59 protein-coding genes (1 of these 59 only partly in view) are annotated in these 55,460 nt (G+C 68.0%); 37 read left to right on the top strand and 22 right to left on the bottom strand.

Annotation, left to right across the window (positions count from 1 at the left end; all coding sequences use genetic code 11):
* Window positions 1–329: 329 nt before the first annotated feature.
* On the bottom strand, window positions 330–1,028 hold the full coding sequence (locus tag AC24HA_RS16065; protein ID WP_425709978.1) for a TetR/AcrR family transcriptional regulator: 699 nt from the start codon (window positions 1,026–1,028) through the stop codon (window positions 330–332).
* A 137-nt stretch (window positions 1,029–1,165) separates the two neighbouring features.
* On the opposite strand from AC24HA_RS16065, the gene AC24HA_RS16060 reads away from it, so the two are divergent.
* The 11 genes from AC24HA_RS16060 (at window position 1,166) to AC24HA_RS16010 (ending at window position 11,896) form a co-directional block, all read left to right on the top strand.
* Window positions 1,166–2,503 carry an MFS transporter gene (locus AC24HA_RS16060; RefSeq protein WP_425709979.1) on the top strand — a complete coding sequence of 446 codons (1,338 nt, stop codon included), beginning with the start codon at window positions 1,166–1,168 and terminating at the stop codon, window positions 2,501–2,503.
* Window positions 2,504–2,811: 308 nt separating this feature from the next.
* Entirely contained in the window at window positions 2,812–3,447 is a 636-nt protein-coding gene (locus tag AC24HA_RS16055; protein ID WP_425709980.1) for a nucleoside/nucleotide kinase family protein, read from the top strand.
* A 412-nt stretch (window positions 3,448–3,859) separates the two neighbouring features.
* Window positions 3,860–4,753 (top strand): GntR family transcriptional regulator YhfZ, encoded by an 894-nt coding sequence (yhfZ, locus tag AC24HA_RS16050; protein ID WP_425709981.1) that lies wholly within the window; start codon window positions 3,860–3,862, stop codon window positions 4,751–4,753.
* Window positions 4,754–4,776: 23 nt separating this feature from the next.
* A complete protein-coding gene (locus AC24HA_RS16045; RefSeq protein WP_425709982.1) occupies window positions 4,777–5,175 on the top strand; it encodes a hypothetical protein in 399 nt (132 codons plus the stop codon).
* The gene (locus AC24HA_RS16040) at window positions 5,169–5,534 is read left to right on the top strand and encodes a DUF2620 family protein (protein WP_487563650.1); all 366 of its coding nucleotides are present in this window, start codon (window positions 5,169–5,171) and stop codon (window positions 5,532–5,534) included. Before AC24HA_RS16045 ends, AC24HA_RS16040 begins: the two co-directional genes overlap by 7 nt.
* Window positions 5,535–5,536: 2 nt before the next feature.
* Window positions 5,537–6,934 (top strand): YhfT family protein, encoded by a 1,398-nt coding sequence (locus tag AC24HA_RS16035; RefSeq protein WP_425709984.1) that lies wholly within the window; start codon window positions 5,537–5,539, stop codon window positions 6,932–6,934.
* Window positions 6,935–6,936: 2 nt separating this feature from the next.
* Window positions 6,937–7,872 carry a phosphotriesterase family protein gene (locus AC24HA_RS16030; protein WP_425710006.1) on the top strand — a complete coding sequence of 312 codons (936 nt, stop codon included), beginning with the start codon at window positions 6,937–6,939 and terminating at the stop codon, window positions 7,870–7,872.
* Entirely contained in the window at window positions 7,869–8,999 is a 1,131-nt protein-coding gene (locus AC24HA_RS16025) for a hypothetical protein (RefSeq protein WP_425709985.1), read from the top strand. Before AC24HA_RS16030 ends, AC24HA_RS16025 begins: the two co-directional genes overlap by 4 nt.
* Complete coding sequence (locus tag AC24HA_RS16020; protein ID WP_425709986.1) at window positions 8,989–10,164, top strand: alanine racemase; 1,176 nt, start codon at window positions 8,989–8,991, stop codon at window positions 10,162–10,164. The genes AC24HA_RS16025 and AC24HA_RS16020 overlap by 11 nt, the downstream gene beginning before the upstream one ends.
* Window positions 10,161–11,414 carry a phosphopentomutase gene (locus tag AC24HA_RS16015; RefSeq protein ID WP_425709987.1) on the top strand — a complete coding sequence of 418 codons (1,254 nt, stop codon included), beginning with the start codon at window positions 10,161–10,163 and terminating at the stop codon, window positions 11,412–11,414. Before AC24HA_RS16020 ends, AC24HA_RS16015 begins: the two co-directional genes overlap by 4 nt.
* Before the next feature lie 83 nt (window positions 11,415–11,497).
* Window positions 11,498–11,896, top strand: coding sequence for a hypothetical protein (locus tag AC24HA_RS16010; RefSeq protein WP_425709988.1), 399 nt, complete (start codon window positions 11,498–11,500; stop codon window positions 11,894–11,896).
* Between the two features lie 286 nt (window positions 11,897–12,182).
* Here the strand turns inward: AC24HA_RS16010 and AC24HA_RS16005 are convergent, their stop codons facing one another.
* Window positions 12,183–12,539, bottom strand: a complete 357-nt coding sequence (locus AC24HA_RS16005; protein ID WP_487563649.1) for a PIN domain-containing protein — start codon at window positions 12,537–12,539, stop codon at window positions 12,183–12,185.
* A gap of 19 nt (window positions 12,540–12,558) precedes the next feature.
* Complete coding sequence (locus tag AC24HA_RS16000) at window positions 12,559–12,789, bottom strand: hypothetical protein (RefSeq protein WP_425709989.1); 231 nt, start codon at window positions 12,787–12,789, stop codon at window positions 12,559–12,561.
* Window positions 12,790–12,952: 163 nt separating this feature from the next.
* Here AC24HA_RS16000 and AC24HA_RS15995 point away from each other — a divergent pair, with 163 nt between their 5' ends.
* A complete protein-coding gene (locus AC24HA_RS15995; protein ID WP_425709990.1) occupies window positions 12,953–13,570 on the top strand; it encodes a hypothetical protein in 618 nt (205 codons plus the stop codon).
* Complete coding sequence (locus AC24HA_RS15990) at window positions 13,567–14,163, top strand: hypothetical protein (protein ID WP_425709991.1); 597 nt, start codon at window positions 13,567–13,569, stop codon at window positions 14,161–14,163. Before AC24HA_RS15995 ends, AC24HA_RS15990 begins: the two co-directional genes overlap by 4 nt.
* Before the next feature lie 31 nt (window positions 14,164–14,194).
* Here the strand turns inward: AC24HA_RS15990 and AC24HA_RS15985 are convergent, their stop codons facing one another.
* A complete protein-coding gene (locus tag AC24HA_RS15985) occupies window positions 14,195–15,334 on the bottom strand; it encodes an acyltransferase family protein (RefSeq protein WP_425709992.1) in 1,140 nt (379 codons plus the stop codon).
* An 87-nt stretch (window positions 15,335–15,421) separates the two neighbouring features.
* Here AC24HA_RS15985 and AC24HA_RS15980 point away from each other — a divergent pair, with 87 nt between their 5' ends.
* Both AC24HA_RS15980 and AC24HA_RS15975 read left to right on the top strand, forming a co-directional pair.
* Window positions 15,422–15,802: a sterol carrier family protein gene (locus tag AC24HA_RS15980; RefSeq protein WP_425709993.1), complete on the top strand. Its 381-nt coding sequence runs from the start codon at window positions 15,422–15,424 to the stop codon at window positions 15,800–15,802.
* Window positions 15,799–16,305, top strand: a complete 507-nt coding sequence (locus AC24HA_RS15975; RefSeq protein ID WP_425709994.1) for a hypothetical protein — start codon at window positions 15,799–15,801, stop codon at window positions 16,303–16,305. Before AC24HA_RS15980 ends, AC24HA_RS15975 begins: the two co-directional genes overlap by 4 nt.
* 110 nt (window positions 16,306–16,415) lie before the next feature.
* On the opposite strand, the gene AC24HA_RS15970 is transcribed toward AC24HA_RS15975, so the two are convergent.
* From AC24HA_RS15970 to AC24HA_RS15950, 5 genes are all read right to left on the bottom strand, one after another.
* Window positions 16,416–16,994 carry a PIN domain-containing protein gene (locus AC24HA_RS15970; protein WP_425709995.1) on the bottom strand — a complete coding sequence of 193 codons (579 nt, stop codon included), beginning with the start codon at window positions 16,992–16,994 and terminating at the stop codon, window positions 16,416–16,418.
* Between the two features lie 28 nt (window positions 16,995–17,022).
* Complete coding sequence (locus tag AC24HA_RS15965; protein ID WP_425709996.1) at window positions 17,023–17,457, bottom strand: helix-turn-helix domain-containing protein; 435 nt, start codon at window positions 17,455–17,457, stop codon at window positions 17,023–17,025.
* A 162-nt stretch (window positions 17,458–17,619) separates the two neighbouring features.
* Complete coding sequence (locus AC24HA_RS15960; RefSeq protein ID WP_425709997.1) at window positions 17,620–17,898, bottom strand: hypothetical protein; 279 nt, start codon at window positions 17,896–17,898, stop codon at window positions 17,620–17,622.
* 112 nt (window positions 17,899–18,010) lie between these two features.
* Window positions 18,011–18,670: a DUF3800 domain-containing protein gene (locus tag AC24HA_RS15955; RefSeq protein WP_425709998.1), complete on the bottom strand. Its 660-nt coding sequence runs from the start codon at window positions 18,668–18,670 to the stop codon at window positions 18,011–18,013.
* 245 nt (window positions 18,671–18,915) lie between these two features.
* Window positions 18,916–19,746: an IclR family transcriptional regulator gene (locus AC24HA_RS15950; RefSeq protein ID WP_425709999.1), complete on the bottom strand. Its 831-nt coding sequence runs from the start codon at window positions 19,744–19,746 to the stop codon at window positions 18,916–18,918.
* A gap of 254 nt (window positions 19,747–20,000) precedes the next feature.
* Between AC24HA_RS15950 and AC24HA_RS15945 the strand changes: the two genes are divergently transcribed.
* Genes AC24HA_RS15945 through AC24HA_RS15935 form a run of 3 tightly spaced genes read left to right on the top strand, consistent with a single transcriptional unit; the run spans window position 20,001 to window position 23,594 of the window.
* Window positions 20,001–21,656, top strand: coding sequence for a flavin-containing monooxygenase (locus AC24HA_RS15945; RefSeq protein ID WP_425710000.1), 1,656 nt, complete (start codon window positions 20,001–20,003; stop codon window positions 21,654–21,656).
* Between the two features lie 25 nt (window positions 21,657–21,681).
* Window positions 21,682–22,677: an ABC transporter substrate-binding protein gene (locus tag AC24HA_RS15940; protein ID WP_425710001.1), complete on the top strand. Its 996-nt coding sequence runs from the start codon at window positions 21,682–21,684 to the stop codon at window positions 22,675–22,677.
* 35 nt (window positions 22,678–22,712) lie between these two features.
* Window positions 22,713–23,594, top strand: coding sequence for an alpha/beta fold hydrolase (locus tag AC24HA_RS15935; RefSeq protein WP_425710002.1), 882 nt, complete (start codon window positions 22,713–22,715; stop codon window positions 23,592–23,594).
* A gap of 63 nt (window positions 23,595–23,657) precedes the next feature.
* Here the strand turns inward: AC24HA_RS15935 and AC24HA_RS15930 are convergent, their stop codons facing one another.
* Window positions 23,658–24,644, bottom strand: a complete 987-nt coding sequence (locus AC24HA_RS15930) for a WD40/YVTN/BNR-like repeat-containing protein (protein ID WP_425710003.1) — start codon at window positions 24,642–24,644, stop codon at window positions 23,658–23,660.
* A 238-nt stretch (window positions 24,645–24,882) separates the two neighbouring features.
* Between AC24HA_RS15930 and AC24HA_RS15925 the strand changes: the two genes are divergently transcribed.
* Genes AC24HA_RS15925 through AC24HA_RS15895 form a run of 7 tightly spaced genes read left to right on the top strand, consistent with a single transcriptional unit; the run spans window position 24,883 to window position 32,404 of the window.
* A complete protein-coding gene (locus AC24HA_RS15925; protein WP_487563543.1) occupies window positions 24,883–26,673 on the top strand; it encodes a polysaccharide biosynthesis protein in 1,791 nt (596 codons plus the stop codon).
* Window positions 26,666–27,823: a DegT/DnrJ/EryC1/StrS family aminotransferase gene (locus AC24HA_RS15920; RefSeq protein WP_487563542.1), complete on the top strand. Its 1,158-nt coding sequence runs from the start codon at window positions 26,666–26,668 to the stop codon at window positions 27,821–27,823. The genes AC24HA_RS15925 and AC24HA_RS15920 overlap by 8 nt, the downstream gene beginning before the upstream one ends.
* Window positions 27,820–28,437 carry a sugar transferase gene (locus tag AC24HA_RS15915; RefSeq protein WP_487563541.1) on the top strand — a complete coding sequence of 206 codons (618 nt, stop codon included), beginning with the start codon at window positions 27,820–27,822 and terminating at the stop codon, window positions 28,435–28,437. Before AC24HA_RS15920 ends, AC24HA_RS15915 begins: the two co-directional genes overlap by 4 nt.
* 1 nt (window position 28,438) lies before the next feature.
* The gene (locus AC24HA_RS15910; protein ID WP_487563540.1) at window positions 28,439–29,128 is read left to right on the top strand and encodes an acetyltransferase; all 690 of its coding nucleotides are present in this window, start codon (window positions 28,439–28,441) and stop codon (window positions 29,126–29,128) included.
* On the top strand, window positions 29,125–30,057 hold the full coding sequence (locus AC24HA_RS15905; protein WP_487563539.1) for an NAD-dependent epimerase/dehydratase family protein: 933 nt from the start codon (window positions 29,125–29,127) through the stop codon (window positions 30,055–30,057). The genes AC24HA_RS15910 and AC24HA_RS15905 overlap by 4 nt, the downstream gene beginning before the upstream one ends.
* Before the next feature lie 2 nt (window positions 30,058–30,059).
* Entirely contained in the window at window positions 30,060–31,214 is a 1,155-nt protein-coding gene (locus AC24HA_RS15900; RefSeq protein ID WP_487563538.1) for a glycosyltransferase family 4 protein, read from the top strand.
* On the top strand, window positions 31,211–32,404 hold the full coding sequence (locus AC24HA_RS15895) for a glycosyltransferase (protein ID WP_487563537.1): 1,194 nt from the start codon (window positions 31,211–31,213) through the stop codon (window positions 32,402–32,404). Before AC24HA_RS15900 ends, AC24HA_RS15895 begins: the two co-directional genes overlap by 4 nt.
* 34 nt (window positions 32,405–32,438) lie before the next feature.
* Here the strand turns inward: AC24HA_RS15895 and AC24HA_RS15890 are convergent, their stop codons facing one another.
* From AC24HA_RS15890 to AC24HA_RS15880, 3 genes are all read right to left on the bottom strand, one after another.
* The gene (locus tag AC24HA_RS15890) at window positions 32,439–32,579 is read right to left on the bottom strand and encodes a hypothetical protein (protein WP_487563648.1); all 141 of its coding nucleotides are present in this window, start codon (window positions 32,577–32,579) and stop codon (window positions 32,439–32,441) included.
* A 571-nt stretch (window positions 32,580–33,150) separates the two neighbouring features.
* Window positions 33,151–34,350: an MATE family efflux transporter gene (locus AC24HA_RS15885; RefSeq protein WP_487563536.1), complete on the bottom strand. Its 1,200-nt coding sequence runs from the start codon at window positions 34,348–34,350 to the stop codon at window positions 33,151–33,153.
* 220 nt (window positions 34,351–34,570) lie between these two features.
* Complete coding sequence (locus tag AC24HA_RS15880) at window positions 34,571–35,794, bottom strand: nucleotide sugar dehydrogenase (RefSeq protein WP_487563535.1); 1,224 nt, start codon at window positions 35,792–35,794, stop codon at window positions 34,571–34,573.
* 139 nt (window positions 35,795–35,933) lie between these two features.
* Here AC24HA_RS15880 and AC24HA_RS15875 point away from each other — a divergent pair, with 139 nt between their 5' ends.
* On the top strand, window positions 35,934–37,241 hold the full coding sequence (locus AC24HA_RS15875) for an ISL3 family transposase (protein ID WP_425709734.1): 1,308 nt from the start codon (window positions 35,934–35,936) through the stop codon (window positions 37,239–37,241).
* A 239-nt stretch (window positions 37,242–37,480) separates the two neighbouring features.
* On the opposite strand, the gene wzy is transcribed toward AC24HA_RS15875, so the two are convergent.
* The 4 genes from wzy to AC24HA_RS15855 form a co-directional block, all read right to left on the bottom strand.
* Window positions 37,481–38,788 carry an O-antigen polysaccharide polymerase Wzy gene (wzy, locus tag AC24HA_RS15870; protein ID WP_487563534.1) on the bottom strand — a complete coding sequence of 436 codons (1,308 nt, stop codon included), beginning with the start codon at window positions 38,786–38,788 and terminating at the stop codon, window positions 37,481–37,483.
* 204 nt (window positions 38,789–38,992) lie between these two features.
* Entirely contained in the window at window positions 38,993–39,454 is a 462-nt protein-coding gene (locus AC24HA_RS15865; RefSeq protein ID WP_425707632.1) for a CinA family protein, read from the bottom strand.
* A 269-nt stretch (window positions 39,455–39,723) separates the two neighbouring features.
* The gene (locus AC24HA_RS15860; RefSeq protein WP_487563533.1) at window positions 39,724–39,921 is read right to left on the bottom strand and encodes a hypothetical protein; all 198 of its coding nucleotides are present in this window, start codon (window positions 39,919–39,921) and stop codon (window positions 39,724–39,726) included.
* 143 nt (window positions 39,922–40,064) lie between these two features.
* Entirely contained in the window at window positions 40,065–40,574 is a 510-nt protein-coding gene (locus AC24HA_RS15855) for a DoxX family protein (protein WP_425707633.1), read from the bottom strand.
* A gap of 143 nt (window positions 40,575–40,717) precedes the next feature.
* Here AC24HA_RS15855 and AC24HA_RS15850 point away from each other — a divergent pair, with 143 nt between their 5' ends.
* The 8 genes from AC24HA_RS15850 (at window position 40,718) to AC24HA_RS15815 (ending at window position 47,368) form a co-directional block, all read left to right on the top strand.
* The gene (locus AC24HA_RS15850) at window positions 40,718–41,509 is read left to right on the top strand and encodes an IclR family transcriptional regulator domain-containing protein (protein WP_425707634.1); all 792 of its coding nucleotides are present in this window, start codon (window positions 40,718–40,720) and stop codon (window positions 41,507–41,509) included.
* A gap of 208 nt (window positions 41,510–41,717) precedes the next feature.
* Entirely contained in the window at window positions 41,718–42,947 is a 1,230-nt protein-coding gene (locus tag AC24HA_RS15845; RefSeq protein WP_425707635.1) for a CaiB/BaiF CoA transferase family protein, read from the top strand.
* Window positions 42,944–43,738, top strand: coding sequence for a citryl-CoA lyase (locus tag AC24HA_RS15840; RefSeq protein WP_425707636.1), 795 nt, complete (start codon window positions 42,944–42,946; stop codon window positions 43,736–43,738). Before AC24HA_RS15845 ends, AC24HA_RS15840 begins: the two co-directional genes overlap by 4 nt.
* Before the next feature lie 50 nt (window positions 43,739–43,788).
* Entirely contained in the window at window positions 43,789–44,700 is a 912-nt protein-coding gene (locus AC24HA_RS15835; RefSeq protein ID WP_425707637.1) for a DODA-type extradiol aromatic ring-opening family dioxygenase, read from the top strand.
* On the top strand, window positions 44,697–45,074 hold the full coding sequence (locus AC24HA_RS15830) for a hypothetical protein (RefSeq protein ID WP_425707638.1): 378 nt from the start codon (window positions 44,697–44,699) through the stop codon (window positions 45,072–45,074). The genes AC24HA_RS15835 and AC24HA_RS15830 overlap by 4 nt, the downstream gene beginning before the upstream one ends.
* A gap of 55 nt (window positions 45,075–45,129) precedes the next feature.
* Window positions 45,130–46,626 (top strand): amidohydrolase family protein, encoded by a 1,497-nt coding sequence (locus tag AC24HA_RS15825; RefSeq protein ID WP_425707639.1) that lies wholly within the window; start codon window positions 45,130–45,132, stop codon window positions 46,624–46,626.
* 98 nt (window positions 46,627–46,724) lie between these two features.
* The gene (locus tag AC24HA_RS15820; RefSeq protein WP_425707640.1) at window positions 46,725–46,982 is read left to right on the top strand and encodes a FitA-like ribbon-helix-helix domain-containing protein; all 258 of its coding nucleotides are present in this window, start codon (window positions 46,725–46,727) and stop codon (window positions 46,980–46,982) included.
* Window positions 46,979–47,368, top strand: coding sequence for a type II toxin-antitoxin system VapC family toxin (locus AC24HA_RS15815; RefSeq protein WP_425707641.1), 390 nt, complete (start codon window positions 46,979–46,981; stop codon window positions 47,366–47,368). The genes AC24HA_RS15820 and AC24HA_RS15815 overlap by 4 nt, the downstream gene beginning before the upstream one ends.
* An 80-nt stretch (window positions 47,369–47,448) precedes the next feature.
* On the opposite strand, the gene AC24HA_RS15810 is transcribed toward AC24HA_RS15815, so the two are convergent.
* Window positions 47,449–48,042 carry a hypothetical protein gene (locus tag AC24HA_RS15810; RefSeq protein WP_425707642.1) on the bottom strand — a complete coding sequence of 198 codons (594 nt, stop codon included), beginning with the start codon at window positions 48,040–48,042 and terminating at the stop codon, window positions 47,449–47,451.
* A gap of 524 nt (window positions 48,043–48,566) precedes the next feature.
* Between AC24HA_RS15810 and AC24HA_RS15805 the strand changes: the two genes are divergently transcribed.
* Entirely contained in the window at window positions 48,567–49,631 is a 1,065-nt protein-coding gene (locus AC24HA_RS15805; protein WP_425707643.1) for an O-antigen ligase family protein, read from the top strand.
* Between the two features lie 5 nt (window positions 49,632–49,636).
* Here the strand turns inward: AC24HA_RS15805 and AC24HA_RS15800 are convergent, their stop codons facing one another.
* From AC24HA_RS15800 to AC24HA_RS15785, 4 genes are all read right to left on the bottom strand, one after another.
* Window positions 49,637–51,133 carry a bifunctional PIG-L family deacetylase/class I SAM-dependent methyltransferase gene (locus AC24HA_RS15800; protein WP_425707644.1) on the bottom strand — a complete coding sequence of 499 codons (1,497 nt, stop codon included), beginning with the start codon at window positions 51,131–51,133 and terminating at the stop codon, window positions 49,637–49,639.
* Window positions 51,126–52,196 carry an acyl-CoA dehydrogenase family protein gene (locus AC24HA_RS15795; protein WP_425707645.1) on the bottom strand — a complete coding sequence of 357 codons (1,071 nt, stop codon included), beginning with the start codon at window positions 52,194–52,196 and terminating at the stop codon, window positions 51,126–51,128. Before AC24HA_RS15795 ends, AC24HA_RS15800 begins: the two co-directional genes overlap by 8 nt.
* Window positions 52,193–52,762 carry a CinA family protein gene (locus AC24HA_RS15790; RefSeq protein WP_425707646.1) on the bottom strand — a complete coding sequence of 190 codons (570 nt, stop codon included), beginning with the start codon at window positions 52,760–52,762 and terminating at the stop codon, window positions 52,193–52,195. The genes AC24HA_RS15795 and AC24HA_RS15790 overlap by 4 nt, the downstream gene beginning before the upstream one ends.
* A gap of 126 nt (window positions 52,763–52,888) precedes the next feature.
* A complete protein-coding gene (locus tag AC24HA_RS15785; RefSeq protein WP_425707647.1) occupies window positions 52,889–53,617 on the bottom strand; it encodes a glycosyltransferase family 2 protein in 729 nt (242 codons plus the stop codon).
* Window positions 53,618–53,751: 134 nt separating this feature from the next.
* Between AC24HA_RS15785 and AC24HA_RS15780 the strand changes: the two genes are divergently transcribed.
* Window positions 53,752–54,852, top strand: coding sequence for an FUSC family protein (locus AC24HA_RS15780; RefSeq protein WP_425707648.1), 1,101 nt, complete (start codon window positions 53,752–53,754; stop codon window positions 54,850–54,852).
* Window positions 54,853–54,936: 84 nt separating this feature from the next.
* On the top strand, window positions 54,937–55,460 hold the 5' portion of the coding sequence (locus AC24HA_RS15775) for a formate/nitrite transporter family protein (RefSeq protein ID WP_425707649.1). The gene runs 319 nt beyond the window's last position; the window shows 524 of its 843 coding nt (coding positions 1–524); it begins with the start codon at window positions 54,937–54,939; the stop codon falls past the right edge of the window.

Below are 55,460 nucleotides of genomic sequence, written 5' to 3'. Positions count from 1 at the left end.
CTTCTCCACGAGTGCGGGGAATCTTCCTCACCAGTGAGCGCCGCCCGGACCTCGGTCCGGGCGGCGCTCACTCGTTCGTCGGGCCGCGGGCACCCCCGGGGCGTGGCCTGGCCGGTGAGTCAATCGGCGAAGCGGTGAGTCAACGCCCCGGGCGACTGCCTCGACACGTACCCGATTGACTGGGCGACAGCGCGACGCCAGGATCCACTCCACGCACCCCAGCGGACCGAGCCCCGCTCTCCCGCGGGGAGGCAGTCCGTTCACTCGCCGGGAGGAAATCCCCTCACTCGCGGGGAGGCAGTCCGCTCTCCCGCGGGGAGGAAGTCCCCTCACTCGTGAGGGGGTGGTTCGAGGCGCGCGACGACGGCGTCGATCGTCGCCCGCACCACCTCGGGGTCTGGGCGGTTCGAGCGGAAGAACGCGTGCACCGTGAAGCCCTCGACCAGGGCGTCCAGCGCCTTGCGCGTCGGCTCGGCGAAGTGCAGGGCGAGGGCGTCGGAGGACATCTGCGTCCACTCGTTGCGCAGCGCCCCGACGGCCGGGTCGTGGTTGCCGTAGGCGTACAGCTCGAGCATGGCGGTGGTGTCGCGGGGCGTGGAGTACTCGTCGTCGGAGATGAGGGCGGCCAGCGCCGTGCACGCCTCCTCCTGCGACCGGGCCCCCTCCATCGCCGCGCGGAACTGGCTGGTCATCGTGCGTACGAGCTGCCGGAACGCCTCCTCGAAGATTTCCTCGAGCCCGTCGAAGTAGTAGGTCATCGACCCCAGCGGCACGCCCGCACGCTCGGCCACGGCGCGGTGCGTCGTCCCCCGCACGCCACCCTCGGCGATCGAGTCGAGGGCCGCCCGCACGATCCGCTCGCGCCGCTCGGGGTCGTTCGCCCCGCGCCTGCGCCCGCTCGCGCCGCCCGGGCCCCGTCCGGGCGCGGCTGCCTTGCTCCCTCCGCCCGCGCCTCCCGAGCCCCGTCCTGTCGCGGCCCCCGTGCCCCGTCCTGTCGCGGCCCCCGTGCCCCGTCCTGTCGCGGACATCTCATCCTCCGGTCGTCGTCGGCCGTACCCTCGTCCCGCTCGTCAGTGTACATTTGTCCGCGAAACATGTACGAACGTACACGAATGGCGAAGCGAGCACGCTGCGCGCACGCGACGAAGGTGCCCTAGGAGGTTGTATGTCCGAGGTGATCGCCCGCCACGAGTCGGGGGTCGGCCGTCGACGGCTGGCGCTGCTCGCCCTGTTCCTCCTGCCCGGCCTCGCCATTTCGTCCTGGGTGACGCGCACGCCCGCGATCCGTGACGCGATCGGTGCCTCGACGGCCGAGATGGGCCTCGTGCTGCTCGGCCTATCGGTCGGGTCGATGGTCGGCATCCTCGCGGCGGGCCCGCTGGTCACGCGGTTCGGCGGGAAGCCGGTCGTCGTGGTCGGGATGACGCTGCTCGTCCTCAGCATGCCGACGATCGGCCTCGGCTCCGCCCTCGGTGAGCAGTCCGTCATCACCGCGGGCCTCGCGCTGTTCGGCGCCGGCATGGGGTCCGGCGAGGTCGCGATGAACGTCGAGGGCGCCGCGATCGAGGAGCTGACCGGGCGCTCGTTCCTGCCCGTCATGCACGGCTGCTTCAGCCTCGGCACGGTGATCGGCGCCCTGCTCGGCATGCTCGCCACGTGGGGCGGCTTCCCGGTCGGCGTCCACCTCGTCCTCGTCGGCGCCGTCGCGCTGGTCGTCGCCCTGGCGAGCATGAGTCTCGTCCCCGGTGGTACGGGTCGGGTCGACCCCGCCACCCGGGCGCTCACCGCCGCCGGGCCGCGCGTGCGGGTCTGGAAGGACTCCCGCCTGCTGCTCATCGGGCTCGTGGTGCTCGCGATGGCGCTCGCCGAGGGCACCGCGAACGACTGGCTGCCGCTGATCATGGTCGACGGCCACGGTGTCGATCTTGCCCTCGGCTCCGCCGTCTACGCCGTGTTCGCCGCCTCGATGATGGTGGGGCGCTTCGCGGGCGGCGCGATCGTCGAGCGCATCGGGCGCCCGGTCGTGCTCGCCGGGAGCGCGATGTCCGGCGTCGTGGGTCTCGGGCTCGTCGCGTTCGTCGACAGCCAGCTGGTGGCCGGGCTCGCCGTGGTGCTGTGGGGCCTGGGCACCTCGCTCGGCTTCCCGCTCGCACTGTCCGCGGCCGGCGACTCCGGGCCGGAGCCGGCCTCGCGCGTCGCGCTCGTCTCGACGGTGGGCTACCTCGCCTTCCTCGTCGGCCCCCCGGTGCTCGGCTTCCTCGGGGAGGAGGTCGGCCTGCGCAACGCGCTGATCGTCCCGATGGTCGTCCTCGTCGGCGCCGCCTTCCTCACGCCAGCCACCGCTCGTCGCGGCGCCCCCGACGACGACGCGCCCACCTCCCGTACCCCTGGCGCCGGGGAGGGCGGCGCGCCTCGCGCGGACGGGGGCCACGGTCCCGGCACGACGACGTCGCACGCCGGCTCGGGTGAGTCCCTCGCCCCGGTCGGGGCTCGCCGGGAGTGAACCGGCTCGCCCGGAGTGTCGCGGCTCCCCGGGAGTGAGGCGGCTCGCCGGGGGTAGCCGGCGGCGGTCGGGTGCGGGGCGGGCGTGCCGCGGGGGACCGGGTTGTTCGTTCCGCGCTCCGCTGTCGATTGCGGTGTCATCGATAGCTTCGCTGTCGATATCGCCGTGATCGACAGCGGCGGTCCGGGAGGCGATCCCCTCCGCCGCGTTCCGCGTGACGCAGGATGGTGCGGTGACCATAACGACGAGGCCGCAGCCCCGCGGCTGCCCAAGGGTTGATGGCCCCGCCGCGAGATCGGCGCGGACCGGTGTCTGACGCGCTGGTCGAGAGCGCGGCGCGGCTGGCCCGGGAGGGGCAGGCGCGGTCCGGACGCCGCCCGATCCTCGGCATCACCGGCGCTCCCGGCGCGGGCAAGTCGACCCTCGCCGCCTCGCTCGCGGAGGGCCTGCGGGCGGGGGGCGTCGTCGTCGGGATCCTCCCGATGGACGGCTTCCATCTCGCGGACGTCGAGCTCGACCGGCTGGGGCGCCGGGCCCGCAAGGGCGCGATCGACACGTTCGACGGTTGGGGCTACCTCTCCGTCCTCGAGCGCGTGGCGGCTGCCCCGGACCACATCGTCTACGCGCCGGGGTTCGAGCGAGAGCTGGAGCAACCGATCGCCGGCGCCGTGGCGATCGAGCCGGACGTCGACCTGGTCATCACCGAGGGCAACTACCTCCTCGCCGACGACGCACCCTGGGACGCGTTGCGCGGCGTGCTCGGCGAGACGTGGTTCGTCGAGGTGCCCGACGCGCTGCGTCGAGAGCGCCTCGTCGCCCGGCACGTCACGTTCGGCAAGAGCGAGCAGCAGGCGCGGGACTGGGTCCGCGACGTCGACGAGCCCAACGCCCGGGCCATCCAGGCAACGCGTGACGCCGCCGACCGAGTGGTCGAGGTCGGCTGAGGGGCTGGCTCAGTCAGGGTCTCGGGGCGATCCGCTACTTTCGCGTTCCGTAGGGGGGCCGATTCGTCGGCTTGAGCGAGACGCCGAGGTTGGACGCCATCGACTGAACGGCGCTCTCGGACCGTCCGAGCTTCAGTCCGATCACTCGTGTGGGCGTATTGCCTCGGGCGAGGGCTGAGAGTTCCTGCTTCTCGGTCGAGGACCATGGCTTGCCTGAGTTGCGTGTCGATTTCGACATGTGACCACCTCGATCTTGATCCTGCCGGGTGGGTCTGACATCGAGCCCGCGTCGGCTCCCCCCGTCGAGGTGCGTCCCTCGGTTGCGGCTGTCCGCGGTGGCAACGGACGCGCAGCCCATTGATTAATCCAGGATCCTGGATATTCTCTCTCCGTGGTGTCGACGGAGATTCTCATGACGCGCGTCGGGTACGTGGTCTCACGCCTGGCGGGCGAGCTCGCCGCGCTCACGCCCGGTGACCGCATCCCGAAGGTCGACGACCTCGCTGAGAAGCTCGACTGCGGCCGCGGGACGATCCAGGCCGCCTTCGCGGTCCTCGAGGAGGCTGCTGCGCTGCGGCTCAAGGCTCGTGGGCGGCTCGGCACGTTCGTCGAGGCGATCGACCACCGCAACCTCTGGGAGCTGTCCGGCCGGCGCTCAGCCTCGCTCGCGATGCCACTGCCGTACACGCGTCGGTACGAGGGGCTTGCCACCGGCCTCCAGGCTGCCTTCGACGACGGCGCCATGCCGCTGACGCTGTCCTTCATCCGCGGCTCGGTCGCCCGGGTCCGCGCGCTGCGCGAGGGGCGCGTCGACCTCGCCCTCGTCTCCGCCCTGGCAGCCAGCACCTTCGGCGATGTCGAGACCGTCCACGACTACGGCCCCGGCAGCTACGTCGCGGCGCACGCCGTCGTCGTCCGCCGCGGTATGGACCCCACGGACGCAACCTTGAGGGTCGCGGTCGACCCGAGCTCGGCCGATCTCGTCGACCTGGTGGCCCGCGTCTTCCCGGACCTCCCGGCGGAGCGACGCATCGAGATGTCCTACAACCACCTCGATCGCGCGTTCACCGACGGGGCCGTCGACGCCACCGTGTGGAACGCCGACGAGATCGGTTCGCACATCTCCACGCCCATCGACCTCCACCCGCTGCCCGACTCGGTGGGCGACGCGAACACACGCGGCGTCGTCCTCCGTCTCGCCGGCGACACCCCGATCTCGGTGGCCGTGCTCGACGCGCTGCGCAGCGACCGCGTGCTGGGCATCGCTGACGACGTCGTCGCCGGACGCGCGATCCCCACCTACTGATCCCCGCCCCCAAGGAGTCCCGAATGCATCCCACGGTCACTGCCCGGCTCGACGTCTACCGATCCATGGACACGGTTCCGGACGCGGTCGTCGACGCCGTCGCCGACGAGGTCGACCGCATCGATCCCGGAGGGGCCCTCGACGACGAGGCGGTCGGCTCGTTCGTCTCCCACCTCGTCAGCGCGCTCGCCAGGGCGGTCGACGGCGACACGTCCGTCGAGCAACCCGTGGAGGCCGTCTACGACGAGGTCAGACGCACCGTCCCCGACGCCGACTCACGAGCGAGCGAGCTCGCCGCCCGCGTCTCCGAGCGCCTGTCGGTCGACGTCCCCGAGCCCGAGCGGCGCTTCGTCGCGATCCACCTGGCGGTCATCGACCAGCACCAGACGCAGCACCAGTCCCAGTCGAAGGAGACATCATGAAGATCATCGTCGGAGGCGTGGCGAAGTCCGCCGTGGCCGATGCCCTGAAGCCGATCCTGCGCGAGACCGACTCGGTCGCGGTCGGCAGCGACATGGATGCGGCGATGAAGCTGCGCTCCGGTCAGGCCGACTACTTCCTCGGCACCTGCCACACGGGCGCCGGTGCCAGCCTCGGCGTGCTCGTCGGGCTGCTCGGCACGAACAAGTGCCACACGTTCGCCCGCCGCGTGCCCACGTCCGACGACGTCACGGCCGCCGTCGAGTCCGGCGTGCAGGCGCTGGGCTTCTCGGTAGACCAGGTCGAGGTTGCAGCGCCCACCATCTACCGCGCGCTCGTCGCGCACGACGAAGGACGTTGACCATGGGCACCGTGATGCTCTCCGCTCCGCAGGTGGGGATCAGCTTCGAGGTCTGGCAATCCGGCGTGGTGCTGGCCGTATCGGCGATCGCCGCCGTCCTGGCCCACTACGCGCTGGCCGTCTTCAACGACGGCGCCCGCCCGTTCATGCTCGACTTCATCCAGGGGCGCACGAGCAGGGCAGCGACCGCCACGATCATCTTCGGCCTGTCCGCCGGGTTCATCTTCGGCCTCGGCGCGCCGATGGCCCTGTCCACGGGCGTCCTCAACCCGTGGCTCATCTTCCTGCCCGCCGAGATCCTCGGCCTCATCGCTCCCTGGCCGTGGCTCGCCGCGGCGCTCGGCCTGAGCTGGGGCGCGATCTGCGCGTTCGGCCTGTCCACGGTCAACAACGCCGCGCAGCAGCTGCCGATCGACTTCATCACCGCCCTGCAGCAGATCGGCACGCCGATCCTGTGGCTGTTCGCCATGTTCCCCGTCATCGCCGTCGCCCAGCAGTTCGGCAAGATGCGCGGCGCGATCACGTTCGGCGTCGAGGCGGTGGCGATCGTCGCCACGATGAAGCTGTGGCCCACCATGTTCGCCGGTGCCATCGCCATGGCCCTCGGTGTGGCGATGCTGCTGGCCTTTGCGCTGACCAAGGACCGCACGCGACGGGCAGCCGAACAGAGGGAGCTGGCGTCCCAGGGCGCGGAGGCGATCGATGCGGCCCGGGCGTCGAAGGCAGCGGAGGCCGAGGCGGTCGACCAGCTCTTCGGCCCCAACGCCGAACGCCTGCGCCGCGGGCTGCCGTGGCTCGCGATCCTCGGCGCCGGCGTCGCCGCTCTGTCCGCGACCCACGTCTTCGCCGGCGGCGAGGCCACCTCCTTCCTCATCGCCGACGGCAACGTCACCGAGGCGGCCCAGGTCGACTTCTACCGGGCCTTCGGCTTCATCCCGCTCATCGCGACGACGGCGCTCGCGTCTGGTGCCTACGCGATGGCCGGGTTCACCTTCGTCTACCCGGTCGGCTACCTCACCGGCCACTGGGTCGACAACCCGGTGCTCGCGATCGCCATCGCGGCGGTCCTGGGCGCGGCGATCTTCGCCGTCGAGGTCTTTGCCCTGTCGGCCCTCGGTCGCTGGCTGCAGCACTGGCCGTCCGTGCGTGACTCCGCCGACCACATCCGCAACGCGATCCACGAGTCGCTGCACCTCGCGATCCTCGTCGGCTCGCTCATGGCGGCGCTCGCGATGGGCGGCGGGCTGGGCGTGTTCATCGTCGGTGGCCTCTACCTGCTCAACGACGCCATGGGCCGGCCCGTCGTCCGGATGGCCGCCGGTCCTGCCGCGGTGATCATCGGTGGCGTGGTCCTCAACCTGCTGTACCTCGTCGACCTCTTCGCACCGGTCGCCGCGTGAGCATGCCCGGCACGACGACGATCCGCACCGTCTCGGGCCCGGTGGCCGCCTCGGCGGTCGCCGGCCCGGTCCTCGCCCACGAGCATCTCGCGCTCGACCTGCGCACGGGCGACGACGCCGAGGGTTTCCTCGCCCACGAGGACGCGGTCACCGCGGAGCTCGCACGGGCAGCCGACGCGCACGGACTGGCGCTCGTCGTCGACCAGACGGCGCGCGGGATGGGGCGGGACGTCGCCGTCCTCGCCCGGATCTCCGCCGGCTCGGGGGTCGACGTCGTCGCCGCCACCGGCTGGTACTACGCGAGGTTCCATCCGGACGGAGAGCCGGGTGACGACGTCGGGAGGGCGACGGACCTCCTGCTCGCCGACCTGCTCGAGGGCATCGACGGGACCGGCATCCGGGCGGGCGTGGTCGCCGAGATCGGTACCCACGCCGAGGAGCCGACACCCGCGGAGTCGATCGGTCTGCGTGCCTCCGCGCGGGCCGCCTGCCGCGCCGACGTCTCGCTCGCCACGCACGCCCACCTGGGCACCGGCGCGCGCGCCCAGCTCGACCTGCTGCTGAGAGAGGGCCTCGACCCCGCCCGGATCGCGATCGGCCACCAAGACCTCAGCGCGGACGAGGACCAGCAGGACGAGCTGCTCGCCGCCGGCTGCTACCTCTCCTTCGACACGGTCGGCAAGGAGTCCTACCGCCCCGACGACGCCCGCCGCGCCCGCATCCTCGCGCTCGTCGAGTCCGGGTACGGCGGCCGGCTGCTCCTCAGCAACGACATCTCCCGGCACGCCTACCTCGCGTCCGAAGGAGGCCAGGGCTACGGGCACGTCCTGGGACCGTTCGCCGACTCGCTGCGATCCTTGGGGCTGGAGATCGACGACATCGACAGGCTCTACCGGCGCAACGCGCTCCGCTGGCTGACGGGGGTGGGGACCAGATGACCACGAGACCAGAGCTGCCGGCCACAACGCCGCTGCCCGTGATGGACGCGGACGGAGCGTTCGACCTCCAGCAGCGGCTCGTCGAGGCGATGTGCGAGGAGATGCCGGGCGCTGCGCCGTTCGAGGCCGACGCCGGCGTGCGCCCACCGCTGGGTCGACCCGGAACGACGGCCGGCGTCGAACGCGTCCTCGCCCGCGCGTTCGGCGGAAAGGCGGCGTGCCTCGTCCAGGGCGCAGGGACCGGCGCCATCCGCACGGCACTGTCCGCCGGGCCCTGGCGGTCGGGCGTCCGCCGTCTCCTCGTCCACGATGCCCCGGACTACACGACGACGGCGCAGACCTTCGCGGACGGGTGCGTCGAGACCGTGCGGGTCGACATGGGCGACGACGACGCCCTGCGGGCGGCGCTCGCCGGCTCGGGCGACGACGCCTGGGTCTACGTCCAGCACACGCGCCAGAGGCTCGAGGACGCGTTCGACCCAATGGCGGTCGTGCGTCTCGCGGTGCAGCACGGCCGGCGCGTGATCGTCGACGACAACTACGCGGTCCTGCGCACGCCGAGCATCGGCGTCGAGCACGGGGCCGCTGCCTCGGCCTTCTCGCTGTTCAAGCTGCACGGGCCGGAGGGGGTGGGCGTGGTGGTCGGGGACGCTGACCTCGTCGACGCCGCCCACGCGGCCAACTACTCCGGCGGCGGCCAGGTCCAGGGCCATCAGGCGCTCGAGGCGCTGCGCGCGCTCGTCACCGTCCCGCTCGCCTGGGCTGCGCAGGCCCGGGAGGCCGCCCGGCTCGCCGAGCTCCTCGACGCCGGCCACGTGCCGGGCGTGGTCGGCGCGCGGCTCGCGAACGCCCAGGACCTGTGCGTGGTGGCACTGCTCGAGGAACCGGTCGCCGACGCGGTGCGCGCGGCGGCCGCGCAGCTCGGTGCCGCCCCGTACCCGGTGGGCTCGAACTCGCGCTACGAGATCGCCCCGATGATCTACCGGCTGTCCTCCTCCGCACTGGACTCCAGGCCCGACCTGCGGGAGTGGACGCTGCGCATCAACCCGATGCGGGCGAGCGCCGAGCTCACCGCCCGTCTCGTGCGTCGCGCGCTCGACCAGGTGGGGGGACGCCATGTTTCTTGACGCGTTGCTCCGGCGAAACCCGCTCCTGGTCGACGCTGCCGCCCAGCTGCACGCCGACGGTCGGGTCGAGGCCGATACCTACGTCGTCGACGCCGATGCCGTCGAGGCCAACGCCGCCGCCCTCGCGAGCGTGGCCGCGGAGCACGGGGTCACGGCCTGGTTCGTGGTCAAGCAGCTCGGGCGCAACCCGGCGCTCGCCGCCCGGATCGCCCGTCACCTGCCCCGCGCCGCGGCCATCGACCTGCGGGAGGCTCGGGTCCTGCGTTCGGCCGGCGTCGAGCTGGGCAACGTCGGGCACCTCGTACAGATCCCGGTCCGTGCCCTCGACGAGGCGCTCGCCTGGCGCCCGTCGCACGTGACCGTCTACGACCGCGCGAACCTCGCGGCCGTGGCTGCCGCCGCGGAACGCGCCGGGATCGTCCAGGACGTGCTCCTGCGGATCGCGGGGGATCCAGCTTCGACCTACCCGGCGCAGGAGGGCGGCATCGACCTCGCGGACGTGGCCGTACTGCTCGAGGAGTCCGACCGGATGGCGGCGGTGCGGGCCGTCGGCGTCACCGGGTTCCCGTGCGTGCTGCTCGCCCCGGACACGGGGGAGCCGCGGCTGACGCCGACCGGTGAGCTCGTCGAGGCTGCGGCAGGCGTTCTTCGCGACCGGGGGATCGATCCGGTGGTGTCGATGCCGAGCCTGTCCAGCTGCTCGACGATCCCCGTCCTCGCTGCGCACGGCGCCACCCACGTCGAACCCGGGCACGCGCTGACCGGCACGACACCGGAGCACGCCCGCCGCGACGACCTCCCCGAGGTCCCCGCCATGGTCTACATCTCCGAGCTCGCACGCACCGAGCCGGATGCGGCTGTACTGGGCGGCGGCTTCTACGCGCGCGGTCACGCCGAGCACGCGCTCATCGACCCGCGCGGCGCCGCCGTGCGGGGGCGCCTGATCGGCACCCCGCCGGAGAACATCGACTACTACCGACGCCTCGGCCTCGAGGCGGGCGACCGGGAGCGGGTGCGGCTCGGCGACACCGCCGTCATGGCGTTCCGGACCCAGATCTTCGCCACGCGTTCCCGGGTCGCCGTCGTGTCCGGCGCCGCCTCAGGCACTCCGGTGATCGACGGGATCTACGACAGCCTGGGTACGCGGATCGAGGCCGGACAATGACGGTGACGATCCTCGTCGTCGACGGCCTGGGCATCGGAGCCATGCCGGACGCCGGCGAGCTGCGGCCAGGCGACGTCGAGGCCGACACGATCGGCCACGTGGCCGGCTGGTCGCTGCGCGAGCGCGGTCGACCGCTGGACGTCCCACATCTGGCGGCGCTCGGGCTGGCGGCGCTGCGCCCGGACCTGGGGGAGACGGTCGAGGCTGGGACCGGGGACGGCCCGACCGGGCTGCCGGCCAGCCTGCGCGCGATGGCGTACCGGGTCGCCCTCGGCTACCCGGGTGCCGACACGTTCGCGGGCCACCAGACGATGATGGGCGCGGACATGTCGCACGTGGTGCTGTGCCCTCTCGCGGACCGGATCGACGCGGTCGCGGCCGCGCTGTGGTCGGCGGGCCACCGTGTCGAGCGCCTGGACGGGCAGGCGCTGCTCATCGTGGACGGAGCCGCGCTCGTCCACGACAATCTCGAGGCCGACCCGGGCCTCAACTGGAACGTCTCGTGCCGGCTGGACGACCTGCCGTTCGAGGAGATCGTGGCGATCACCCGCGTGGTGCGCGGCGTCGCGCCGGTGGCGCGGGTCATCGCGGTCGGCGGGCGGTCGGACGGTCCGCTGGAGGAATTTGTGCGTGACGGCGACTTCGGCGTGGTCGGGATGGACACTCCTGCGTCGGGTTTCTACCGCAACGGCGGGCTCGAGGTGCTGCATCTCGGTGCGCCGATCGATCACTCCAGTCAGCTCCCGCAGGTGGCCGCGGCCCACGCGAAGCAGGTGACCCTCATCGGCAAGGCTGCGGACATCCTCGAGTGCGACCTTCCGGTGGAGAGGCGACCCGGTGTCGACACCGCCGACGTCCTGCGGTGGACGCTCGAGGCGCAGGGGCACGCCGATCTCGTGGTGGCCAACGTGCAGCAGACCGATCTGGCAGGGCACCAGCAGGACGTGGGGAGATATGCCGACCTGCTCGAGCAGGTGGACCGGGCGCTCGTCGAGCTGACTGCGGGGCTGAGCGGCGAGGACCTGCTCGTCGTCACCGGGGACCACGGCAACGACCCGACTATCGGGCACGGATATCACACGCGTGAGTACGTGCCGGCGCTCGTCGTGGAATCACGGTCCGGGACCGACCGCGGAACGGAACGGAGCGCGGCGTCGGCAGCCGCTGACCTTGGGTCGCTCCGTGAGGTCGGTGAGCTGTCCGCCCACCGGTTGGGAATCGACGAGCCGGGCTCGGTCCGCCGCGCATAGACCTCAGAGCCAGGTCAGGTTGGACTCATATTCCAGTCGAATCGCTGTCGTTCTTACGGCAGCGCACCGGAGGGAGTTCCGTCATGGTGGCCGCACGCTCGGCGCACGGCAGCCGATCCGTTGCCTCCTCGAACGAGGGCAGGCAGCGTCCGGAGGACTGGACCGTCGCCCAGATCGTCGAGCATCTGAGCGACAACCTCGGTCCGAAGGTGGTCGCCTACATGGTGGGCAAGAGCCCCCAGACCGTGTCGCGCTGGGCCGAGGAGAAGCAGCGTCCCCCGCAGCCTGACGTCGAGCGCAAGCTCCGCGGCGCCCTCCAGATCTTTCAGCATCTCGTTGAGCGGGACTCTCGGCACGTCGCGCGCGCGTGGTTCATCGGCATGAATCCGCAGCTCGAGGACCGCAGCCCCACCGAGGTCATCGCAGACGGAGACGTCCGTGCCGCGATGGCTGCAGCTCGCGCGTTCTCCACCGGGGGATGAGCCCTCGCGAGCCCCGCACGGTTGACGCCCCGGACCAGGTGTGGCGCGCGGCCCGGTTGGGGATGGGCGACGAGCTGCGGAGCCCGACCCACGGGTCCCGGGTCCCCCTGCTCGGGCCGAGCGTCGGAGCTTGCGGGTCCATCGTCGATCGCGCCGCACTCGCCGCAGCGGCACCTGAGTGGGTGCTGGCTGTCGGGGCGCGAGGCTGCTCGGCAGGGGTGTTGTTGTCCGGCGGCCGCTACTGATTTCGGTGTGGTCGTTAGCTTCGTTGTCAATATCGGTGTGATCAACAGCGTCGTCCGACGACGAACACCCCTGTCCGCCGCGAGGAGCAGCCTCGCAGTCGGGTGGGAAACTCTGCCCCGCCTCCGATGACGGCAGCCGGTGTTACTGAACGTGCGTCCGCAGCGGGTTGACGACTGTGACGCCTCGGAGGACGGACCCCTCGGCGAGGTCCTCCGTCCAGAGCTCCGCGCAGCCCGCTTCGCTCGGCCGGGAGTGCGGGCGCGAGCTTTCGCGTGAGAACGACATACAGCTCGAGGAGGACCTGTGTGCTGACGACGAAGTCCCGGTCCTCACCGATCGCCGCTCGAGCGGCTGCCTGCTTGCCGGGCGAGGCCGAGTCGTAGAGGTAGGCGAGGATGTTGGTGTCGAGGAAGACCTCACACGTCGTAGAGGTCGTCTCGACGCCATCCGCGCTCGCCGTCTCCGCTCGCCGAGTCGTGCTCGAGCGCCATTGCGAGGAGGGACTCGATGGCCGAGGTGTCGTCGGCGCGCGCGTACCGCTCGAGGACGTCCGACAGGTACTTGTTGACGGACTCGTTGCGCTGCAACGCGCGAATCCTCGCCCGACGCAGCACGTCGGGGTCGACGGAGAGAGTCAGCGTGACCACGCCAACCAGTGTGGCACTGGTCCAGTGCTGAACGAGCGACTGCGTCAAGCAGAAGTCCGCTCACTCGCCGGAGAGGGGGTCGCCAGAGAGGGGGTGGGTGGGGACCTCTGACGGGGGAGCGCTGCCACTACGCAGGACTCCGCGCACCTCCTACTGTCAGGCCATGACGCCGCCCCCGACGCCCACGCGCCACCGATGGCGCCAGCCCGTGCTGGGCCTGGCCGTCGGGATGGTGTGCGCCGTCGTCGCCTTCCTGCTCCTCGGCCTCGTCCGCGACGCCCGGGCGGACGAGCACGTCACCGGATATCGCCTGAGCGACGAGGACGCGCTCGCGCCCGGCCCGGTCTCGCTCGTCTCGGTGCGGGACGTCCGTCAGCCGTCGTCGGTCCCAGGTCTCGCAGCACCGACGGGCGACCGCTACATCACCCTCGTCGTCGCGATCGAGGGCGACGTCGGCGCTACCGCAGACACCCCCACCGACACCCCCACCGACGACGACACCCCCACCGACGACACCCCCACCGAGGAGTGGATCGACCTCGACGGCCTGGAGCTCACCCTCTACGCCGTCGACGACTCGGGCGAGCGCGAGGAGCTCGTCCCCACCGACCGCGGCCGGCGCACGCTCGACGGCATCGGCGGCGAGGTCCGCAGCATCGACCCGTACTGGATCCGCGCCGGCTACGAACCCCCGTCCGGCGACGCCGAGCACTACGAGATGGACATCGTCGTCGACGGGGAGCAGTACACGCTCGCCGCCCGCACGGAGGAGCAGGAATGACCGACGACGACGCCCCCACCCCCGCCCCCACCCCCGCCCCCACCCCCGCAGCCGGAACGCGAGCCGCCACCTCCCGCACCCTCTTCTGGGCCACCGCGACCCTCACCTTCGTCCTGGCCCTCACCGTCCTGGTCCTGCTCCCGCGTGGCGGCGCAGCGGCACCGGCCGCCGCGGGCGAGGAGGTGAGCGCCGAGCTGACGGACGGCGTGACCGTCACCGTCCTGCCAGAGCTGCGGGACCTCGGCTGGCGCGCGGCCTCCTCGACCCGCCCGTACGCGCTCGACCTCCGCCTGACGATCACCAACGACTCCGAGGACCTCTTCCCGCGCTGGTACCGCGTCGAGGTGTTCGAGGCCAGCAACGTCGTCGAGGGCGAGGACCTGGGGGAGCGGCTGACCGGCAGCCTGCAGACCGCGCACGTCCCCGCGGGCGGGCAGGCGTCCACCGACCTGTCCTACTTCCACGACCGGCCGTGCGGTGAGTTCGTCGCCCGGATCTCCTACCGGCTCACCCTCGAGGCCGACGACGAGCAGACCGACGTCGACATCCCCATCCGCGTCGGGGACGAGGAGTGCCTGGCCGAGCGCGAATGAGTACGCCGACCTGGCCCCGTCGGGCGCCGGCTCACCCGCCTCTGGGTACCACCGGCTGCGTCCCCCGCGCCCGCAGCCACCTCTCGGCCGGGTGCTCGACCAGCGAGTACAGCGCCCACGCCGCCGCCTGGGACAGCGCGAGCAGCGCCACCCACTCCAGCGCCACGCCCACCCCGGGCGAGGTGAGCCCGAGCCCGTCGGGCACCACGTGGTTCCACGCCCGGATGACGGGCTCGTGGACGAGGTACCAGGCGTAGGACCACGCCCCGAGCCGGATGGACACGCGGTCGCGCACGAGTGTGGCCCGCCCGTCGATGTCGTGCTGCGCGGCGGCCACGATGAGCAGGGCGAACACCGGCGTCGACCACCACTGCGACCCGGAGTACGGCCCGAACCCCGCCTCCCCGCCGGAGACCCGCTCCCACGGCACCATCGCGGCGTGGAAGGCGACCACCAGCACCACGGCCGGCCAGTACCCCACGGGGGAGCGCCCGCCCCGACGCACCACCACGGCGCACAGCACCCCGATCACGAACTGCACGAGCCGCGACGGCGGGAAGTAGTCGAGCCAGAACCCCTCCCAGCCGACGGTGCCGAACACCCACCACAGACCGAGGAGCACGACGCCGCACCCCACCCACAGCGCCCCTCGCCACCGCCTGCCAGCCGCCGCGATGGCGAGGAGCGCGGGGAAGAGCAGGTAGAAGAAGGCCTCGTCGCTCAGCGACCACGACGCCGGGTTCGCCCCGTCCTCCCACAGCGGGTGCCAGGCCTGGAGGAAGAGGAACGTCGTCGCGGACTCCCACACCCCCGGCAGCTCGTCGATCCACCAGTAGATCGCCAGCGAGATCGCGCCCGTCGCCGCGACGAGCGGCCACAGCCGCGCGAACCGCCGCCACATGAAGACGCCGAACCCCACGGGTCGGTCGAGGTAGGTCCACGCGAGCACGAACCCGGACAGGACGAAGAAGAACGTCACGCCCGTGCGGCCGAACGCGGTGAGGTAGCTGAGCACCGGCACCTCGCCGACCTGCGCGCTCAGGTGGTACATCACCACGAGCAGCGCCGCCCAGAACCGCAGCCCCGTCAGCGAGTGCAGGCGCGACGGGAAGTCACGCCCGACGGCAACCGCGCGCCCGCCGCCCCCACCGGTCCCGCTCGCACTCGACACGAGCGGACACGTTACGGGCGCGCCGCCCGCGCCGCAGGATCGGCGGCCCGGAGCACCGCCCACCGAGCGGCCACCTACCCTGGACCCATGCCCCGACGCCGCATCGACCCCACGATCGGGCTCGCCGCCGTGCGGGCCTGGCAGGAGGACCCGGACTCGATGTCCCGGGCCGACCTCATGACGGCGGTGCGGTTCACCCTCGAGGAGCTGGCGATCTCCTCCCCGGGCGGGGCGCTCGAGGTGCGGGTCCCACCGGCCGGCGCGGTCCAGGCCATCGCGGGCCCGCGGCACACCCGGGGCACACCCCCAGGCGTGGTGGAGACGGACCCGGCCACGTGGCTCGCGCTCGCGAGCGGCGACCTCGACTGGGGCACGGCGGTGAGCGAGAGTTGGGTCTCGGCATCGGGGGAGCGGGCCGATCTCGGCGCGTGCCTGCCGCTCGTGCGCCGGGGTAGGTTCAGCCAGTGACGCAGCACGACCCCTCCGGCACCTCCGGCGAGCCGGAGCACCACGCCCCCGACGACGACGCGCCCCCGCCCGCCGCCGACCCCACGGCGCGCACCGAGGACCTCGCGGGTGAGAGCGACCAGGCCGCCGAGTCCGACGCCGACGCCCCGGACGACACCTCCGACGCCGAGCCAGAGCCCGAGCCGACCCGAGCGACGACGGTCGGCCACGTGCGCGCCGCCCCGCGGTACGGCCGGTTCATGTGGACCGGGTTCCTGCTGGGGATCCTCGTGAGCATCTTGCTCGTCGTGTTCACGGAGGGCCAGTCGTTCGGCGACGACTACGCCGACGACGTCGGGGGCAGTCAGTTCTTCACCGATCGCCTGAGTGATTCGAACGCCATCGGTCTGCTCGTCCTCACGCTGGGCCCGCTGGGCATCCTGCTGGGTGCGTTCGTCGCGTACCTGCTGGACCGCCGCTCGCTGCGCCGCCGCGAGCGCGCGACCAGGGGGCTCACGGAGTGATCGCGAGCATGGTGTGTGCCCGTTCGGCCGTGGAGTCTCTGCCGGATAGTTGGTGAGAGCGTGACCCGCACCGGGTCGCGGCCCCGACGATGCTGGTTGACGCGAACTCGTCAATCGATCAGGTTGGGCGCCACCAAGGCTCGGCAGTGTGCGTGGACCCGATCGGCAAACTCGTCGCAGCCCGCCTGCGCCAGTGCATGCCAGATCGATCGTGGGTTCATCTTCGCCCGCCAGTAGTTGAACTGCTTCAGCGCGACAGCCTGGACGATCCGAGGCGTCGAGTCATCGACAAGGCAGAAGAACTCGTCTGGAGTACTGATCTCGTAGCGGTCGTCTTCGATCTTCAGGTAGGACGAATCGTTGGTGAGGACGAGATCGATCTCGCCCGCGACGGCCGCGGCATGGATGTGCCCGTCGTTCGCGTCGGCCCCGGCGAAGTCCGATAGGTGCGGATACTCGGCGATCACGGTGTCAGTTGACTCGCGGAGCAGTTGCGAGAGGCGGTGAATCACTGCGCCGTCGACTCCCCGATTGTTCCGCCTGAGGTGGTATGTCACTTCGGACACGATGTCTTCGGTGGTGTGGAGCGTGAACATTCCGCCACCCGAGGCGTCACGAAGGAGGAACAGCCAGTCACGAACGGTCTTGCTGTTGAGGACATTGCTGTCCGGCAGCACCTTCGTGATCACCCATCCAGCGTAGCTGCCGACGCCGACGTCACTCCCGAATGCCGTGTTCCTCTTCCAGGTCGCGCAGCTCGGCAAATGCGTCGCGCTGGCGGCTCGAGCGTGCCGACCGGAACTCGACAACGTCCGCTGATCGCAGTCGAGTGTGCGAGCCGACCTGGTGGCTTGCCAGGTCGCCGTTGCGAATGTGCTTCATGAGGGTCGGGCGCGAGATGCCGAGCATCCGGGCCGCCACCGTCGTCGACACGACTTCGGGCACGGACTGAAAGGTGACATCTGCGCCAGAGGCGATCGCCTCGATCGCCTGCCGAAGGAACTCCGACAGGGCGGGCTCCAGGGTGACGGCGTCGCGACCTCGTGCGGAGGTGATCATCTCGAGGGTCTGTCCGTCACGTGGTGGCAGCTCCGAGACGAACTGCCGCGCCTCGCTGCGCACCTCGTCGGAGACAGTCATGGTGTCAGGCACGGTCGCTCCTCATCTCCACAACGCCGCTCGCTCTGCGTGCCGTGGACCAACAGTGTCCAACTTTGCACTCGTAAGTGCAACCCCGGATCGACTCCGCGAGGGACCAGATTGGCGCGCCCGAAGGCCGCGCGCACCGCTCGGCAAGAGAAGGCGCAGCTGCCGCTACCAGCTCGCCCCGCCGTCGGCGGACACGAGCGTCTCCTCGCCCGCCCACAGCCACATGGCGTCGCCTGCGCCGGCCACGGCGGTCTGACCGGCCTCGGGGTCGGCGCCCTCGGCGGACCCGGCGAGCTCGACACCACTGGAGCGTGAGTCCGGCGACGACGATGCCGTGCTTCTCGGGCCGGGTATCCTCGCGAGCATCCTGCTCGGTGCGTTCGTCGCGTACCTGCTCGACCGCCGCTCGCTGCGCCGCGGCGAGCGGGCGACCCGCGGGCTCACCGACTGGCCTTCGGACGTTCCGCGCGACACCGTGCTCGTCGTATGCCACAGTTGAGGCGCCGGCGACAAGAGGCCAGCGCGATCTCTTCCCTTGAGGGGATAGCCGGCGCACTCATGCCACGCCCCATGGCCTAAAGATCGACTTCACCAGTGGAGCTACGTCCTCCTCGTAGTTCTTCAACGGTGCGCCACGTAGATGGCGGTGGGCGGCCCACAGGGCATAGTCAGCGACCTGCAAGCCCCATGACGTCGCCGCCGGCCACACGCACAACGTGATTTGTTGGCTCATCTGGCTGACGACGTCTCGAACTGCCGCCATCGCCGCTGTCTTGCGCGCCTTGGTGCCGATCGACCCGGTGACGACGTACAGGTGATCCTCAGGACGGGCGACGTTCTCGCAGATGTGCCTGAGGTGCAGGAACCAGGCGTATTTGTGCATCCACATCTCGCCGCGCTCCTTCACGTCGGGGTACGCACCAGACTTCAGCAAGAAGGTCGTGTCGATCCGCGGTCGCTGGTCACTGAGCAGGGCAAACATGCTGTTGCGGACTTCCCAGGTGTCGTACTTCGCGTGAAAGCCCTTCGACATGTCGATGCCTCGACCGGATAGCGCGGCGCGGAGGACGTGACCGTCCCTGATCTCCAGGCTGTGATCTCCCTGGAAGATTGCCGAGCCGAAGCCGAAGTAGTCGCTGGCGCCGTCCTTGCCTGCCCCCGCGTAGTCGAGGTTGCCGGTCTCGTCGGCATAGACGAAGACGTCGGCGCCGTTCATGTGCGGGCGTCCTGGTTGGTCCGCGCGCAGTCGTTGGTGATCACCCTGCGAGTATGAGTAACACGCCCGACGTGATGACGCGCAGCCGTTGAGTCGGATCACGCAGGGCACTCGAGGAGGCCTGATGTGCAGGCGGCCACCCAGCCTGCGCGACCATGAAGCCGCTGCCGTTCGCGGTGCGGATGTGCGAGTTGACAGCCCCGCGTGCGGGCGAAGCCAATTGCTGGTCATTCTCTTGACGTCGACTATTGCTGCTGCCCACCGTGCGCGTCGGACGTCCCTTGCCGGACCATGTATTCGAGGAGCAGTAGCTCGGGGTCGCGCGTGCGCTCGGTATGCAGCGCTCGGCTGATGCCATGCGCGGTGGCACGCACCGCTGGGCGAGCGTTGTCAGCCAGAGCGCTGTCGCGCGGAACGAGGACCGAGACCGCCGCGACGACCTCGTCGTGCTGATCGCGGATCGGGGCGGCGAGTCCCGTGACGTCCGGGTGGATCCATCCCTCGATCGCGCACACGCCGGAACGGCGACCGGCCTCGATGGCCGCCCAGATGTCATCGGTGCGGGTCGGGGACGCGGAGGTGAGCGGCCGAGGGATCGCGCCGAGGATGGCCTCCCGCTCGGCGTCGGTCCCGAATGCTGCGAACACGATGCCGGCGGAGCAGGTGGCAGCCGGAAGCCTCCCGGCCAGTTTGAGGATGCTGATGGCAGTCGGCTCGGGCGCTCGGAGATTCTCGATGTAGACGACGTCTGTTCCTCGGAGGACCGACAGTTGCGTGTGCTGCCGGACGGCTGATTGCAGCCCCTCGAGGAACGGCAGCGCGCGGTCCCGGAGTTCGGTCTGGGGTGAGTTGCGTACGGCCAGCTCCCACAACCGCAGCCCGATCCTGATGCGCCGTGTGTCGGTCCGTTCCAGGAGCTCCCACCGAATGAGCTCATTGACGATCCGGTGAGCGCTCGGGATCGGCAGACGACTGGAGCGCGCGATCGCAGCGACGCTGAGCTCCGACTCGTCGCTCTGAAACGCCTCGAGGACTCTGACGACGCGTGAGATCACGGACTCTCCGGGCGTGGCCATGAGCAAGATCCTTCCGATGAGTGAGAGGTTCTTTTCCTGCGGGTAGTCCCTACGCAGAAAGGGTATCGCTCAGCAAGAGATTGGGTGGCGCGGCCTCGGTTCGACAGGGATGCTCACGGCCAAGTAAGGACGCGCTATCCCCGTCGTGAGCAGGCGGCGCACGAAGCGTGGCCGGTGAGTCACAGACAACCCGTCGGAGAGTGCCGCGCGCAGGGCGGGGTGGCGCTCAGAACGCAGAGCGAGGAGACGCAGTGGTGGGAGAACGGGATGGCACGTCCGGGGCACCGACGCCAGAGGTCGACGTCCTCGTCGTTGGAGCTGGTCTGTCCGGGCTGTACTCGCTGTACAGCCTGCGGAAGGCGGGCTTCACCGTCCGGGTGCTCGAGAGCGGCGACGACGTCGGCGGCACCTGGTACCACAACCGGTACCCAGGAGCTCGGTGCGACATCGAGAGCCTCGACTACTCCTACTCCTTCGACGAGGACCTCCAGCAGGAGTGGACGTGGAGCGAGCGTTATGCGAGCCAGCCCGAGATCCTCTCCTACCTCCGGCACGTCGCCGAGCGGTTCGACCTCCGCCGCGACATCGAGCTCCGGACCCGCGTCGACCACGCCTCGTGGCACGACGCCATCGCCCGCTGGTCGATCTCCACGGACGACGGTTGGTACTACTCGGCGCAGTTCCTTGTCCTCGCGACCGGGGTGCTCTCGGCGGCCCAGTTGCCCGACATTCCCGGGCTGTCCGAGTTCGCCGGCGAGCGCTACCACACCGCCGACTGGCCGCACGAGGGAGCGGACCTCACGGGCAAGCGGGTCGGTGTCATCGGCACAGGTTCGTCGGCCACTCAGCTCATCCCGCTCGTCGCCGAGGACGCTGCACACCTGACGGTCTTCCAGCGCACACCCAACTTCGTGATGCCGGCGCAGAACCACCCTCTCGACGACGAGTTCCAGAACCGCTGGAAGGCGAGCTACCCCGAGCGGCGCCGTCACGCGCGCACCACCAAGAACGGTCACAACCAGCCGAGCAACGTCGCCCGTGGAGCGGACGTGAGCGCGGCGGAGCGGCGGGCCGAGTTCGAGAGCCGCTGGCAGTCCGGCGGGCTCTACATGATGCGCGCCTTCACGGACATCCTCACGAACCCGGACGTCAACGCCGAAGCAGGCGACTTCGTGCGGGACAAGGTTCGGAGCATCGTCGACGATGAGGAGACCGCCGAGCGACTGCTCCCGCCCCGGGACCTTCACCTCGGCACGAAGCGCCTCTGTTCAGGCACGAACTATTTCGAGACGTTCAACCGGCACGACGTCTCTCTCGTTGACCTCAGGTCGACGCCGATCGGCCGCGTCGTGCCCGAAGGCCTCCGCACCGCCGACGGCGTGGTCCACGAACTTGACGCCCTCGTCCTCGCCACCGGGTTCGACGCCATGACCGGGTCGTTCGTACGAATCGATGTTCGTGGCCGCGACGGCCAGACCCTGCGCGAGAAGTGGTCTCACGGCCCGCGCACCTACATGGGTGTGATGACCCACGGGTTCCCCAACCTCTTCGTCATGGCCGGCCCGCAGACGCCGTCGGTCTTCAGCAACATGGTGACGCAGGCGGAGATCCACGTCGAATGGGTGACCGCGTGCCTCGAGGCGCTCCGGAGCGCGGGTGACACCACCATCGAGCCCACCCTCGAGGCCGAGGACGGCTGGGTCGACCACGTCAACGACCTCGCCGCATCGACTCTCTACGGCAGCTCGCGGCATTCGTGGTTCTGGGGAGCCAACACACCGGGCAAGGCGCGGGTCTTCGCCCCCTACGTCGGCGGCATCGACCGCTACCTCGCCACCGTCACGGAGTCCGCCGAGCACGGCTACTCCGGGTTTGTCCGCCGCGGTCTGTCGACCGCGGCCCACCGATAGCCCGACGACAACAAAGGAGACAACGATGTCTGCTCGAACAGCTTCTACGATCGCAGTCCTCGCGGCCACGGCTGCCCTCGTCCTCGCGGCGTGCGGTGACGAGGATGCTGGAGGGAGCGCGGACGCCGAGACCCCCTCCGAGGGAGCCGACGACGCGCTGCAGCAGGTCACGGTCGGCGTGCAGCCGTTCGCGGAGCTCGCGCCCTTCTACATCGCTATTGAGGAGGGCCTCTTCGCCGAGCACGGCATCGAGGTGGAGCCCTTCCCCGCCAGCCAGGGCGCGGAGCTCATCACCGCCATGGTCGCCGGCGACGTGCCGATCATCTACGCCAATCACTTCAGCTCCCTGACCGCGGTGGACCAGGGGCTCGACGTGCAGATCTTCCGGGAGAACGACCGGGGCGAGTCCCAGGCGCTGTACGTGCTCCCGGACAGTGAGTTTCAGGAGCCGGAGGACTTCGAGGGAGCCTCGATCGCGGTGAGCGGTCTAGGGAACGTCATGGAGATGACTGCTCGGGCCGTCCTCGAGCACCACGGCGTGGATCTGAGCACCGTCGAGTTCGTCGAGCTGCCGCCGCCGAACATGCAGGCGGCGCTCGAGCAGGGCCAGGTCGACGCGGCCTGGCTGGTGGAGCCGTTCATCTCGTTCGCCTCGCAGGCCGGGGCAGTACCAGCGGTCAGCGCCTTCGAGGGACCGACCGAGAACGCGCCGGTGGCCGGGTGGGCGACGACCAGCGCCTACTTCGGCGAGTCCCCAGAGGTGGTAGCGGGCTTCGCCGCCGCGATCGATGAGGCCATGCAGATCGTGGCGGAGGATCCGGAGGCTGTCGCGGACATCATCCCGACGTATACGGAGATGAGTGCCGAGGTCGCGGCCTCGCTCTCGCCGATCGGCTACGCGATCGAGAGCGATCTCAGCGACCTCTCGGTCGTCGAGGAGCTGCTGCTCCAGTACGACGTGATCGGTGGCTCGGTCGATCTCGGCTCGCTCGTTCTCGACCCGACGACGGGAGGAGAATGAACTCCCAGGTGGAGAGCCCAGGCACCGCGCGACCGATGACGGACCGGGAGCCGGCCGTGCACGAGCGGGCGATCCGTATCGGTGGCGTGACGACGCGGTACCTCGAGGCAGGCGACACGGGGGCCCCGCCGTTGCTTCTCCTGCACGATGGTGCCTGGGGCGGGGCCAGCGACGTCACCTGGGGCGCAAGTCTCCCGAGGCTGGCGCAGGACTTCCACGTGCTCGCCCCGGACTTCCTCGGCTTCGGCGGGAGCGACAAGGTCACGTATTTCGACCGGTCGACCTATAGCCCACGGATCGAGCAGGTCGAGGCGCTCCTCAGTGCGCTGCTGGTTGAACGTCCGCACGTGGTCGGCAGCTCCTACGGGGGATCGATCGCCCTGCGGATGCTTGCGGAATCGTCCATCGAGCCCCGATCGGCGGTCTCGATCGGCGGGACCGGTGGCCCCTGGAAGACCCGGACGCTCGTCGAGGACCTCGGCCGGTGGGACGGTACGGAGTCGGATCTCGCCCGCGTGCTGCGGTACCTGATGGACGAGCGGCATCCGGACTTCGAGGCGCAGTTGGCAAGACGGTTGAGGTGGGCGACGGCGCCGGGGCATTTCCGCGCGGTCGCCTCGGCTGTGCTTGCGCTCCCGGAGCCGCTGCGTCTGCGTGTGGAGGACCCGTGGCCGGGCACCCTGCGCGGCGTGGACACGCCCGTCCTGCTGGTGCAGGGCACGCAGGACGAGCTCTTTGAGCCCGAGTGGACGACCGGGATCGCAAGCCTGCTCGAGGACGTTCAGGTGGTCCGTATGGACAGCCTCCACTCACCCAACCTCGATCACCCCGAGCAACTGGTCGGCCTGATCCGTACGTTCATCGGCTCGGTGGAGCGAGTGCCTGTCGACGTGCGCAGTCTCCATGGCGGCGAGTAGCCAGGACTTTCACCACGGCGGCACGTCGCCGCAGATGAAGGATGACTGGCCGCTTCGGTCGAGCTACCAGCTCGCCCCACCATCGTTAGACACGAGCGTCTCCTCGCCCGCCCACAGCCACATGGCGTCGCCCGCGCCGGCCACGGCGGTCTGACCGGCCGCGGGCTCGGCACCCTCGGCGCAGCCGACGGGGGCGGTCGATCCCTCGACGCCGGCCGTCCACAGCTGCGTGCCCTCGCACCCCTCGGCGGACCCGGCGAGCACGTAGCCCTGCAGGGTGAGCCCGACGGCGACGGCGCCGGTCTCCTCGGCGGTCGTCGTCCAGGAGGAGCCACCATCGGTGGAGACCGACAGGCTCCCGTCCGTGCACAGCAGCGCCGCACTGGCGTCGTCGAAGCCGGCCAGCCCGGCAACCTCGCAGGGGGCCTCGACCTCGCCGACGGTGGTGCCGAGCACCGCACGGTCACTGGGGTCGATGTACCAGGTGCCGTCCACGAGCTCGGGCGCCTGTTCCCAGTTGTTCCCACCATCCACGGAGCCCGCGTAGACGGGCGCACAGTCCGGGTCGACCCCGCCGACGGCGAAGACCGCGGTCGGGGTGATGGCCTTGAGGCGTGTGACAGGGGCGAGGCCGGTGTCGGTGGGGGACCAGGTGGCCCCACCGTCGGTGGTGAGCTCGACGGTGCCCGGGTTCTGGCAGTCACCGACGACGGCGCGCCACGCCACCTCCCCGTTCGCGCTCGCGAGGAGCCGTTCAGCAGGTACCGGAAGGGCCGCCTCGACGGGGCCGTCCGACTCGGACTCCGACGGAGCCTCTGCCGTCTCACCAGGGGTTTCGCTCGCGGACTCGTCCGGCCCGTCGCCCTCGACCCCCGAACCAGACGACGACTCCTCCGGTGACGTTCCGACGCTCGGCGGGACGTACTCCCCGGCCTCGCCCGACGCACTCGCCGGATCGCGCAGCAGCAACAGCACGATCAGAACAATGTTCAGCAGGACGAGGACACCGATCAGCGCGTACGTCACAGGCCTGCGCACGCGGGGAGACATGCGGAGAGCATAGGGGACGCCGCAGCGGCGGGTAGCACTTTGGCCAGCGCTGGCACCGATTGCGGGGTGTGGGCCGGGACAGTGACACGCGCGGCACTTTCATGCATCTCAATCCGTCCGGGGTGAAACCGAGGGTGATTACGATGGCACCGTCCGTGTTCCACAGGGGGCTTCGCTGAAATTAGGGGCGCACGAGCGCATGGTGATGAGTAGTCCGGTCCCCCGCAGGCTGGTGAGAGTGGCCTGGGACGTCCTGAGCTGGGTCCTGGCGATCGGTGCGATCGTGCTGACCCGGTACGACTTCTACCTCGAGACGGACCAGTGGAACTGGGTCGCCGTCTACGCGCTTCTCGCCTGTGGCCTGCAGGTCGTCGTGGGCGCGGTCCTCAAGATCTACCTCGGGCGCTACCGGATCGGGAGCTTCGACGAGATCCTCGGGCTCGTCGTCAGCGTCGGCATCGTCATGTTTCTCGCTGGATCCACCTTCCTCGCGATACGTCCGTTCGGCGACTTCCCCAGAGGAACGGCGATCCTTGCCCCGCCGCTGGCGCTCCTGCTCATGGCCGCAGGCCGATGGGGCTACCGCGCGTGGCAGACCAACTCACGCGTCGTTCCCAAGGACGCCGAGCCGACCCTCATCTACGGGGCGGGCGACGCCGGCTACCAGCTCGTGCGCCTGCTCAAGATGGACGACGCCTCGCCGTTCCGACCGGTCGGACTCATCGACGACGACCCCAGCAAGCGCAACCTCACCCTCGCGGGCGTCCCCGTGCTCGGATCCCGGGCGCAGCTCGCCGATGCCGCCAAGGCCACCGGTGCGACAAAGGTGGTCATGGCCATCTCCCGCGCAGAGCCGGAGATGCTCCGCGAGGTCTCCGCCCTCGTCGAAGACGCGGGACTGCAGTTCCTGCTGCTCCCCCCGGTCAGCCAGATGGTGGGCGGCCGCGTGAGCGTCGCGGACGTCAAGGAGCTCGACATCGCCGACATCCTCGGTCGGCGGCAGGTCGACCTCGATCTCGACTCGATCGCCGGCTACCTCACTGGGAAGCGCGTCCTCGTCACGGGTGCTGGCGGCTCGATCGGCTCGGAGCTCGCGCGGCAGGTGCACCGCTTCGGACCGGCGGAACTGGTGCTCCTCGACCGCGACGAGTCGGCCCTGCACTCGGTCCAGCTCTCGATCTACGGTAAGGCACTCCTCGACACGCGGGACGTCGCGCTCGTCTCCATCCGCGACCAGGAGTCGCTCCAGGATGTGTTCGACGCACATCGTCCCGAGGTGGTCTTTCACGCGGCCGCGCTCAAGCATCAGCCACTTCTGGAGATGTACCCCGAGGAGGGGTGGAAGACGAACGTCCTCGGTACCCTCAACGTGCTGCGAGCGGCCGAGAAGGTCGGTGTGCAGCAGTTCGTCAACGTCTCGACGGACAAGGCCGCAGCTCCCGTGAGTGTCCTGGGCAACACCAAGCGCGTGGCGGAGCGGCTGACCTCCTGGTTCGGGGAGACCGCCGACGGCACGTACATCTCCGTCCGCTTCGGCAACGTCCTCGGCTCGCGCGGCTCGATGCTGCACACGTTCCGCGGCCAGATCGCGCAGGGCGGGCCCGTGACGGTGACCCACCCGGAGATCACCCGCTACTTCATGACGATCCCCGAGGCCGCGCAGCTCGTCGTCCAGGCCGCAGCGATCGGTAACGACGGCGAGGTGCTGGTGCTCGACATGGGGGAGCCGGTGAGCATCCTCGATGTTGCCGAACGCCTCATCGCGGCCTCCGGCAAGAAGATCGACATCGTCTTCTCTGGGCTCCGTCCCAACGAGAAGATGCACGAGGTTCTCATGAGCGACACGGAGACGGCGACGCGTTCCAACCACCCGCTGATCTCGCAGGTACCGGTGCCTGCGCTTGCGCCGTCGACTCTGAAGTCCGTCCACCGCGCGTCGTTCGATCCCTCCGCTAACCAGAACGGCGTGCCGGCCACGACCTTTGTGGCAGGTACGAATACCCAAAGGGGACGTGACATACATGCCTGAGCGCATCTACCTCTCCTCGCCGGATGTCACGGAACTCGAAGAGAAGGCGCTGCTGAACGCTTTCCGCTCAGGCTGGATCGCCCCCCTCGGCCCTGAGGTCAACGCTTTCGAGGAGGAGATTGCCGACTTCACCGATAGGTCCTACGCGGTGGCGCTGTCCTCGGGTACTGCTGCTCTCCACCTGGCGTTGCTACACCTCGGTGCCGGACCAGGGACAGTGGTCCTCACAGCATCGATGACCTTCGCTGCCACTGCAAACGCGATCACCTATACCGGGGCCGAGCCCGTCTTCGTTGACAGCGACGAAACGGGCAACATCTCCGTCGAGCTCCTCGAGCAGGCCATCACGCGAGAGATCGAGCGCGGGTCGACGATCGCCGCAATCGTCCCGGTTGATCTGCTGGGCAAGCCAGCCGACTACGTGGCTATCGAGGCGCTTGCGACTCAGCACGGTATTCCCGTCCTATCCGATGCCGCCGAGTCCCTTGGCTCAGTACGCAATGGTCAACCTGCCGGCAAGTCAGGTGTCGCAGCCGCCATCTCGTTCAACGGCAACAAGATCATGACGACGTCCGGGGGCGGGATGCTGGTCACCGACGACGAGGAGTTCGCAGCGCGGACCCGATACCTGGCCACCCAAGCGCGACAGCCCGTGGTTCATTACGAGCATCTTGACGTCGGATACAACTACCGGCTGTCCAATCTCTTGGCAGGCCTTGGCCGGGCGCAACTCAGTCGCCTACCGGCGATGATCGAACGCCGGCGCGCGACACGAAACTGGTACCGATCGATGTTCGCAGACATCCCAGGCGTGGAGATCCTCGGCAATCCAGACGGCTCGGAATCATCCGAGGGCGACCACGACAACTTCTGGCTAACTTCGATCCTTGTGGATCGAGATTTAACGGGATGGTCGGCCCACGCTCTCGGAGAATTCCTGTCGTCTCAAAATATCGAGGCTCGGCCGCTGTGGAAACCGATGCACCTCCAGCCTGTGTTCGCCGACCGTATGGCATACCTCGATGGCACAAGCGACTCACTCTTCCGCAGAGGTCTGTCGCTCCCAAGTGGCTCGGCGTTAACATCGACGCAGTGCGCCACGATCGCAAATGAGGTTGGATCATTCCTAAGACAGCAGAGCGTCACGTGAGCTCTGCATACACGCGACTAAAGCGTGCGCTTGACATCATTGCCGCTGGAATTGGGCTCGTTGCGACTGCTCCACTCCAGCTCGCTATCGCAGGCATCGTCCGCAAAAAGCTCGGTGCGCCGGTGCTATTTCGTCAAGTGCGGCCCGGACTATACGGGCGGCCGTTTGAACTAATCAAGTTCCGCACGATGCTTGAACCGAATCCAGAAGCCGGCTACGTAAGTGACGCGGATAGAATGACGACACTGGGCGCATTCTTGCGGTCTGCCAGCCTAGACGAGTTGCCGACGCTCTGGAACGTTGTTCGTGGCGACATGAGTCTCGTTGGCCCACGTCCGCTACTAATGGAATACCTGGAGCGCTACAGCGCAGAGCAGAAGAGACGACACGACGTACGCCCAGGCATCACGGGCTTGGCCCAGGTGCGTGGACGAAACTCAATCGAATGGGATGAAAAGTTCCGTTACGATGTCGAATACGTCGACAACAAAAGCCTTGGATTGGATCTCCGAATTCTTCTTGCAACCGCGAGTTCTGTACTGAACCGCAAGGGGATCAGCCATGAGGGTCATGTGACCATGACCAGGTTCGAAGGACAGCACAATGATGCGTAGGATGGTAATCGTCGGTGCTGGGGGATTTGGCAGGGAGGTGCTCGACGTTATCGAAGCTTACAACTTAGAAAACTCCCATACATCTATCGAAGTGCTTGGAATAGCGGATGATGCACCCAACAATCTGAACCTTGAGAGAATAGCCCATCGCGGGTACTTCCACTTGGGTAACGTCTCTGAAGTCCTGAGAAAGCAGGCACCGGCACAGTACTTGATCGGGATTGGAAATCCCTGGACAAGACGGATGATAAGTGACGCATTTGAGGAGCGAGGCTGGGAGCCAGCAACGGTCATACATCCTTCCGCATCCGTTGGCTCGGCAGTGCGACTCGGGCAAGGCTCGGTAATTTGTGGTGGAGTTCAGCTCTCGACCAACAGCGACATCGGCCGCCACGTTCATGTAAACCCGAATGCAACCATCGGGCACGACGCCATGCTCAAGGACTTCGTATCAGTAAACCCGGGTGCTGTGGTGTCCGGAGAGGTGACAATTCAAGAGGAAGCGCTTATCGGTGCAGGTGCGACAATCTTGCAAGGAATAAGTGTTGGTCGGGGAGCGCTTGTAGGCGCCAGTGCATGTGTTACAAGGAATGTGCCCGCCGGGTCGGTTGTTCGCGGTGTTCCTGCCCGACAAATCGACGACAAGGCGGATGCGCACTACACTCAGGCTGACGGAAGGGAAGCATTGTGAAGGTTCTTGTAACTGGCGCGGCGGGCTTCATCGGATCTCGATTCGTCCGCTACTGCCGAGAAAATTCCCCAGATTGGGACCTCGTCGGCTTTGACGACCTAAGCACGGGTTATCGATCGAACCTTGAAGGTGTGGAAGTGCCACTGATTGTTGGCACCGTCGCTGAACCTGCTCAAGTTCAAGCCGCAGCCCACGGCGCGAATGCGATCGTACATCTCGGAGCTCTCGGCAGTGTGCCAAGGTCAGTATCAGATCCAGTTGCGAGTCACGTCGCAAATCTTACGGGAACGCTGAACGTCTTGGAAGCAGCACGGCGAAACGGGTCGTACGTGGTGTTTGCCTCGTCCAGCTCGGTCTACGGAGCGAATACTTCGCTTCCCAAGAGTGAATTTGACTGGACGCGCCCCATGAGTCCGTATGCCGTCACGAAACTGGGTGCCGAAGGATACGTGCTTGCGTACCAATACGCATATCAGCTCGAAACCCTCGCATTTCGGTTCTTTAATGTTTATGGACCTAGGCAACATGCTGGACACCCGTACGCAGCCGTAATACCGCGCTTCCTCGAATCAGCCTTTTCGGGAAGCGCGCTGACAGTTAATGGCGATGGCAACCAGTCACGCGACTTCACCTTTGTTGACACTGTGTCGGCTGTGCTGCACTCGGCCATTGACCGACGACTTACCGACGGTGATCCAGTGAACTTGGCTTATGGAACTACCACGACGATTAACGAGCTCGTCGAACTGATTAGCGAGAGGATGAACACCGAGCTTGAAATCGAGTATGCGGAACCACGCGTAGGTGATATTCGAGCTTCACAGTCGAACGGTGAGAGGATACGTGAACTCTTTCCGAATGTTGCACCCACTGCGCTAGACGCTGGTCTGGATCAGACAATCGACTGGTTTTCGTCGCAGAAGAAGTGACTATGCACCGTAAGATCGTCGTGGGCGTAACCAGTGACCAGTCACTGTCGCTATTGGACGGCTTTCCTGAGTTGTTGGTTGACCGCGGATGGGAGGTCCATCTTGTGGCGTCGCCGGGCTCACGGTTGTCAGGATACAAAAACGTGCCTGGAGTTGAAGTTCACCCTCTACTAATGAAGCGTCAGCCGCATCCGGTTGCTGACCTGCATGCGCTGGCGCAGTGGACGCAGCTGCTCAGGCGCATCCGACCGAATATAGTCTCGGTGGGTACACCCAAAGCCAGTCTACTTGGCCTGTGTGCGGCATTCCTAGCCCGTGTTCCAGCACGACAGTACCTGGTCCGAGGTTTGCGGCTAGAGACCGCAACTGGAATTCAGTTCAAGATTTTGAAGGCGACAGAAATGATTTCCGTGCGCGCAAGTACGGATATCGTCGCGATCAGTAGAAGCCTCCGCTCGCGTATGGTTGAACTCGGACTTATTGGCGACAGGCCAGTTGCAGTCGTTGGAGCGGGTAGTTCGAACGGTGTCGATCTCGGTCGTTACGACCCAACTATCCATTCCCGATCTGCAACGCAGAAGCTCGCAAAAGCCCTGGGATTGACGAGCCATGTGCCAGTCGTAGGATATGTGGGACGCTTAGCTGTCGACAAGGGCGTACTAGAAACTTTGGATAGCCTTACCGCATTACGTTCAGAAGGGATCGATGTCCAGTTGCTACTCGTGGGCTCAATCGAGGACGAGCGCGTTCGATCTGCGCTTCGAGAGGCCGAGAGCGATGGTCTGAGAGTAGTCCGGGCCGGATATCAAAAGAACCCAGCTCCGTATATGTTGTTGATGGACGTCTTTTGTATGGCAAGTCGAAGGGAGGGCTTCGGGAACGCAGCGGCGGAGGCGTCGGCTATGGGCGTTCCTGTCGTCGCTACCGCGGCGACTGGCTTGGTCGATGCGGTCGAAACTGGAGTGACTGGCTTGCTCACTCCAGTTGGCGACGTGAAGGCGCTTACGCTCAGTCTGTCCAAGATGCTCCGTCACCCGGAACTCAGAAAGAATATGGGAAACGCGGGCAGGAAACGAGTACTGGAGAAGTTCGATCGAACAACGGTCCAAAGGCTGTACGCCGATCGGCTCGAGCTACTACTAAGTGAGGCCGTGTGACTCGGAAGCTTGTGTTTGCGATACAAACGCGACTCGAACGGGACCCGGACGGAATCGTGCGCACGTCTGCAGGGTATGCACGGTTTGAAGCTTGGCACGGCTACCTGCAGGCGTTTGACGAAGTCGTCCTAGTGGCTCGAGTGAATTCAGTTGACAACGCGCGTGGAGAACGAGTTGAGGGACCAGGGGTCCGGGTACTCGAGGTCCCGTACTATCGCGGTGCTAGGCAGATGCTGCTGAATATTCACAAGGTTGTGCATTTTGTCATCTCGAAAGTCGATGATCCAAAGGCCCACTATGGTGCACGTATGCCAGATCTGGTTGGCCTTCTTCTCCAGTGGAGAGCTGCATCGCTTGGAGCTCCGTTTCTTGCGCAGGTGGTCGGGGATCCAAACGAAGTTCTGCGGGCGGGCGTGGGGGGCAAGGTGGGAAGGGCGATTGCGCCGGTAGTCTCAGCAATGCTCAGGTACTCGGTGCGTAGGGCAGATGCGGTCATCTATGTGACCCGCTCGACTTTGCAGGCTCTGTATCCAGCATCGAAATCGGCAGCCGTCCTGTCGCGGTCTAACGTTGAACTGCCTGCCAAAGCCATAGCGGGAAGACCAAGGGACTACAGCGCGGAGCCTGTGCAAAGGTATTTGCGGATAGTGACGGCGGGAAGCCAGGAGCAGAACTACAAGGGGCACGACACATTGATTGCTGCTGTAGAGCTCCTCGTGAAGAGTAATGTCTCGGTTCACGTAACGATTGTTGGCGGTGGCAGACTGCATGAGTCTTTGGTTGAACTGGCTTCAAAGAAGGGCGTCCTAGATTACATAACTTTTGTTGGACGTGTGCCATCCGCGGATGATGTTCGTCGATACATAATGCAAGCCGATGTCTTCGTGTTGCCTTCGCGAACTGAAGGGCTGCCGAGGGTCTTGATTGAGGCAATGGCGAGTGGTATCGCGTGTCTCGGTGCCCGCGTGGGTGGAATCCCAGAGTTGCTCTCCGAGAGTTGGATGTTCCCGCCTAATGATGCGGCGGCTCTAGCAAGTTCTATAGCCTCTGTTGCGGGCAACGCGGAGGTGCTGACTTCAGGCGCGCACGACCAATGGAAGACAGCGATAGAGATCGCAGAATCCTTTTCAGGCGACGACGTATTGTCGCAGTATCTACACGACTGGATCGGCAACCCTGACCGGCGCTAGACATTCGGGACGACGCCGGAAAGTCGGCGATAGCCTACATGGTCCTGTCGCGGCGCTCACTTATTGGAACGCACGGATTTCCGGCCGCGACGGTACTCGGCGGCACGCTCTTGGTAACCACGGATCCTGCGCCAACGACACTAGACCGACCTATCTCAACCCCGGGGAGGATCATCACTCTCATGCCGAGCCAGGAGAGAGCGCCAATGGTCACTGGTTTCGACACACTTCCTTGTTTTTGTATCGGACGCGAGGGGTCGGGCCAGGCGTGAGTATGGGTCAGCACAATCGATCCGAAACCAATTAGTGCCCCCTGATGGATGGTCAGTCCCGCTCGGGCATCTAGCAGCACTGAGTTAGCGACCGCGACGTCATTCTCGACTACTAGATGCTTCGCGCCGAGAATCTTAATGTTTCGGCTGAGGCTGACGCCACTGCCTACTGAAGCGCCCATCATTCGCAAGAGGGCGATTCTGGCCTTCCGAAACCCGCGATTAGGCATCTTGGCGAGTATCCCATTGAGTATGAGTTCTCCGAGCTTTTCGCGGATGCGCCGTAGACTTATCATAATCCAACCCAACGTTTGAGGAGGCGGTAGTAGCAGTTCGAACTGGAGCAAAACGGTCCTGTGGCAACCGTGTGACTCAAGTCAGGGGTCACGCGTGGACAGTATCAACTAGACGTAGAGCCTAGCGCAATCGCCCACGATCGAGAATGAATTGCGCACGCTAGTCCCCAGGTTGGTCCTAGTCCAGACTGCGCTTCAGCACAACGTGCTTCGCAATGTTTCGAATCACCAGTAGCAGCAGGGGCACAAGAGTGGCACCGAGCACCGCGTACGCCGGAACGAAAATGCTGGCGAACAGCACTGAAAGACCAAGACTCGCGATTGATAGCGCACTCTGTATACCGAAGCGATGGAGCGCTGTGAGTTGGACGTCGAGCAAGAATCCAAATGGGGAAATGCATATCGTGGCTGCCATGATCATCAAAGCAGCGCGTTCTGTCGAAAAGTCGACACCGAAAACCGCCGAGAAAATCGGCACGCCGAAGAAGTAGATCAGGATTGCTCCCGTGACTCCGACGCCGGAGAGTGCCATCGACAGTGCCCGGCCCTTACGAAGAAGGGCACTATTGAGTCTTCGATCGGCAAGATTGGAGAAGTTCTTCAGTTCCGCTTGGGATATTGAGGTATAGAGCACGTTGCTTATTGTCGAGATGTTGTAGATAGCTGAGTACACCCCGACGGCATCCTCTGAATGAAATGCTCCGAGAAAGATGACCGGGACGCTGGTACCCATGGACACAGCAAAGGTCGACGTGGAGAGTGCGAGGCCACTGCGAAGAATTCCAAGCGAGATAGTCCGGGAGGGAAACAACTGCGGCGCGGATGGATGTCTGCTACCCACAAATGAGAGGGCAGCGAAAACCAAGGCACCGACTCCACTCGCTACGAAGACGCCAAGCACCAGGTTGGTCGTTAAATAGTATGTAGCCCCTAGGGTGACCGTGGTGCACACTGCGAAAAGGAACACGGCTAGCGCCATTAGCCCTACACGATTCTCGCGCTGAAATGCCGCGATACGAATGTCAGTCATCAACTCAGTGAATCTATGCATGCTCATGGCTGCAAATAGGAGCGCATGATCAGGAGCGAACAGGGCGCCTATTGCACTTACGCCGAGAATTCCTAGCAGTCCGCAGACTGTTCGCAGCGAAAGAAAATGATTGTAGTGCGTATGCGCTCGAGAGGTGACGTATATCTGCCGCAGCGAGAAGCCGCACAGAATGAAAGCTGGTGTCACTATCGAAAGAGTGAGTGTATATGAACCAGCGACCCCAATTCCCCCAAGTTGCGCCAGCAATATAAAGATGAGTACCTTGCAGGCGGTGCCTACGAGGTTCGCGAGTACGAGAGCGCCAGTGGTTGCCTTCATTGCTGCCATTTCTGCAGATCCAAGCGTACTGTTATGCGAGAAGGTATGCGCAACAACGGATGCATTGAGCACCGGGTGTTACAGGTCTAAGGTGTGCCCGAGAGCTCCGGTGCCGTTTGAAGCGCAGGACGTCGATTCGTCCACACTTCGGTCTCGGTGACTTCGCTGAGTCCAAAGTGTGTCCTAGCGGTCCTCTGCAGTCTAGTTTTCTGGATCATTCTCTATACATTCAGAGCCTGAGATCGGTCGCATGCTGGGGTAGCACTCCCTTGAGGTCATAAACAATGCTGGACTGCCTACCCAAGCGTCTAAGGTCGTCTGCCGCCAACTCCAAGAATTCCCGGTGCGCCACGGCCAGTACGATGGCGTCGTATGCCTGCTCTTCTGGCTCGTTGACGAGTTCAATTCCGAACTCCGCGAGAGCCTCTTCGGGATCTGCGCGCGGATCGCTGACGTCTACTCGCAGTCCGTATTCGCCTAGTTCACGTACAACGTCGACCACGCGAGTGTTTCTAAGGTCTGGTGTATTTTCTTTAAAGGTTAGCCCGAGTACTAGGACACGACCGTTGTCGACGACGTTGCCTTGGCGGAGAAGCGCTTTGACTAGCTGACTTGCAACGTAGGAGCCCATCGAGTCGTTTAGGCGGCGACCGGCCAGTATGATCTCGGGGTGGTGCCCTACTGCTTGTGCTTTATGGGTGAGGTAGTACGGGTCTACTCCGATACAATGACCGCCTACTAGACCTGGCTGGAACGGCAAAAAGTTCCATTTTGTACTAGCGGCCTCCAACACCTCGCGCGTGTCGATCCCCATTCGATCGAAGAGTACCGCGAGTTCATTAATCAGTGCAATGTTGACGTCGCGCTGCGTATTCTCGATCACCTTAGCCGCCTCTGCGACCTTGATGCTGGCGGCGCGATGCGTTCCAGCAGTCACTACGAGGTTGTAGAGGGCGTCCACAAACTCGGCTGTCTTCGCGTTAGAGCCTGAAGTTACTTTGACGATTGACTCGAGCCGGTTGACCTTATCGCCTGGATTGATGCGCTCGGGGCTGTAGCCCGCGAAGAATTCCTTGTTGAACTCTAGGCCGCTGAGCTCCTCGAGGAGGGGGATGCACTCCTCTTCTGTGAGTCCTGGATAGACGGTCGATTCATAGATGACAACGTCACCCTTTCGTAGTGTAGGAGCTATGTCTCGGGTGGCTCCAAGAATGGCGGTTAGGTCTGGCTTCTTGTATTCGTCTATTGGTGTAGGGGTCGTGACGATGTAGACGTTGGCTACGTCCAATGTGTGGGGGTCGGTAGTGAACGTCAGCTTCTTTGCAGCACTGAAGTGCTCTGGGCCGACCTCCTGCGTGCGGTCCTTGCCCGTCTGCAACTCTTCTACGCGGCGGTCGTCGATGTCGTATCCGATGACAGGTAGGTGCTTCCCGAAAGCCGTCGCTAGTGGCAATCCTACGTAACCTAAACCGGCTCTTCACAATCGAGGGTGTAGTGCCGTGAGGGGGCGGGGTGGCGCGTCGGTGCCTGGGTAGGGGTCGAGGTCTTCCGATGATGGGGGTTCCTACGCCTCCCATCGGGAAGACCTCGACGTGTCTGACGCTACCTTCGCCTGCCCGGACCTGACCACGTTCGCTCGGCTCGACGAGCTTGGCCTCGAGGCCGTCGGGCAGTGTCTCGAGCCCGATCGTGCGGTGATCGCCTGCCGCGTCGTCGAGCCCGATCAGTGGTGCCGGTGCTGCGGCTGCGAGGGCGTCCCGCGTGACACGGTGACCCGCGAGCTGGCCCATGAGCCGTTGGGTTGGCGCCCCACGACGCTGCTTGTCACGGTGCGTCGCTATCGGTGCACTGGGTGCGGGCACGTGTGGCGCCAGGACACCACCGCGGCTGCGGAGCCGCGAGCTCGGCTCTCCCGCCGCGGGCTCCGGTGGGCGCTGGAGGCCGTCGTGGTCCAGCACCTCACGGTCGCTCGGGTCGCCGAGGGGCTCGGGGTCTCGTGGAACACCGCCAACGCCGCGGTCCTGACCGAAGGACACCGGGCATTGATCAACGACCCGGCCCGGTTCGACGGCGTGCAGGTCCTGGGGGTCGATGAGCATGTGTGGCGCCACACCAGGCGCGGCGATCGGTACGTCACCGTCATCATCGACCTGACCCCGATCCGTGACGGGACAGGGCCGGCCAGGCTCCTGGAGATGGTCGCGGGCCGTTCGAAGCAGGCGTTCACGACGTGGCTCGCCGGCCGCCCTCAGGCCTGGCGAGACGGCGTGGAGGTCGTCGCGATGGATGGGTTCTCCGGCTTCAAGACCGCAACCACCGAAGAGCTGCCCGACGCGGTCGCTGTCCTGGATCCGTTCCACGTGGTCCGTCTCGCCGGCGAGGCACTCGATGACGCCCGGCGCCGTGTCCAGCAGGACACTCATGGGCATCGGGGCCGTTCCGGGGACCCGCTCTACGCCGCCCGCCGGACGTTGCACACCGGTCTGGGCCTGCTCACCGAGAGACAGCACCAGCGCCTGAACAGACTGTTCGCCGGCGACACGCACGTCGAGGTCGAGGCCACCTGGGCCGTCTACCAGCAGATGGTCACTGCCTACCGCGAGCCCGACCGGGCTCGCGGTCGCGTCTTGATGACTCAGCTGATCGACTCGCTCAGCCGGGGTGTCCCGGCGGTGCTGGCCGAGATCCGTCGGCTCGGCCGGACCCTCAAACGTCGGGCCGCTGACGTGCTGGCCTACTTCGACCGGCCCGGCACGAGCAACGGTCCCACGGAGGCCATCAACGGGCGGCTCGAGCACCTGCGCGGCTCCGCCCTGGGCTTCCGCAACCTCACCAACTACATCGCCCGCGCGCTCCTCGAGACCGGCGGCTTCAGACCCCAACTACACCCTCGATTGTGAAGAGCCCCTAAACCTACGACGGCGATGTGTGCGTCAGATATCGACTTCATGCTTGGACTCCCATCAAGGATCTGTGGGCATCGGTCACGCCCGACGACTATTCTAGCCCCAACATAGGCGAGTGCACGCGGTTCTGATGTGCGTGTAGTGGTAAGCCCTGGACGATTTGTCAGGGAGGCCGCCCTGTTGATGGCCCTGCGCCGGATCAAATACTTCGGCGACGTGAAGCTGCCTGTCGACTACTGGTCGCCCCCGGCGGCGCCTGACGGAGAGAGTGCTTTTGGCGAACTCGTGTGGCGTTGCGAACCTGCCGTTGCCGGACGTGAATGGAGGTGCTCGGTGAGTCCAGGTGGACGCCTTCCCGTCCGTACTATCGCCGTTATTGGTGCGGACGTAAGCCGGATTGCGGCAAAGAACACGGCGCCATGAAACAGCGAACCGAACAATTGCACGGAATCGCCGCGTACGCCGTAAAGCCACGACACGGTCAGGAATATGCTGACGAACCCCCACCAATCGGAACGATCGAGTCGGTTAACTGCGATCCTTTGCGTGAAGGCCAATGCCATCATTACTACGATAATTCCGGGATATCCGAAGTTCATGAAGGCCTCCCCGGTCAGGGAGAAGCCGTAGCCGGAGCTGCCGCCGGGGCTGTAGAGGTCCTTTAGCCAAACGCTTAGAGACGACGACTCGGTTCCCAAAAATGGGACGAGGGCGGCAGCCGAGTTGGCGTAGGTATTACCCCATTGGAACGGTAGTGTTTCGGGAAAGCGGGCATGAACGAAGGTATCCACGAACAGCACTGACCCGCCTTGATTGAGTACGGCGGCGACGTCTGTCTCGGCCTCAGTCCTGGTAGTGAACAGCGCCGTGGCGGCGATTGCTGCAGCGGCGGCGATCACAAGAAAGCGTGCGCTGCGTTTGCTGTGGGCAACGATCTCTCGATGCACAAGGAGGACGATTAATAGAAGGAAGAAGTCGCGCTCGCGGGTGGCCAGGCAGTAGGCCACGTATACGGCGGTGTTGGCATTCCATAGGATGCGTTGCAGGTTAGTTTGCCGTGAAATGAAATACGTCGACGCCGCGGCAAGCTGAATGAGGAGGTACTGGTAGTGGAATGGACCTGCCGTTTCTAGGGCTGCCTGCTTTGCCCCGCTTATTAGAGTGCCGACGTTTGTGGCGAGAAAGAATGCCCCGTAGCCCATTGTTGCCAGGTAGAGAGCTGGGAGAGCGACGTAGGCTCGGCGGGACTTTGTCGGGGCTTCCGTGTCGAAGCTTTTGCGTTGGGGGTAAAGTAGGTCGGCGATACACATTGCACCGACGCCTATGGCGTACCCAATCGAGGCGCCAGCGACGTGGTTGAGGTCGGTGCCGAAGTAGATCTCGTCTCCGCGCAATAGATTGACGACGGGTCCGAGAGAGAAGAATACAAAGAACGCCGCGACGATCGCTAGGCTGTTACGTATGCCGCCGCGGCGGAGCAGCCAGATAGTGCCTGCCACCGAAGCGAGCAGGCAACCAGTTACGACCACGACATCGATCACGTGAGCATCATACCGACCATTTCTGGGGTGCCCTCATCGTTGCGCCTCGCCGGCACGCGCCGACGTGTGTGGATCATCCTCCCGGTAGCACCCCTCATGCTGTCGCCACCGCTCGGCCGCGGGTCTCCTTGCCATGCCGCCTCATCTCAGCCACCATCCATCCTCCTGGGTAGGATCAACAGCCTCTGATGATTCCGCTCTGGTTCACGTCATCTCCAGGTCTCGCTGCTTGGTTCGGACGAGGACCTCGAGAGGTTGGCAGGGGATGTGGTGCAGTTCCGAGCGTACGTCGCCCACCACGATGACGGCGACCCATGTCGTGCCCGGTTCGTGCCTGGACTGCCCGCCCGCCCCGGAGGCGGCGACCACTACGTCGGCGCCTGTCATCCTGTTTTCCGAGCTCAGCCTGGGATGCGGGGTCTGCTGCGATCTGGCCGGGCCCGGCGGGTTCTCGAGGGCCCGGTGCTGGACCTTGGAGAAGTAGCAGACCACACCGCCCGGGAATCGCGGGCTGGAGTCGGGCGTGGCCGTTGGCTGGGTAGCGATCTTGCCGCCGGTGTGTGACTCGGTCACGGTGGCGCAGAAGCGATCCTCGAGCATGACCGTGGACAGACGTTCGGCGACCTTGGCGGCTCGCTCCTCTTGCTCCTGCGAGTAGGTTGCCATCGGGGTCCTTTTTCCGCCCGGGTCGCATGCCCCTGGAGGGCAGAGACGGAGCCTCGCGTCGGGGTTCGATCGTTGGTGGTGCTCCGTGCGGCCTCTGGTCTCGGGTCTTGCGAGGTTCTCCTGGTGTGCCGCTCATCCGGCGTCGGAGAATGCGCCCTACGTTCAGTTGTCGATGTGCGTGCGCCGGCCGAGTATCGCGAAGGTGTGCTGGATCGATGTCGGGAGCGAGGCCTGCGTTTTCGGCTTGGGAGTGGGTGCGGAGGTGGTCATTACACATCCGGGTGGTGGCCGCAGGGGTGGGGGCCGTCTCGCAACCTGGGCGGGGTGACGGCGACCATGAATCGTGCGAGTTCGTCGCCGTAATTGAGGGAGCGTCGGGGCAGGCCGGAGTCGGCAGCACACGTGTCGTCCTTGGGTAGGGTGGTGACGTCGCCGGCGACTTCGACGTTGAGTCTGCCCTGTGGCACGACGAGGCACTCGTGTAAGGGGTGATTGCGTGGGCCGTCGGACGAAGAGCCGTCCGCGGCGAGCTTTCCCTCAAGGGCCTCCAGCCGGATAGATCCTGCCGACAGGCCCTAGTACTCGATGCCGCCGTGAGTGCGGTTGCGGGCTAGTGGGAGGTTGCGCGCCGGTGCCGCGCCACTATCAGCACGATGGGCAGAGCCGCGACTATCGCGAGCAGCGCAGCGCCGCCCGCCCACAGTGGACCGTGGAACGGGAACCAGGGGAGCGCCGCATCCACGGAGTACCCGCCCGGGCCCGTCACCGCGAGCGCGAGAGCGATGAGGGCGTAGGTCAACGGCACCTCGTAGCCGCCCAGGTGCGCCCAGATGCCCTTCGGCCAGAGCGTCGACATCGCGACGATCATCGTGCCCATCGCGATAGCGTTGCCCAGCGGGGTGAGGGCGCCCAGCGCGATGAGGGTCGCTGCGGCGAGCTCCGAGAGGCCGGCGATCGTCACCATGACGGCGCCGGGACGCACGCCGTCGGCCTCGAGCAGCGGGGCCGTGCCGGCGATGCCGCGGCCGCGGAACCAGCCGAAGAGCTTCTGGCACGCATGGCCAGCCAGCAGTGTGGCGAGTGCGAGGCGCAGCAGGAGCAGCCCCAGGTCCGTCTCCACCGACTCGCTCTCCTGTCCGTGTATCGTACGAGTGTCCGAAAGGTAGGCCCGCGCCGTCCCGCCCGTCAACGGGCCCCCGCGAACTCCGGCTCCTACGCTGGGCGGCCGAGGCGGGCCGACCGGCCGGCGAGAGGGAGAATGCGATGCGCGAGAAGACGAACCCTGACTTCGTCGAGGCGGTCGCGCGCGGGTTCGACGTGGTGCGGTCCTTCGACGGCGCGCCCTCGCAGTCCCTGAGCGAGGTTGCCAGGCGCACCGGGCTCGCCCGGCCGACCGCCCGCCGCCTCCTCATCACGCTCCAGGAGCTCGGCTACGTGGCCGCCAAGGACGGCCGCTTCGAGCTCACCCCGCGGGTGCTCGAGCTCGGCGTCGCCTACTTCAGCGGGGGCGACCTCTGGGAGGCCGCCATGCCCCGCCTGCGTCAGCTCGTCGAGCGCACGCACGAGTCGTCCTCCATCGCGCAGCTCGACGGCTCCGACGTCGTCTACGTCGCCCGCGTCGCCGTACCCAAGCTCGTCACGCTCTCGGCGAGCGTGGGCACCCGGTTCCCCGCCGCCCAGACCTCGCTCGGCAAGGTGCTTCTGGCCAGCCTCACCGGCGACGAGCTGGGCGAGGTCCTCGAGCAGCCCTCCCGCTCCGGGATCGTCCCCAGCTGGCAGCCCGACCGCAGCGAGCTCGACGAGGTCCTGGCCGAGGTCCGGCAGCAGGGGTGGGCCATCTCCGACCAGCAGCTCGCGCCGGCCATCCGCTCGGTGGCCGCGCCCGTGCGCCGGTCCGACGGCACGGTGCTGGCCGCCATGAACGTCAACGCCCACGCCGCCGAGACCAGCCTCGAGACGCTGCGGGATCAGCACCTGCCGCACCTGCTCCAGGCCGCCGCGGACCTCGGCGTCGACGTCGCCCTCCGCGCGCGCGTGCCCGCTGCCACCGCCTGAGCCCACCCGCCCCGCCGCGTGGGTGCTCTCGAGCGGCGCCGGTCCCCTCCGTCAGGGCCAGCCCGAGCCGTGCCTGGTGGTTCGTCGTCGTGCATTGACTCCATCCCGACCCGTCGTTAACCTCGGGCCCAGACGAGATGTCCGCCTGGTGGTGGACTGTACGGCTGGCGGACGCCGTGGGCCGGATCTAGGCGCGAGGAGGAGCCCGATGACGCAGGGAATCGGCGAGCACGCTGGCGGTGCGCGGCCGGAGCGAGGCGGCGCCGCGGGCGACGCCGGACGAGGGCCGCTGACCGGCCTGCTGGTGGCCGACTTCTCGCGTGTGCTCGCCGGACCGTTCGCCACGCAGATCCTCGGCGACCTCGGCGCGGAGATCGTCAAGGTCGAGGCCCCGGTGGGCGACGAGACCCGCGACTGGCGGCCCCCCGAGCGCGACGGCGTCTCGACCTACTACCTCGGCATCAACCGGAACAAGCGGGACATCGTGCTCGACTTCCGCGCCGAGGAGGACCGGGCGCTCGTGCAGGAGCTCGCCCGCCGGGCGGACGTGGTCATCGAGAACTTCAAGCCCGGTGGGCTGGCGAAGTTCGGGCTCGACTACGACACGGTGGCCGAGACGAACCCCAGCGTCGTGTACTCCTCGATCACCGGGTTCGGCGCAGCCGGCGGGGCGAGCCTGCCCGGCTACGACCTCATCGTCCAGGCGATGTCCGGCCTCATGAGCCTCACCGGCGACCCCGAGGGGCCCGCCTACCGCTCCGGGGTGTCGGTGTTCGACATCATGAGCGGCCTGCAGTCGGTCATCGGTATCCTCGCCGCCCTGCGGCACCGGGACGCCACGGGCGAGGGGCAGCACGTCGAGGTCAACCTGCTCTCGACCGCGCTGGCCGGGATGGCCAACCACTCCTCGACCTACGTGGCCGGGGACGCCGTGCCGTTTCGCATGGGCAACGCCCACCCGAGCCTGTTCCCCTACGAGCCGCTGCCGACCGGCGACGGCGACCTCATCGTCGTGGCCGCCAACGACCGGCAGTTCGCCACGCTCGCCCGCGTGCTCGGGATCGAAGACGTGGTCGACGACGAACGGTTCACCACCACCGACGCCCGCAACCGGAACCGCGACGCGCTGCGACCGCTCCTGGTCGAGGCCCTCGCCGCCGCCACCGCCGAGCAGTGGTTCGAGCGCCTCAGCGAGGCCGGCATCGCGTGCGGGCCCATCCAGACGATCGACGGGGGAGTGGCCCTGGCCGAGCGCCTGGGCCTCGACCCGGTCGTCACGGTCGGAGAGGGGGAGAGGGCGGTGCCGATGATCCGCAACGCGATCACCTTCTCCAGGACGCAACCGCAGTACCGGCTGCCCCCGCCCACCCTCGGCGAGCACAGCGACGAGCTGCGCGCCTGGCTGAGCGCACCGGCGGACCAGGAGGCCAGCGCATGAGTGAGGACCGCACCTACCCGACGGCGATCGGCACCTCCACGGCCGAGACCATCGAGCTCCTCGGCCACGACCTCGCGGGCGAGCTGCTCGGCCAGATCAGCTTCGGCGAGCTGGCCTACTGGCTGGCGACGAAGCGGCGGCCGAGCGCGGGCCAGCTGCGCGTGTTCGAGGCGGTCCTCGTCTCGCTCGCCGACCACGGGTACACGCCGACGGCGATCGCGGCCCGCATGACGTACTACTCGGCTCCGGACTCGATCCAGGGGGCGATCGCGGCCGGGCTGCTCGGCGGGGGCTCGCGGTTCCTCGGCGTCACCGAGGACACGGGGCGGTTCCTTGCCGAGCACCTCGCCGGGCTCGGGGACACCAGCGGCTACGACGAGGCGGCGTGGGACGAGGCGGCGCTGGGCGTCGTGGCCGCCGTCAAGGCCGACGGCGGCAAGGTCCCCGGCCTCGGGCACCCCGTGCACAAGCAGGGCGACCCGCGCACGCCGGTGATGTTCTCCATCGCGCGGGAGTCGGGCGTGTTCGGGCCGCACCTGGCGCTGTTCGAGGCGATCGGGCGCGTGCACGCCGAGGTGCTGGGGCGCACCCTGCCGCTCAACGGCGCCGGCGTGGCCGGGGCGGCCCTCGCCGACGCCGGTCTCCCGCTCCGGCTGCTGCGCGGGTTCGCGCTGCTGGCCCGCACCGCCGGTCTCATCGGTCACCTGGCCGAGGAGCAGGAGAGCCCGGTGGGGCCCGACATCTACATGGAGGTCGACCGCCACGCGCGGTACGTGCCCCCCGAAGGCTGACGCCGGTCCGCCCCGATCGCTGCTGCCGAACCACCTCGAAGGAGAGATGCATGGCCACGCTGTCCGCGGTGCTTGCCACGACGCACCACCCGTTCTTCTACAAGGCGACCGAGCTGACGCCGCCCGAGGAGCAGATGCCCCAGGCGCCGGAGTGGAAGGCCAAGGTGGCGGCCTACCGGGAGACGCTCACGGCCGCTGAGCCGGAGCTGCTGGTGATGGTGGGGTCGGACCACTTCCACCAGTTCTTCTACGACAACTACCCGACGTTCCTCATCGGCAAGCAGCCCCGCTACGACGCGACGTTCTACAACGAGATCCGTGAGTTCGGCATGCCGACCTACGAGCTCGAGGGGCACGAGGAGCTGTCGGGGTTCATGCTGCGCGGGCTGATGGAGCGGGGCTTCGACTTCTCGGTGTCCAATGAGCTGAAGATCGACCACTCGATCATCTGCCCGATCATCACCACCCGGCCCGACGGCGACCTGCCGATCGTGCCGATCTACACGAACATCTTCGCGCCGCCGCTGCCGAGTCCGAAGCGGTTCTACGAGCTGGGTCGGGCGATCCGGGAGGTCATCGAGGAGTTCCCGAGCGACAAGCGCGTCGCGGCGATCGGGTCGGGGCACCTGTCGCTGGAGCTGGGTGGTCCGCGGATGTTCGAGGAGCACGGGCCCGACCCGGAGTGGGACGTGCAGGCCATCGAGTGGCTCGCAGGCGGGGACATCGAGGCGATCTTGGACAATGTGACCTGGGAGTCGATGTCGAGGTCGGGCAACGCGACGCCGGGGTTCTTGGATCTGGTGCTGATGCTGGGGATCGCGGGGCCGGAGAAGGCGGCCTACGTCGATGATCTGGACCTGTACCACACGCGTGAGATGTACATGACGTGGTACCCCGACGGCGACCCGAGGGACCTGCGCGAGGCGAGCTCCGCCGTCGTGGGCGAGGGGGCGACGGTATGAGCCGGTACGCGGTGAACAAGTTCCTCTTCCAGGTCGATCGTGACCCGGACCTGCTGGCGGCCTACAAGGCCGACCCCGCGGAGATGGTCGCCCGCTGGGAGAGCGAGTACATGCCCTTCCTGGGCTCGCAGGGCCAGCGCGTGGAGCGCACGTCCTGGCTGGGCCTGACCGACGCCGAGCGCACGGCTCTCGTGGAGCACGACTATGTGGCGTTGTTCGAGATGGGGGCGCACTACTTCCTCACGCTGACGATCTTCATCGGTATCTACGAGGAGGACTACATGGCGCGCAGCGGGCCGCTGGCGTTCCAGAGGGAGTACCGCGACAAGCTCAAGCACTGGATCGGCAAGGACTACCCCAGCGTCGAGGTCTGACCGACCCCCCGGATCACCACGGACCTGTCCAGACATTCTCGAAGAGGAGCATGCAATGACCACCCCCGTACCCGAAGCAGGCCGCCCCATCGTCTTCCGCGGCGGCATCGTCGTGACCATGGACGACGCGCGGACCGTGCACAACAATGCCGACGTCCTCGTCGTCGACGGCAAGATCGCCGACATCGGCCCCTCGCTCGCCGTGCCCGACGGCACCTACGAGATCGACGCCGCCGGCGGCATCGTCATGCCCGGCATGATCGACTCCCACCGGCACATGTGGCAGACCGCCATGCGCGCCTACGGCTCGGACTGGACGCTCACGCAATACTTCGTCTGGTACTACCTCGAGCACGGCACCGCGTTCCGCCCCCAGGACTACTGGGCCGGCAACGCGCTGAGCACGATCGACGCCATCGAGTCGGGCATCACCACCACCGTGGACTGGTCGCACGGGCTGCAGTCCGTCGAGCACGCCGAGGCCGCCATCGACGCGCTCGTGAGCTCGCCGGGCCGGTACGTCATGGGCTTCGGCAACATCTTCGGCGGCCCGTGGGAGTGGACGGCCGACCCGGCCTACCGCCGCGTGTTCGAGAGCGCTCTTGCTGATTCGAGGCTGGCGGGCGTGCAGCTGGCGTTCGACGTCACCGGCGACCCGGCGTTCCCCGAGAAGAAGGCCTTCGAGGTGGCTCGCGAGCTCGACGTGCGCGTGACGACCCACGCGGGCGTGTGGGGCGCGACCAACGACGACGGCGTGCGGCTCATGCACGAGCACGGCTTCATGGAGCCCGGCACCGTCTACGTCCACGCCGCCACGCTGAGTGAGGACTCCTACCAGCGGATCGCCGCGACCGGCGGGGTGGTGTCCCTGTCGACCGAGAGCGAGCAGAGCTGCGGTCAGGGCTACCCGCCCTCCCACGCGCTGCGCGCGCACGACATCCCGGTGTCCCTGTCCGTGGACACCAGCGCGTGGTTCAGCGCCGACCTGTTCTCCGCGATGCGCACCACCCTGGGTGCCGACCGCTCCTGGGAGCACCTGACCGCCCACGAGCACGGCGACACGGTGACGCACTCGCACCTGCGCAGCCAGCACGTGGTCGAGTGGGCCACGCGCGGTGGGGCGAAGGCCGTGGGGCGCGAGGATGAGCTCGGGTCTCTGGAGGTCGGCAAGCTCGCCGACGTCGTGCTGCTGAAGAACGACCACTCGCCGACGATGTTCCCTGTTCTCAACCCGTACGGGCACATCGCCATGCAGGCGAGCCGCGGGGACGTGCACACGGTGCTCGTGGGCGGGGACGTGAAGAAGTTCGAGGGCCGGCTCGTGGGCGTGGACCTGCCGGCGATGCGCTCGCGGCTCGAGGACACGGTCGAGCACCTGCGCTCGACCCTCGGCGACGACGTCTGGCAGGCCGGGATGAACCCCGACATCCCCGAGACCAAGGTCCTCGACAACCCGTACATGTACACGGAGTACCGGGACAGCTCGACGCGCACCGCGTACGAGACGCAGGCGCCGTCGGCGCGCGCGGGCGCGGCGCCGCAGGAGGGGTGAGCCGGGGGCGCTGCGCGACCACGTGGTGTGGTCGCGCAGCGCCGCCCGAGCCGGATCGATCCATACATTCTGCATAGAGTGTGAGCTAATCTGGATGCATGGCCTCACTGGTGCAGATCAGGAACGTGCCCGACGACGCGCGTCGGACGCTCAAGGCGCGGGCTGCCGCTCGTGGTGAGTCCTTGAACACCTACCTGTTGAAGCTGATCGAGCAGGAGGTCGCCCGGCCAACGGCTGCGGAGGTGCTCGACCGTGCAGCCAGCCGCAGCGAACGTGCGACGGCGTCTGCCGTCACCGTGCTCGACGAGGCGCGGGCGCAGCGCGAGGGCGAGCTCCCGCAGAGTTCGCCGACGTGATCGTCGTGGACAACGCCGCAGTGGTCGATGCCCTCACTGCGGTGGCAGGGACCGACGAGCTACGCGCCCGGCTCGCACAGGACGAGCTGCATGCCCCGAGCCTGATCGACGTCGAGGTGGTCTCTGCACTGCGGGGACTCACTCTCGGTGGCCACCTCAGCGCGGCCCGGGCGGAGGACCTGCTCACCGATCTCGACGACCTGCCCCTGCGGCGCTGGCCGTCCGACCATGCACTGCGACGGCGCGCCTTCCAGCTGAGGGACAACGTCTCCGCCTACGACGCCGCCTACGTCGCCCTGGCCGAGGCGATGGACTGCCCGCTGGTGACGCGCGACAGCCGCTTGGCTCGCTCGAGCGGCCACGGTGCGCGGATCGTGGTCCTGTAGCCGATCCGTGACGGGCGCCTCGGCGCGCGGGGGCGCTGGTGAGAAGGCGGGTGAATCACCTGCGTGAGGTTAGTTCATCACTATTGCTCTGAACCTTCGTGCACGACGACAACCCCGCCTATCGCCTCACGAAGCATTTCCAGGCTGTCGGAAGGCGCGTTGATGATCCAGTTCGCACCGACGAGCCACTCAAACTGCCCGACCTCTGCGAAGACCTCTCTGCTGGTCTCAACCTGCGCGTTGGCTTCGTCGGCGTTGATGTAGATTGAAAAGACGTCCTCGGTCGAACAACTGCCCGATTGAGCTGCCATCGGCATGTGGTTCGTCTGCTCCCAAGTAGCGCAGTCGTAACCAGCCCCGACGGCAGCATCGCGCAGATCCACTAGTGATCCGTAGCTTTGCGCTTCCACCTGCGGTGATGCACTGGGCGTGGGTTCGGGTTCCGATGTGGGCTCAGGGTCGGTCTCGGCGGGGCTCTCCTCCCAGCGATAGACCTGGTCGCGGGCATCCACCGACTGCGAAGTGGAATCGGTGGACGGGGTCTCCTGTTGCGTCGATGCAGGTGACGACTCGCTGGCTTCCCCGGACGGGGTGGCATCGGTGGGTTCGTCGCCGCTGCATCCCGTCAGCGTTGCAAACGCCACCAACGCCAATCCATAGACCGATTTACGCATCCGTGCGCTCCCGTGCTCTCGAAATGTCAATTCAAGGATATCTGAGTGCTACCGTAAGATTAATGTGATGTGCGGCGCATTTCGAAAGATGCCGGTGCTCCCAGTGCAACCAATGCTGGTGTTGCTCTAGTGCCGCACTCTCCCGACGAAGTGGCGTTGTGGCCGCTCGCCGCGAGCCCGTGGCTACGCTCGACGGTTCGTCATTCTGTTTGGGGGGGGCGATGCCGAGACCTTCGGCTTTGCGTCCGCGGGGATGGTTCGACGCGTGAGGACTACGAGGGGCAGGCGCCGTCGTCTCGCGGGGCCGCCCGGCCTGCGGGCTGAGCGCCGACCCCACACTCTTCCGCCGAGCCCACAGAGTCGGTGCCGAGCCTGCCCACGGCGCATGTGGGGTCGGCACTCGATGTGTGGGTTCGGCGTCTAAGGGGTGTACCGGGGGCGTCGCTACGTCGTCGGCCGGCCCTTGATGCCGACGCGGGTGGTCGGTGACGCGGTAGAGGTCGAGCTGACCTACCGTTCTCGGTGTGCTCGTTCCTCGCGGTCGCCGCCAGGTGGCGGACCGGTACCTGCTGGGGGCCGCGCTCCTCTGGGTGGCGTGGGTGCTCGCCGCCTCGATCCTTGCGGTGTCGACGGCCGGCTCCTGGGTGCCCTACGTGGTGGCGCCGCTCGTCCTCCTTCTCGGTGTGCTCATTGGTGGGCGGCTAGTGACGGCGTGGGAGCGGTGGTGGGTCGCGCCGGTCGCTGTGGTGGGCGCGCTCGCGGTGCTGGCAGCCGACGCGTTCTACGCCAACGCGCAGGCGGCCATCGGGGTCCAGGCCGTGGCGCTCGGCGTGCTCATGCTGGTCTCCGTCCTGCGCCTGGGGTTCAGCGAGCGGACTCCGCTCAGCGTCATCTCGGCTGTGCTGCTGGTCGTTCTCGGGGTCCTGCTCGCGTCGCGGTCGCAGGCGGCGCTCCTGCTCGCCGTCGTCGGGGCGGTGGCCGTGGTGGTGGCTGTGCTGGTGGCCCGGTGGCGGGGCGGACGCGTGCGGGGTACACGAGTGCGTCCGCGGAGTTGGGCCTGGGCCGGACGCGTGCGCGCGCAGAGGTGGGCCTGGGCCGGCGGCGTGATCGTCGGGTTGGCCGCCGTCGTCGTCGTGTGGCTCGGGAGCCGGGATCTGTGGCCGGGGCTCCTCACCGGGCGCTGGAGTCTGAGCGGTGCGCGGCACACGCTGTGGGCCGACGCGCTCGAGCTGTGGGCGCAGGCGCCGGTCGTGGGCGCGGGGCCGGGCTCGTTTGTCGAGCACTCCGCGCTGGCGGCGTCCGACCCGAGCCTGTCCGAGGTGCACTCGTCGGTCCTGCAGGTCGGCTCGGAGCTCGGTGTCATCGGCGTCGTGCTGTTCCTCGGCCTGCTCGCGGCCGGCCTGGCGGTGGCGGCGCGGGGGAGCGGGGTGTCCGGCGTCGTCGGGGTGGTGGCGTGGGCCGCACTGGCCGTGCACGCGATGATCGACCACCTCTACGAGTTCCCGCCGGTGGTGCTCCTCGCGGGCGTGGTCATCGGGTGGGCGGGGGCCGCCGGCGGCCCGGGCGGTGAGGTCGACCGCAGGGGCTGACGGTCCTACCCGCCGCCGAAGAACTCCCCGCTCGCCACGCTCGGGCGCGGTGGTCCGAACGTCTCGATGAGCACGTCCTCGTCGCGGTAGGACGCCAGCCGCTCCCAGCCCGGCTGGTCCGCCAGCGCACGATGGATCGCTTCGGCATCGCGGTACGCGCCGGGGATCGCATGCCGCCAGTGGGCCGCCGCGAGCACCCCATCTTCCGCGAGGGACTCTTGCGAGTAGCGGAGGGCGTCCTCGAACTCGCTGTCGCTGAGGTAGTACGCGAGCTCGCTGAGCACGACGAGGTCGAGCTCGCCCGCGGGCCAGTCGGCGACGCCGCCGACCCGGAAGTCCACGTGCGGGTGCGGGACACGCTCGCGCGCGGTCTCCACCGCGGCGGGGACGATGTCGGTGGCGAGGAGCTGCTCGCAGCGGTCCGCCAGCAGCGCCGTGAGCCCGCCGATCGAGCAGCCCGGCTCGTATCCCCGCCGGAACGTCCGCCGCGGCAGCATGGCCACCGTCAGGGCGTACTTGCGCTCCTCGTACCACCGCTCGTCGACCGACCACGGGTCCTCCCCGCGGTCATAGATCGCAGCGAACCCGGCCGCGCCGTGGGGGAAGACGACCTGGCGGCGGCGCAGCATCCGGTCCCGCACCCGGCGGGGCAGGACCACCTGGTGCTCCGGGTCCGCGCCCACGCGGCCGGCGGGCACGCCGAGGTCGAGGCTGATCTGCGAGCGGAAAGCCACCATCGCCGCGGACCGTGCGTGGTCGAGCTCGTCGTCGACGACCAGCACCCGGGCAGAGTCCCAGTCGACACCCGGGTGCTCGCGCGGCAGCGTGTGCTGCCACAGCCACACCGGGTATTCGACGAGTCGCGCAGTGGGGACGCGGGCCAGGGCTCGGCGCGCGGCGCGCCCGGTGGCGTCATGGTCCGGGTGCCCGTCGTGGCGCAGCGGTGCGGCCACCCACGTCCCCGGCGGGAGCTGGCCGAGCGCCTCGGCGATGCGCTCGGCGAGAGCGTCCTCGTGCTCGGAGACTCGCCCGTCGGGCAGCCGCAGCCGACTGCGCCGGATCTCGTGGTCCGGATCGGCATCGAGCTCCGCTAGCGTCGCGAGCGCGACGTCGGACTCCGCGGAGCGGACCTCGGCGAGGTCCTCCGGCGAGATGAGCTCGGGCGGGTGGGAGGCGTTGCCGTCGGTAACCGCGAGCACGAGCGTGGGGATCCCGGCGCGGGCGGCCGTGCCGAGCAGGGCGCCGGCGCCGAGCACCTCGTCGTCGGGGTGCGGGGAGACGACGACCAGCGCGGGTGCCTCGGCGGACTCGGCGGTCCCGGCGGACTCGTTCGCTCTGACGGGCCCGATTGTCGCGGCGCCGCCGGAGGCAAGGTCGGCGGGGCGGTCGTCGCCGGTCGGCGCCGCGCGCAGGGTCCACGGCTCGAGCCCGTCCTCGAATTCCCGCAGCACCGCCTCCGACGTGGCCGGCGCGGCGTCACCGCGGAACAGCGGCTCAGGCATCGCCGTCGGCGATCGCCGGCATGCCCGCCCCCGGGCGTCGCTCCGGGGTGTCCCCGCCGTTGGGGTCGAAGCCGATGATCGCCCCCCACAGGACGGACGCGTCCTCGCCCGCCTCGGCGCGGGCGGCGACCGCGGCGGCGATCTGGGCCTCGTCGGCCTCGGCGTGGGTCTGGCGGATGTAGACGCCGAGATCGGCCACGCGCCGTGCGTGCTCGCCGTCCGCGCACAGGGGGCCGGCGCCGAGGCCCCGGCCGACGCGCGCGATGACGGTGGTGGCGAGGCGATCGATCCGGGTGCGCACCGAGAGGGCCCGCGCCGTTCGCAGCCCCGCGCGGTCGTCGGGGTCGGCGTCGATCGTCGCGGCGGCCTCGGTGAGCAGCGCCCACCCGGCCGCGAGCTCCGCGGCGGTCGCGCCGGCGTGCGCGCGGACCAGCTCCGAGGCGCCGGGGCGGGCGGCCCGGGCCAGGAGGGGAGCCGCGACGCCCGCGGCCCCGCCGAACCAGCAGGCGGCCACGCCGGCCCCGCCGTGCCAGAAGCCGGGCCGGTCGAGGTAGTCGGCGTGGCTGCCCAGGCGGCGCGCGGGTACCTCCGAGAGCTCGACCCAGCCGGAGTCGCTGTCCGCCATGCCCACGGCCGGCCACGTGTCCGGCACGGCGCGCACCCCGGGCCGGCGCAGGTCGACGGCGAACAGCGCCACCGCACCGCCGTCCCCGTCGACGGTGGCCGTGACGAGCGCGTGCGTGCACAGCGACGCGCCCGAGCACCACGGCTTGGTGCCGGACAGCGTCCAGCTGCCGCCCGCCTCGGCGGCGTAGAGCCGGGGGCTGGGTGGCTCGGCGGCCCAGACGCCCCAGTGGGTGCCGGGCGCCACCAGCTCGGGCGCACCGAGGTCGGTGGTGATCGCCACGGCGTCGGCGTGTGCCTCGGCGAGTCGGCCGGTCACGACGTTGCGCGCCGTCAGCCGCGCGAGGTCGCGCCATCGGGCGAGGGTGGCCCCGCGGCCCGGCAGAGGGAGGTCCAGCTCCGCGAGCAGCGGACCGTAGGTGCCACGCGCGGGGCTCACGCGTGCGCCGTCGTCGGGTCGGTCGCGTTCGTCGACCCTGCGGAGGGGCGCTGGTGGTGCCGCTCGTCGTCGGGCCCCCAGCGCGTGGCCGCCTCCCACAGCATCTCGAGCGCGCGCTCCTCGGTCCGGGCGAGGATCTCGAGCGGCTCGCCGTCGACGTGGTGCAGCTCCGAGTGCACCTGGTCCCCGAAGAGGACGGCGAGCCAGGTGGTGCCCGGCTCCTGGCCCTCCTGGGTGGTGGGGCCGCCGGCCCCGGAGGTCGCGACGGCGAGGTCGGCGGCCATCAGGACGCCCACCGAGCGCGCCATCGTCTCCACCGCTTGCTGGGAGATGACCGGGCCGTGCGGGACGCCGAGGACCCGGCGCTTGACCTCGGCGGAGTAGCAGACCACGCCGCCGGCGAACCACGCACCGGAGTCGGGCGCGGCCGCCAGCTGGGTGGCGATCTTGCCGCCCGTGAGGGACTCGGCGACCGCGGCCCGGAGGTCATTCGCCAGCAGCACGGCGGACAGGCGCCTGGCGATCTCTCCGGCTCGCTCCTCGTGCTCCTGCGACAACGTCGCCATCACGTTCCTTCCTGTGCTCGGGCTGTGCTGAGGTCGCTCGCTCCTCGAAGGACGCGTGCCCGTGCCTCGCGCTGCGCTGATAGTAGGTCGAGGGCGGGTGGGCCGCCGGGCGCGTCGATGCGGCGGTCAGCCGGAGCGCACCCTGGCCGGGGCGAGCCCGCCGGCCAGGTGGGCGAGATCGTCCGCGAAGCCGGCGGGTGCGCGGCCGGCGGTGCGCCGCGAGGTGACCACGGGCATGTCCAGGGCGCGCACCGTGCACAGCCCGCGGGCCGCGGCGCGGCGCACGAGGTCGACGTCCTCGCCGGTCCGCAGCGGTCGGAAGCCGCCGAGGAGCCGGAAGGCCTGCGCGGAGAAACCGAGGTTGGCGCCGTGCACGTGGTCGTGGCCGCGCGCGCTGACGGCGCTCGCGTACTGCTCGGCCCAGGCGCGGTCGAGGGGGTCCTCGGCGTGGCCGCCCTCCAGCGCGACGGTCCCCACCACGAGGTCGACCTGCCTCGACCGGTATCGAAGGTGCGCCGCGACCCAGTCCTCGGGGACCACGGAATCCGCGTCCGTCGTCGCGATCCAGGAGCGGGGGTCCGATGCGGCGCCGGACAGCAGGGCGCGGGCGCAGCCGGCCCGGCGGGCGGCACCGACGTTGCGCGCCTCGATCTCGAGCACCGCCGAGCCGCGGGCCCGGGCGATCTCCGCGGTGCCGTCGGTGCACGAGTCGGCGACGACGATGACCCGCATCTGCGCCCCGGCCGCTCCGGCGGCCGCCCACAGGGAGTCGAGCGTGCGCCCGATCAGCGCCTCCTCGTCACGCGCGGGGACGACGACCCAGACGTCGGGCCGGCACGCAGGACCCACGCTCACGACTGGCCTCCTCACGGCGCGCCGGGTCGACGCGCGCGAGCGCACGCCGTCACGGGCAGTGCACCACAGCGCGGACCGTCTCGCCCGGCGAGGTGGCCGGCAGGGGCGGCGCCGGGTGCAGGAACAATGGGCGGATGCGCCGACTGCGAGAGCTGGCCCTGCGGCCACAGTTCACGACCGACCTGCTGCAGATCCTCAAGAGCGTCGTCGCGGCCACCGCGGCGTGGTGGGTCTCAACCACCGTGCTCAGCTCGCCGCTGCCCTTCCTCGCTCCGTGGACGGCGCTGCTGACCGTGCACGCCACGGTCCACCGATCGCTGTCGCGCGGGGTGCAGTCGACGGTGGCCTCGACGCTGGGCGTCGGGCTGTCGTTCCTGGTGGGCGCCTACCTCGGCGTGAGCGTGTGGACCTTCGCTCTCGCACTGTTCGTCGGGCTGGCCGGAGCGCGGATCTCCTGGATCCGGGACGAGGGCATCGCGATCGCCACCACCGCGATCTTCGTCCTGGGCAGCGGTTTCTCCGAGCAACAACCGCTGCTGCTCGACCGCATCATCGAGGTCGGCCTCGGCGTGGGCATCGGGGTCGCGGTCAACCTGCTGGTCATCCCGCCGCTGCGCGATCAGCAGGCTTCGCGCTACGTCGACAGCATCAATCGCCGGATCGGAGACGTCCTGGTCAACATGGCCGACGAGTTCTCGAACTCCTGGGAGACCGACAAGGCCGAAGCGTGGCGGGAGGAGATCGAGTCGATGACACACGAGCTGAACACCGCGTGGCAGTCGGCGCGCTTCGCCACCGAGAGCAGGCGGTACAACCCTCGGGCACGACTCGCTCGTCGGTCAAGGCCAGGCGAGGAGGTCAGCTACGAGAACATCCTCGAGCGCGTCGACGAGGGGATCTCGCACCTGCGGCACCTGGCCCGGACCCTGTACGAGGCCGCCTACGCCGAGGGCGCCTGGGACGAGGACTTCCGCGAGCGATGGACCACGATCGTGCGCGACACGGGACTCGCCGTCGCCGATCCCGACGCGGACGTGGAGCCGGTCCTCGGCCGGCTCACCGCCCTGGCACGGGACCTGTCCCACAAGCACGACCTGCCGGCGGAGAGCTGGCCGCTCTACGGCTCCCTCTTGTCCGGCGTGCGGCACATCGTCGTCATCATCGACGACGTCGCCTCGGCCCGGGAGGCGCGCGAGGCCGGGGCGAGCAATCCGCGGACAAGCGGCTCGTCGTAGGCATGCGTCGACGGGCGGGCGGTGCTCGCCGGCAGGTAGGCGGCCCGGGCGGCGAGGTTCGGCGCGCGTCCTTACGCTGAGCGGATGGATCAGAGCGAGCAGCGGCGGCGCCTCGGCAGCACGGACTTCGACATCGAGGACGGGTTGGCCCAGGAGGCCGCCGCCACCGTGGTCAAGGGCTCGGAGCGGCTGAACCGGACCTGGCCCGAGCTCATCGTCACGGGGTTCTTCGGCGGGATCGACGTCGGTCTCGGCATCCTCGCGATGCTGCTCGTCAAGCAGGCCACGGGCTCCGACATCCTCGCCGGCATGGCCTTCGGGATCGGCCTGCTGGCGCTCAGGCTCGCGCACTCCGAGCTGTTCACCGAGGAGTTCCTGCTGCCCATCAACGCGGTGCTCGCCGGCCAGGGGACGTGGCTGCAGATCGCCCGGTTGTGGTCGGTCAGTCTCGTCACCAACCTCCTGGGCGGCATCGTGTTCGCCTGGCTCATGGTGCTCGCCCTGCCCGGCTACCACGCCACCATCACCGCCAGCGCGCTGAGCTACCTCGAGCAGCCGTCGGCGGCCGTGACGATCGCCCTGTCCGTGCTGGCAGGGGCCACGATCAC

It is taken from the genome of Georgenia sp. Z1491 (genome assembly GCF_057652395.1).
This window is presented reverse-complemented; position numbering and strand designations above follow the sequence as displayed.

What these genes read in the sequence shown, in the direction of transcription:
- AC24HA_RS16065 (WP_425709978.1), bottom strand. Translation starts at nt 1,028, where the DNA reads ATGTCCGCGACAGGACGGGGCACGGGGGCCGCGACAGGACGGGGCACG.
- AC24HA_RS16060 (WP_425709979.1), top strand. Translation starts at nt 1,166, where the DNA reads ATGTCCGAGGTGATCGCCCGCCACGAGTCGGGGGTCGGCCGTCGACGG.
- yhfZ (WP_425709981.1), top strand. Translation starts at nt 3,860, where the DNA reads ATGACGCGCGTCGGGTACGTGGTCTCACGCCTGGCGGGCGAGCTCGCC.
- AC24HA_RS16045 (WP_425709982.1), top strand. Translation starts at nt 4,777, where the DNA reads ATGCATCCCACGGTCACTGCCCGGCTCGACGTCTACCGATCCATGGAC.
- AC24HA_RS16035 (WP_425709984.1), top strand. Translation starts at nt 5,537, where the DNA reads ATGGGCACCGTGATGCTCTCCGCTCCGCAGGTGGGGATCAGCTTCGAG.
- AC24HA_RS16030 (WP_425710006.1), top strand. Translation starts at nt 6,937, where the DNA reads ATGCCCGGCACGACGACGATCCGCACCGTCTCGGGCCCGGTGGCCGCC.
- AC24HA_RS16025 (WP_425709985.1), top strand. Translation starts at nt 7,869, where the DNA reads ATGACCACGAGACCAGAGCTGCCGGCCACAACGCCGCTGCCCGTGATG.
- AC24HA_RS16020 (WP_425709986.1), top strand. Translation starts at nt 8,989, where the DNA reads ATGTTTCTTGACGCGTTGCTCCGGCGAAACCCGCTCCTGGTCGACGCT.
- AC24HA_RS16015 (WP_425709987.1), top strand. Translation starts at nt 10,161, where the DNA reads ATGACGGTGACGATCCTCGTCGTCGACGGCCTGGGCATCGGAGCCATG.
- AC24HA_RS16010 (WP_425709988.1), top strand. Translation starts at nt 11,498, where the DNA reads ATGGTGGCCGCACGCTCGGCGCACGGCAGCCGATCCGTTGCCTCCTCG.
- AC24HA_RS15995 (WP_425709990.1), top strand. Translation starts at nt 12,953, where the DNA reads ATGACGCCGCCCCCGACGCCCACGCGCCACCGATGGCGCCAGCCCGTG.
- AC24HA_RS15990 (WP_425709991.1), top strand. Translation starts at nt 13,567, where the DNA reads ATGACCGACGACGACGCCCCCACCCCCGCCCCCACCCCCGCCCCCACC.
- AC24HA_RS15980 (WP_425709993.1), top strand. Translation starts at nt 15,422, where the DNA reads ATGCCCCGACGCCGCATCGACCCCACGATCGGGCTCGCCGCCGTGCGG.
- AC24HA_RS15955 (WP_425709998.1), bottom strand. Translation starts at nt 18,670, where the DNA reads ATGAACGGCGCCGACGTCTTCGTCTATGCCGACGAGACCGGCAACCTC.
- AC24HA_RS15950 (WP_425709999.1), bottom strand. Translation starts at nt 19,746, where the DNA reads ATGGCCACGCCCGGAGAGTCCGTGATCTCACGCGTCGTCAGAGTCCTC.
- AC24HA_RS15940 (WP_425710001.1), top strand. Translation starts at nt 21,682, where the DNA reads ATGTCTGCTCGAACAGCTTCTACGATCGCAGTCCTCGCGGCCACGGCT.
- AC24HA_RS15935 (WP_425710002.1), top strand. Translation starts at nt 22,713, where the DNA reads ATGACGGACCGGGAGCCGGCCGTGCACGAGCGGGCGATCCGTATCGGT.
- AC24HA_RS15930 (WP_425710003.1), bottom strand. Translation starts at nt 24,644, where the DNA reads ATGTCTCCCCGCGTGCGCAGGCCTGTGACGTACGCGCTGATCGGTGTC.
- AC24HA_RS15920 (WP_487563542.1), top strand. Translation starts at nt 26,666, where the DNA reads ATGCCTGAGCGCATCTACCTCTCCTCGCCGGATGTCACGGAACTCGAA.
- AC24HA_RS15910 (WP_487563540.1), top strand. Translation starts at nt 28,439, where the DNA reads ATGGTAATCGTCGGTGCTGGGGGATTTGGCAGGGAGGTGCTCGACGTT.
- AC24HA_RS15900 (WP_487563538.1), top strand. Translation starts at nt 30,060, where the DNA reads ATGCACCGTAAGATCGTCGTGGGCGTAACCAGTGACCAGTCACTGTCG.
- AC24HA_RS15890 (WP_487563648.1), bottom strand. Translation starts at nt 32,579, where the DNA reads ATGATCCTCCCCGGGGTTGAGATAGGTCGGTCTAGTGTCGTTGGCGCA.
- AC24HA_RS15885 (WP_487563536.1), bottom strand. Translation starts at nt 34,350, where the DNA reads ATGGCAGCAATGAAGGCAACCACTGGCGCTCTCGTACTCGCGAACCTC.
- AC24HA_RS15865 (WP_425707632.1), bottom strand. Translation starts at nt 39,454, where the DNA reads ATGGCAACCTACTCGCAGGAGCAAGAGGAGCGAGCCGCCAAGGTCGCC.
- AC24HA_RS15850 (WP_425707634.1), top strand. Translation starts at nt 40,718, where the DNA reads ATGCGCGAGAAGACGAACCCTGACTTCGTCGAGGCGGTCGCGCGCGGG.
- AC24HA_RS15845 (WP_425707635.1), top strand. Translation starts at nt 41,718, where the DNA reads ATGACGCAGGGAATCGGCGAGCACGCTGGCGGTGCGCGGCCGGAGCGA.
- AC24HA_RS15840 (WP_425707636.1), top strand. Translation starts at nt 42,944, where the DNA reads ATGAGTGAGGACCGCACCTACCCGACGGCGATCGGCACCTCCACGGCC.
- AC24HA_RS15835 (WP_425707637.1), top strand. Translation starts at nt 43,789, where the DNA reads ATGGCCACGCTGTCCGCGGTGCTTGCCACGACGCACCACCCGTTCTTC.
- AC24HA_RS15830 (WP_425707638.1), top strand. Translation starts at nt 44,697, where the DNA reads ATGAGCCGGTACGCGGTGAACAAGTTCCTCTTCCAGGTCGATCGTGAC.
- AC24HA_RS15825 (WP_425707639.1), top strand. Translation starts at nt 45,130, where the DNA reads ATGACCACCCCCGTACCCGAAGCAGGCCGCCCCATCGTCTTCCGCGGC.
- AC24HA_RS15820 (WP_425707640.1), top strand. Translation starts at nt 46,725, where the DNA reads ATGGCCTCACTGGTGCAGATCAGGAACGTGCCCGACGACGCGCGTCGG.
- AC24HA_RS15810 (WP_425707642.1), bottom strand. Translation starts at nt 48,042, where the DNA reads ATGCGTAAATCGGTCTATGGATTGGCGTTGGTGGCGTTTGCAACGCTG.
- AC24HA_RS15800 (WP_425707644.1), bottom strand. Translation starts at nt 51,133, where the DNA reads ATGCCTGAGCCGCTGTTCCGCGGTGACGCCGCGCCGGCCACGTCGGAG.
- AC24HA_RS15790 (WP_425707646.1), bottom strand. Translation starts at nt 52,762, where the DNA reads ATGGCGACGTTGTCGCAGGAGCACGAGGAGCGAGCCGGAGAGATCGCC.
- AC24HA_RS15780 (WP_425707648.1), top strand. Translation starts at nt 53,752, where the DNA reads ATGCGCCGACTGCGAGAGCTGGCCCTGCGGCCACAGTTCACGACCGAC.